Origin of the sequence: Streptomyces sp. NPDC006134, assembly GCF_040628835.1 — a bacterium.
In the GTDB taxonomy this organism is placed as follows: Bacteria; Actinomycetota; Actinomycetes; order Streptomycetales; family Streptomycetaceae; genus Streptomyces.
This window is the reverse complement of sequence record NZ_JBEXTV010000004.1, coordinates 1-57,671: the sequence shown is the minus strand read 5'-3', so window position 1 is coordinate 57,671 and position 57,671 is coordinate 1. Positions and strand designations below refer to the sequence as shown.

Genomic DNA, 57,671 nt, shown 5'->3' with positions numbered 1-57,671 from the left:
CATCCCGTGGTTGTGCGAAGGAGCTTGGATCCGGTGCCGATCGGGCATCCGGCGACATTGCGCCCTCTAGGACGGTGTCTCGGGGAGAGAGGTTCACTGGGCTCCCCGAAGTGGTTTCACAGGCCATGGAAAGCTTCCACGGTCACGGAAGGACCGGGCCGGGCCCGCGCGGGGGGGCCGCGGGGGCCGGAGTGCCCGGCACGGAGCACAGGCAGGTAGCGACGCATGGGTCTCACAAGCGGCAAGGTGCTGGCGCTGGCGGTGGTGTTCGCCGTGCTGCTGTTCGTCGGCACGGTGTGGCTGTGGCCGCGGCTGGCCCGGCGCTCCGTGCGGGCCGTCGCCGGGCGGGTCGGGCTGCTGCTGGCCACGCAGCTGGCGCTGTTCGCCGCGGTGGGGCTCGCCGCCAACCAGGCGTTCGGCTTCTACGCGGGCTGGGCGGACCTCTTCGGGCGGGAGACCGGGCAGGGCGTGGTCGTCGACCACGCCGAGGGCCGGGACGGGCCGCTGCGGGTGACCGGCACGCGGCAGGTGAAGGCACCGGGCGGCGCCCGGCCGGAGACCGGCGGGCAGATCCAGAAGGTGGAGATCGTGGGCCGTACGTCCCGTATCGCCACGCCCGCCTACGTCTACCTGCCGCCGGAGTACTTCCAGCCGCGGTACCGCACGCGCACGTTCCCCGCGGCGGTCGTCCTGACCGGCTACCCGGGGACGGCCGAGGCGCTGGTGGACAAGCTGAACTACCCGAGCACGGCGCTGGACCTGGCCAAGAGCGGCCGTATGCAGCCGATGATCCTGGTGATGCTGCGGCCGACGGTGGCGCCGCCGAGGGACACCGAGTGCGTGGACATCCCCGGCGGCCCCCAGACGGAGTCGTTCTTCGCCAGGGACCTGCCCGACGCCGTACTCACCCACTACCGGGTGGGCCGCGAGCCCGGAAGCTGGGGCATCATCGGCAATTCCACGGGTGGTTACTGCGCGCTGAAGCTGGCCCTGCACCATCCCGGGACGTACGCCGCCGGAGCCGGCCTGTCCGCGTACTACGAGGCGCCGGTCGACCCGACCACCGGTGATCTCTTCCAGGGTGACGAGGAACTCGAGAATCGGGCGGACCTGCGGTGGTACCTGGAACACGCGCCCGCGCCGGGCACCTCACTGCTCGTCACCAGCAGCAGGAGCGGCGAGTCCAACTACAAGGACACGCTGGAGTTCATAGAGGCGGTGAAGGCGACGGGGCGGACGCGGATCTCGTCGATCATCCTCGAAAGAGGCGGCCACAACTTCAATACCTGGCGGCGGGAGATTCCCTCGGCGTTGCAGTGGATCGGCGGACGGCTGAACGGCTGAGCGGGTGAACGGCCACTGAAAATGATCTTGGTTGAATTCGGCCGTCCGGTCGGTGTGCCGATTCCTGATGCTGTGTGAACCCTTCGGAACCACCTGTGTTTTTATGGGGTGGGGAGCCAAGAAACACCTACGCGCGGTAAGTTTCTGGCCATGCCACGTGGACGTCACCGTCATTCCCCTCCCTTGCACAGAATGCTTCCGCCGTCGGCGATCGCAGGCGTCTCCCTCGTCTGCGCCCTGGGCCCCTGGGTGTTCAGCGAACCGGTGGTGCTCCGCGCACTGGCCGCGGTCGCCGCGGTGACGGCGATCACCGGCGCGTTCGTCATGCGCCACTGGGACACGCAGGCGGGCAAGCGCGTCGCCGAACTCACGCGCGCGCGTGCGAGCGACGAGTGGCGTCACGAGGAACGCGTCGCCGAACTGGAGACCGACCTGGAGGAGTCGCGCGAGCTGCGGGCCCGCCTGGAGCAGCGGCTGCGCGCCAAGCGGACGGAACTGCAGGCGCTGCGCAACGAACACGCCGCCCTGCTGCGGCGCTACGCCACGGCGGAGACCGAACGCGCCGGTGCGCTGGAGGGCCGCCGACTGCTGGAGATCGGGGCCGCGTCCCCGGCACGCGCCCTGGAGACGGGCCGGCCGGTGGCCGCGCGGGGGACGGAGGCCCGCGAGGCGGCGGCCCGCGAGGCGGCGGTCCGCGAGGCGGCGGTGCGGGCGCCGGAGGCGGGCGGCACCGAGTCCGCCCGCGTCGCCGGCGAGGAACCGAAGACCCCCGGCGTCTTCTCCCCGGAGGGCGCCCGGCTGTTCCTGCGGGCCGGCATGGCGCTGTCGCGGCTCGGTGGCGCGGCGGCGCCCGGCGACGGGGGCGACGGTCGTGACGGTGGCGGTGCCGATCGGGGCTCCGGTGGTGGCGGCGGTGCCGAGGCGGCAGGGGAGTCCACGGGCACGGGCACAGGTACGGGTACGGTCGCGAGCACGGGCACGGGCACGGGTACGGGCACGGGCACGGGCACAGGTACGGGTACGGGTACGGGTATGGTCGCGAGCACGGGCACGGGCACGGGCACGGGCACGGGTACAGACGTGGTGACCGGGCCCGCCCCGCGGCAGTCCGCCGGAAACTTCGCGGTACCGGCCGCGGCGGCCGTCGTACCGCCCGCTCCCGCGCGGCGCCCGGTGACCGAGGGCGGTTTCGACTTCTTCGGCACCAAGAGCTCCAAGAGCACGAAGAGCACGAAGCCGCAGTCGGAACAGCAGTCGGAACAGCAGTCGGAGCAGCAGTCGCAGCCGGAGCCGCAGCCGCAGGCACGGACGCGGGTGCAGCCGGGGGCGCGGGCGGCGTCGCCCAGCGCCCTGGAGGCCGTCCAGGACGAGGACCTCGCCGACATCGTCGGCCAGGAGGCTCTCGCACTGCACCAGGCCGAGACCGGGGAGCGGCCGGAGCGGGAGGGCGCACAGCCGCCGCAGGAGAGCCAGGTCATCGACCTGACGGCACACGACGAGACGGAACAGATCGACGTACAGGACCTCAGGACCGCCGCGTCCTGAATGGCGACGGGCGGGCGCAGGCCGTACGGGGGACGTGTGGGCCGTGTGGGCCGTGTGGGCCGTGCGGGCTGTGCGGTCCCTGTGGCCCTGTGGACGCACGGGGCCCTTACGGAGACCTACGGGGCCATCCACCGGTCCGGCCGCGCGTCCCGCCGCCCCGTCCGCGACCGTTCCGCCTGCGCCCGCAGCAGTTCCGCCGCCTCCCCGGCGTCGCGCAACCGCGCCGTGACGGTCTTGTTCGCCCCCGTGTCCACACGGACGTGGGCGAGCCCTCGTGCCCGCTGCCACGGCCCCTGGGTCAGGCGGACGCTCTGCACCTTGGCGTGCGGCACCAGTGCCAGGCTGCGCCGCAGCAGCCCGTGCCGGGTGGCGAACACGGCGTCGGTGACGGTGAGCCCGTAACCGCGCCACCACAGCGGCCGGCACCATCCGGCCCGCCGCGGCGGACGGGACAGCGACGACCGGGGCGGGACGGTCACGCCGGGCAGCACGCGCGCGATCACGGATTCGGCGATCTCGCGCGGGGCGACCGGCAGCAGCACGGAGTTGGACGATCCGGCCACGTCCAGCTCCACCCGCACCCAGCCTCCCCCGTTCTCGGCTCCGCCCGAGCGGGGGGACCTCCATCGCCGCCACAGCAGTGGCTCGATGATCCGCACGGTCTGCACTCTCCCCGGGGGCACCGTCTCATGGGCCCGGTCGAGCAGTCCGTGGTCCAGGCGCAGCCCGTCCGGGGACTCGGCGACCGTCCAGTCGTAGTCGGCGACGAACCGCCCCACGCTGCGCGCGCCCGCCGCGCCCGCCAGCGGCAGGGCGGTCGCGAGGACCGTCCACAGGTTGTGGGTGGCCATCCACAGCAGGGCCGGTACGGCGACGGCGGCGGCCAGCATGCCCCAGGTCGCGCCGGTCAGCAGCAGCGAGACGGCGAGGACGCCGGGCGGCACGCGCAGCAGCCGTGTGGACGGGGCCTCGCCGACCTCGTGGGCGGTCTCGGGGGCGAAACCGGCCGCCCGCGCGAGCAGTTCGGCCCGCAGCGCCCGCGCCTCGCCGGCGCCGAGGAACGCGAGCTCGTCCTTCTTGCCGGTCCCTATGACGTCGAGTTTCAGCTTGGCCACTCCCACGACCCGCGCGAGCAGCGGCTGGGTCACGTCGACGGCCTGGATGCGTTCCAGCCGGATGTGCGCGGTGCGCCGGAACAGCAGCCCGGTCCGGATGCGCAGTTCCGTGTCGGTCACCGCGAAGTGCGTGAACCACCAGGTCAGAAAGCCGTACAGGGCGGCGGCGGGGAGGAGTACGGCGAGGCCGATCAGCAGCGTGGTCGTGGTGAGCCGGGTCAGCTGGCGCTGCGCTCCGTCGGGGTCGTGCGCGGCCCATCCGACGAGTACGGCGACCGGCGCCCACGCCCGCCTGAGCGGCGTGACGGGGTGCAGCCGCCGCTCGGCCCCGTGGCCCCGCGTCTCCCGCGCCGCCTCCGGTGTCTCCTGCGCCGCCTCCGGTGTCTCCTGCGCCGCCTCCGGTGTGTCCCGTGCCACGCCCGGTATCTCCCGTGCCGCGCCCGGTATCTCCCGCGTCGCCTCCGGTATGTCCCGCGCGCCCTCGCCCTCCGGGCCCTTCGGCGTTGTCACAGCCCCGCCGATCGTGCCTCGCCCAGCTCGGTGAGCCGGTCGCGGAGCCGTTCCGCCTCGGCCGGGTCCAGGCCCGGGATGGTCGCGTCGGTCGCGGCGGCGGCGGTGTGCAACTGCACGCTGGCCAGTCCGAAGTGCCGCTCGACCGGCCCGGAGGTGACCTCCACCAGCTGCATCCGCCCGTACGGCACGACGGTCTCCTCCCGCCACAGCACGCCCCGGCTGATCAGCAGGTCGTCGGCGCGCTCGGCGTACCGCCAGGACCGCCAGTTGCGTTCCAGCATCACCCAGCCCCAGGCCGCCAGGGCGAGCGGCAGCAGCGCGAACGCCGCCCACGCCGGGCCGGCGAGCCACCACAGGAGCACGCCGAGGCCGAACGCCAGCAGCCCCAGCCACACCACCAGCAACAGGCGCCTCATCCGCAACAGACCGGGGGGCAGGCCGGTCCACACCGGCTCGTCCCCCGCCGCCGTCCCCGTCGCCGTCCCCGTGTCGTCCGGGCTCCCCGTCTCCATGGGGCCAGCGTACGTAGGAGAGACTGTTCCCATGACTCCTACGACGGAGACCATGGTCGGTATCGGCGGCGCCGCGGAGAGCACCGACATGGTGCTGAACATCGGGCCCCAGCACCCGTCCACGCACGGTGTGCTGCGGCTGCGGCTGGTCCTGGACGGTGAGCGCATCACCCGCGCGGAGCCCGTGATCGGCTACATGCACCGCGGTGCGGAGAAGCTGTTCGAGGCGCGTGACTACCGCCAGATCATCGTGCTCGCCAACCGTCACGACTGGCTCTCGGCGTTCTCCAACGAGCTGGGCGTGGTCATCGCCGTGGAGCGGATGCTCGGCATGGAGGTCCCCGCGCGCGCGGTGTGGACCCGGACGCTGCTCGCCGAGCTGAACCGGGTGCTCAACCACCTGATGTTCCTCGGCTCCTACCCCTTGGAACTGGGCGGTATCACGCCGGTCTTCTACGCGTTCCGGGAGCGCGAGACCCTCCAGAACGTCATGGAGGAGCTCTCCGGCGGCCGTATGCACTACATGTTCAACCGCGTCGGCGGCCTCAAGGAGGACCTGCCGGCCGGATGGACCGCACGCGCGCGTGCCGCCGTGTCCGCCGTCCGCTCCCGCATGGACGTCTTCGACGACCTCGTCCTCGGCAACGAGATCTTCCGGGGGCGCACGCGCGGCGTGGGCACGCTCGCGCCCGAGACCGTGCACGCCTACGGGGTGAGCGGGCCGATCGCGCGCGCTTCCGGCGTCGACTTCGACCTGCGGCGCGACGAGCCGTACCTCGCGTACGGCGAACTCCAGGACACCCTGAAGGTGGTCACCCGGCAGGAGGGCGACTGTCTCGCCCGCTTCGAGTGCCTGCTGGAGCAGACGCACAACGCCCTCGACCTGGCCGACGCCTGCCTGGACCGGCTCGCCGAGCTGCCGCCCGGGCCGATCAACCAGCGGCTCCCGAAGGTGCTGAAGGCGCCCGAGGGACACACCTACGCGTGGACCGAGAACCCGCTCGGCATCAACGGCTACTACCTGGTCAGCAAGGGCGACAAGACCCCGTACCGGCTGAAGCTGCGCTCGGCCTCGTACAACAACGTCCAGACCCTGACGGAACTGCTGCCCGGGACGCTGGTCGCGGACATGGTGGCGATCCTGGGGTCGATGTTCTTCGTGGTGGGGGACATCGACAAGTAGGGCGAGCGGGCCGGCGGGCGAGGCGAGCGGGCCGGCGAACAGGGCACGCGAGGCGGGCCGGCGAACAGGGCACGCGAGACGGACCGGCGAACAGGGCACGCGAGACGGACCGGCGAACAGGGCACGCGAGACGGACCGGTCTCTGCGCGGCGGTGGCGTCTCAGGGCGCGAGCACGTCCGGGATCCCCACCGGCTGGAGCAGCCACACGAAGTCGCCCAGCCCGCCCGGCGCGGTGAGCTCGGCGGCCTCTCCGGCGCTCGCGAGGGCGCGGACGTACCCGGCGGGGTCGGTGGAGGCGAGCGAGAGCGGGGGGCGTGCGCCGGTGATCCCGAGGGCGGGCAGGGCGTCGCGCTGGGGGAGCAGACGGGTACCGGGGAGCGCGCACGCCGCCGCGCACGCGTCCAGGGCGACGTGCGCCGTGATGTCGCACGACCCGTCCGGCACGGGCGCCGTCTCCCGCCCCTCCCGGAAGCCGGTGAGCGTCCCGAAGGGCGGACGGGTCTCCCGCGTGTGCGCGTAGTCGACGGCCACCGCCAGTCCCCGGCCGAGCGTCCCGACGGCGGACGCCCACGCCTTGTCCCGGGGCAGACCGATCTCGGCCCGAAACCCTTCCTCGGCCGGTCCCTCCCCGGCCGGTCCTTCCCCAGCGGGTCCCTCCCCAGCGGGTCCCGCCCCAGCGGGTCCCGCCCCGGTCGCTCCCTCCCCGCTCGGCCCCTCCCCGGCCGGCAGCGGCCACCACCGCCGGAGCCACTCCGCGTCCGCGCCGGTCACCGGCTCCCCGAGCCGCTCGGTCCCGTCGTCCCGGACGAGGACCCGCCGCACCACGCCCGCCGCGTCCGTCTCCGCGACCTCCACCGGTACGTTGTCCAGCCACTCGTTGGCGAACAGCAGCCCCGTGATCCCCCGCGGCGGCTCCGCGAGCCACTCGATCCGGTGATCGAGCCCGTCGGGCCGGCCGGCGATCTCGACGGCGTACGCGCGCGTGCGGGCGGCCACGTCGGCGGGCAGCGCGGCGAGGACACCGGTGACCAGCTCGCCCCGCCCGGCCGCCATGTCCACGAAGTCCAGCCGCGCGGGCCGCCCCAGCGCCGCGTCGACGCGGCACAGCAGCCGCGCCACCGCCCGCGCGAACAGCCGCGAGGCGTGCACGGACGTACGGAAGTGCCCCGCGGGCCCCTCCGGCCGGCGGTAGAACCCCCGCGGCCCGTACAGCGCGTCCCGCGCCGCCGCACGCCACCCCCGCCACTCGCCCGCACCATTCGTCCCTGCTGTCACCGGCATCACCGGCCCAGGCTAAGCGCACAAGAGAGCGGGCCCTCCACCTTGCGGAGTACACGGACCTGCCGGGATCGGCCCTCCGGTTGACCCCCGCACACATCACCCTTCCCTACGCTGGGTTACGTGCAGCGCCTCTACGACTTCCTCCGCAGGCACCCGACCGGGGTCGACGGCTTCTGGGCTCTCGTCCTGTTCGGGATCACCATGATGGGTGAGGCGGGCCGGCAGGCGGAGCAGGGCACCGACGCGCCGCTGCGGGTCGTCCCGGTCGCCGTGCTGCTGTGCCTGGTCGTCGCGCTGCGCCGCCGGATGCCGGAGAAGATGCTGGTGCTGGCCATCGGGCTGGGCCTGGCACAGCTGGTGCTGGACGTCGAGACGATGGTCGCCGACTTCGCCTTCCTGGTGATCGTCTACACCGTGGCCGCGGTCGGCGCCCGCTGGGCCTCCCGGCTGGCGCTGGCGATGGGCCTGTGCGCGGCGTCGGTGGCGCAGGTGCGCTGGTACAACGACGACGTCGGCGTCGCCAACAACATCGCCGGGGCGGTCTTCCAGACCGTCCCCTTCGCCCTCGCGTGGGTGCTCGGCGACTCCATGCGCACGCGCCGCGCCTACTTCACGCAGCTGGAGGAGCGCGCCGCCCGGCTGGAGAAGGAGCGCGAGGCGCAGGCGAAGGTGGCGGTCGCCGCCGAACGCGCCCGCATCGCCCGCGAACTGCACGACGTCGTCGCCCACAACGTCTCCGTGATGGTGGTGCAGGCCGACGGCGCCGCCTACGTCATCGACACCGCGCCCGACCAGGCGAAGAAGGCGCTGGAGACCATCTCCTCCACCGGCCGCCAGGCCCTCGCCGAGATGCGCCGCCTGCTCGGCGTGCTGCGTACCGGCGAGCACCAGGAGAGCGGCGAGTACGTCCCGCAGCCCGACGTCCGGCAGATCGAGGACCTGGTCGAGCAGTGCCGCGGATCCGGCCTGCCGGTCGACTTCAAGATCGAGGGCACCCCGCGCCCGCTGCCCAGCGGCGTCGAGCTGACCGCGTACCGCATCGTGCAGGAGGCGCTCACCAACACCCGCAAGCACGGCGGGCCGGGCGCGGGCGCCAGCGTGCGCCTGGTCTACTTCGACGACGGGCTCGGTCTGCTGGTGGAGGACGACGGCAAGGGCGCCCCGTACGAGCTGTACGAGAAGGGCGGCCTCGACGGCCAGGGCCACGGCCTGATCGGCATGCGCGAACGGGTCGGCATGGTCGGTGGCACGCTGGACGCCGGACCGCGGCCGGGCGGAGGATTCCGCATCAGCGCGCTGCTCCCGCTCAAACCCGCACACTGACGCAGCACACCGACGCCTGCGCACGCACCGCGTCGACACCCGCAACGACCCCGGCGCCCCCCGGCAGACGGACATGGAAGAGGCCCTCATGACGATCCGCGTGATGCTCGTCGACGACCAGGTGCTGCTGCGCACCGGGTTCCGGATGGTGCTCGCCGCCCAGCCGGACATGGAGGTCGTGGCGGAGGCCGGGGACGGCGTCGAGGCCATCCGGGTCCTGGAGACGACCCCCGTCGACGTGGTGCTGATGGACGTCCGCATGCCCAGGCTGGACGGCGTGGAGGCCACCCGCCGTGTCTGCGCGGACCCCGGCGCGCCGAAGGTGCTGATCCTGACCACCTTCGACCTCGACGAGTACGCCTTCTCGGCGCTGAAGGCGGGCGCCTCCGGCTTCATGCTCAAGGACGTGCCGCCCGGTGAACTGCTCGCCGCGATCCGCGCCGTGCACAGCGGCGACGCGGTGGTGGCCCCCTCGACCACCCGCCGCCTCCTCGACCGCTTCGCGCCGATGCTGCCCAGCACCGTCAAGGAACCGCAGCACAAGGAGCTCCAGCGGCTCACCGACCGGGAGCGGGAGGTGATGATGCTGGTGGCCCAGGGCCTGTCCAACGGCGAGATCGCGGCCCGGCTGGTGCTGTCGGAGGCGACCGTGAAGACGCATGTGGGCCGCATCCTGACCAAGCTGGGCCTCAGGGACCGGGTGCAGGTGGTGGTCCTGGCGTACGAGACGGGGCTGGTGCGGGCCGGGGGGCACGGTTGACGGCCCGCCCGCCGCGGTCGTCGGCGGACCGGCCGGACCGGCCGGACCGGCGCATGCTCCTGTGGATCAACGGCCCGTTCGGGGGCGGGAAGACACAGACCGCGCACGAGCTCCTGCGCCGCCTGCCCGGCAGCGTGATCTGCGACCCCGAGCACGCCGGTTTCGGCCTGCGCCGCATGCTGCCCCCCGCACTGCGCGGGGACTTCCAGGACCTGGTGTCCTGGCGGCAGGGCGTGGTCGAGGTCCTCGACCTGGCCCTGTCCCGGCACGACGGCGTGGTGATCGCGCCGATGACGGTCACCGACCCCCGGTACTTCGCCGAGACCGTCGGCCGGCTGCGGGAAACCGGCCACGACGTACGGCACTTCACGCTCCTCGCCGAACGCGAGACCGTGCTGAGGCGCCTGCGCGAGCGCGGCCTGGGACACGTCCTGCGGTACGTCACCGGCAAGGAGGCCGTGCCGCACCGCGAGAGCTGGGCCGTACGGCGGCTCGACCACTGTCTGGAGCGGCTGCGCGAGCCGGAGTTCGCCGAGCACCTGTGGACGGACCACACCACCGTGGCACAGACCGCGGACCGGATCGCCGCGCTGGCCGGGCTCACGCTCCGCCCCCACACCGAGGGTCCGCTGCGGACGCGCCTGCGGCAGGCCGCGGTCGGCCTCCGCCACATCCGGTTCGACTGAGCGGCGCCGCGCACGGCGCGGTCAGCGCAGCACGCCCTCGATGAAGTCGCTGCCCAGCCGGACCACCGCCGACAGCTCCAGCTGGTGCTGCGCGTAGCGGCCGCGGCGGCGGGTCGTGATCAGCCCGGCCTTCTTCAGCACGCCCAGGTGCCGGGATATCTCGGGCGCCGACATGCCGTGCGCGTCCGCCAGTTCGCTGGTGGTGTAGGGCGCGCGGGCCAGATGGCGGCACAGCTGCATCCGCACCGGGTGGGCGAGTGCCTCCAGGCGGAGGGCGAGCTGCTCCACGGAGGGTGCCTGCGGGCCGGAGCCGCTGACGGGGTAGGTGATGGCGGGCTGCCATCCGAACCGGTGCAGGACCATCACGTGCGGCCAGCCCAGACTGGTGGGGACGAGGACGAGACCGCCGTCACCGGTGGCCGTACGGCCCACGGACAGCTTGTCCACGATGATCATCCCGGACTCGTCGTCCAGCGCGACCGCCGGGGACACCGCGGCGAGGGCCTCCGCCAGGCCCTTGCGGCGCAGCAGCTCGGTCTTGTGCCGGGCGTCCGCCGCCAGCTGCGGCTGGACCCGGGCCCAGATGTCCGCGAAGAACGCCTCCTCGCAGTCCTCCACCAGCTGCCGGAACCAGGCGCGCACGGCAGGCGGGTCCTGGAGCAGCCGCCGGGTGAACCGCTCCTGGAGGGCGCCGCGCGCCAGGGCGAGCTCCAGCGCGCGCTGCCGCATGGCGTCGTTGTGCAGCGGGCTCGCGTCCTCGGTGTCGTAACGGAACTGGCAGGTGAACTCCAGCGCCACGAGCACGAACTGCTCGTCGGTCAGCTTGTCCAGCAGGTCGAGCTCCTCGGCGAGCGTGGCGCCCGGGACCGCTCTGCGGCCGGGGATGCCGGCGAACGGGGCGAAGACGTCGGAGAACGTCGTACGCCACAGGAAGTCCGCCTCGCACAGCCGGTCGGCCAGATCGGGCCGCAGCCGCGCGGTCACCGACGTCGCCCAGCCCTGGAGACCCGGGTGGTGGCCGGGCTCGCTGAGCGCGTGCAGCGCCATGCCGAGCTCGGCCAGGGGAGACGGGACGACACAGATCCGCTCCGGCGGCAGCCCGGTGATGTCGATGCACACGCTCATGACCTCATGGTGCACCCCGCCACCGACAGCGCACGCGTCGATTGACGGCTCCTGCCAATCGACGCGACACGTGCCGTGACCAGGCTCAACCCTGGAATCAGGGGGCCACGGCGGAACCTTCCGGACTCCGCCCCCGCCCCACGACACCCGCCCCACGACACCCTTCCCACGAGCCCACGAGCCCACGAGCCCACGAGCCCACGAGCCCACGAGCCCACGAGCCCACGACCCGAGAGGCGAGCCAGCCATGAGCGTCACCCAGCAGTACGTCCTCGACACCTACCGCGCCCGGCAGCTCGGCGAGCCGGTGCCTCCCGCGCCCGGCGCCCACGACCGGCGGGTCGTACGCGAGTGGCGCGACCACCGGGCGTTCCGGGCGGTCGTGGCGGAGCGCCCGGCCCGGGGGAGGCTACGGCTCACCCTGGACCGGTGGCTCCATCCACGACCGCGCTCTACCTCTTGAGACCTCCGAGACCTCCGAGACCTATGAGGTCTATGAGACCTATGAGTCCCCCGAGTCCCCCGAGTCCCCCGAGTCCCCCGAGGCTCCCGAGACCCTGAGCCCCCCGAAGCCGTCCTCCGGCTCGCCCGCCTCCTCGCGCAACCGGGAGACGAAGGCGACGGCCGCCGCCTCCACCTCGGCGGCCGTCCACGCGAGCCCCTCGGCCCCCACGCCGACCTCGGTCCTGGCCAGCCCCGGGCCGGCGGCCTCCCACGGCCGGGCGAAGAGCAGGGTCCCCGTCTCCTCGCCCTGCCGGACGGCGGCCTCCGCGACGGCGTCGGCGTCGTACGGCAGCCAGACCTGGAACTCGTGGGTGTGCGGCACCTCCGGGTGCACGCGCGCCCACGGCACCCCGGCCGCCGCGAGGCCCGCGCGCAGCGCGGCGGCCACCACGCGCGCGTGGGTGACGTACTGCGGCAGCCGGGGCAGCTCACGCTCCAGGCCGGCCAGCGCCGACAGGGCCGTCGGGAACTGCTGGAACACCGTGCCGCCGTAACGGTGCCGCCAGACCTTCGCCTCCTCCACGAGCGTGCGCGGACCGGCGAGGGCGGCGCCGCCGAACCCGTCGAGGGACTTGTAGAACGACACGTACACGCTGTCCGCGAGGCCGGCGATCTCGTCCAGGGGCCGCCCGAAGTGGACGGTGGTCTCCCACAGGCGGGCCCCGTCGAAGTGGACCACCGCGTCGCGCTCCCGCGCGGCCTCCACCACGGCGGTGAGCTCCTCCCAGGAGGGCAGCACGTAACCGGCGTCCCTGAGGGGCAGCTCCAGCATCAGCGTCCCGAAGGGCTCTTCGAGGTCGCGGACCTCGTCGGCCGTCGGCGGCCGGGGAGCGCTCGCGACCCGCACCGGACGCAGGCCGCCGACCTGGCTGAACGCATGCCGCTCGTGCACCTCGGGATGGCTGAGGGCGTGCAGGGCGACGACCGGGCTGCCGGTGCGGCCGGCCCAGCACCGCAGGGCCACCTGCTGGGCCATCGTGCCCGTCGGGAAGAAGGCGGCGGCCTCCGTGCCCAGCAGCGCGGCGGTCCTCGCCTCCACCTCCTCGACGACGCCGTCGCCGTACCGGTCCGCCGCCTCGTCCAGGTCGTGCAGCTCCGCCGCCCCGTCCAGCAGCGCCAGCCGCTCCCGCAGGGTGGCGAGGAACCCCGGGCGGGCGAGCACCCGCCGCGCGCCGCGGTGCGCGGCCAGGCGCCGCTGCCGGAACCGCTCGCGCCGCTCCCCCTCCGGCGGCTCCCCGTCCGTGTCCCCGGTCCGCCGCCCGTCCTGCCGTGCCGTATCGCTCATGTCCGGATCATGCCGTGCGGCGCCCCGCGCGGGCACGCGGGTCTCCCGCACGGCCTGGGGACCTCCGCTCACGACCTGGGGGCCTCCGCTCACGGCCCGGGGACCTCCCCTCACGACCTGGGGACTTCCGGCACGCGCGCGTGCCCCGCCCCCGCCCGGAAACCCACAGCCTGTGGACGACCGAACGCCGCTCGAACCGATCGCGTTAACATGACGAGAAATCGTCCGGTACCCGGAGCGGACTGGAACGGGAAGGCCGCCGTCGCGTGAACACACCCTCACAGCCAGATCCCAGGGACCGCCCCGCGCGGCTCACCGTCGGCGTCGTAGGCGCCGGCCGCGTGGGCCCCGCGCTGGCCGCGTCCCTCCAGCTCGCCGGGCACCGCCCGGTGGCCGCCTCCGGAGTCTCCGAGGCCTCCAGACGGCGCGCGGCGGCCCTGCTGCCCGACGTGCCCCTCGTCCCGCCCGCCGAGGTGCTCGACCGCGCCGAGCTGGTCCTGCTGACCGTCCCGGACGACGCCCTGCCCGGACTCGTGGCCGGGCTCGCCGACACCGGCGCCGTACGGCCGGGCCAGCTGCTGGTGCACACCTCCGGGCGGTACGGCGCGAAGGTGCTCGACCCCGCCCTGCGCGCCGGCGCCCTGCCGCTGGCCCTGCACCCGGCGATGACCTTCACCGGCACCCCCGTCGACGTGCAGCGCCTGGCCGGGTGCTCGTTCGGCGTCACCGCGCCCGAGGAGCTGCGGCTGGCCGCCGAGGCCCTCGTCGTCGAGATGGGCGGCGAGCCGGAGTGGATCGACGAGGACAAGCGCCCGCTGTACCACGCGGCGCTCGCCCTCGGCGCCAACCACCTGGTCACCCTGGTCGCCCAGTCCCTGGAGCTGCTGCGCACCGCCGGCGTCTCGGCCCCCGACCGGATGCTCGGCCCGCTGCTGGGCGCCGCCCTGGACAACGCCCTGCGCTCCGGCGACGCGGCCCTGACCGGCCCCGTCGCGCGCGGGGACGCGGGCACCGTCGCCGCGCACGTCGCCGAACTGCGCCGGCACGCCCCGCAGGCCGTCGCCGGTTACCTGGCGATGGCCCGCGCGACCGCCGACCGGGCGCTCGCCCACGGGCTGCTCAAGCCCGAACTGGCCGAAGACCTGCTGGGTGTCCTCGCCGGCGGAGCGACGCCGCCCGAGAACCCCGAGAACGGGGGAGACCGACCGTGAAGACCGACTTCGAACTCGTCCCGACCCTGGACGGCCTGGACCGCGTCCTGGGGCACCGCGCCGTGCCGGGCCGCACCGCCGTCGTCATGACGATGGGCGCCCTGCACGAGGGCCACGCGACCCTGATCCGGGCCGCCCGCGAGCACGTCGGCCGCGAGGGCTTCGTGACCGTCACCGTCTTCGTCAACCCGCTCCAGTTCGGCGCGGGTGAGGACCTCGACCGCTACCCGCGCACCCTCGACGCCGACCTGAAGACCGCCGAGCAGGCGGGCGCGGACATCGTGTTCGCGCCGTCCGCCGACGAGATGTACCCGGACGGCGAGCCGCGGATCACCCTGCGTGCGGGCGCCATGGGCGAGCGCCTGGAGGGCGCCTCGCGCCCCGGCCACTTCGACGGCATGCTCACCGTCGTCGCCAAGCTGCTCCACCTCACCCGCCCCGACGTGGCGTTCTTCGGCCAGAAGGACGCCCAGCAGCTCGCCCTGATCCGCCGCATGGTGCGCGACCTGGACTTCGGCGTCGAGATCGTCGGCGTCCCCACCGTGCGCGAGGAGGACGGCCTGGCCCTGTCCAGCCGCAACCGCTACCTCTCCCCCCAGGAGCGGCGCACGGCCCTGTCCCTGTCCCGGGCCCTGTTCGCGGGCCGCGACCGGCACGCCGCGCAGGAGGCGCTGCGCGCGCGGGCCCGCGAGGTGCCCGCCACGCACGCGCGTGCCGAGGCGCTCAGCGCCCTGGGGGAGGCCCGCGCGGCGGCCGACGCGCACGCCGTCGCCCAGGCGGGCCCCAGCGGCCCGGCCGCCGTCCGCGCGGCGGCCCGCCAGGTCCTGGACGAGGCCGCCCGCCTCGACCCGCCGCTCGAACTGGACTACCTGGCCCTCGTCGACCCGTCCGACTTCACCGAGGTCGGCGACGACTACACCGGCGAGGCCGTCCTCGCCGTCGCCGCCCGCGTCGGCACGACCCGGCTCATCGACAACATCCCTCTCACCTTCGGAGCCGCCTCATGACCGGCATACGACTGCACGCGCCCGCCCCGGGCTGGTCCATCGCCGCGGACGTGGTGGTCGTCGGCTCCGGCATCGCCGGCCTCACCGCCGCCCTGCGCTGCGAGGCCGCCGGCCTGCGCACCGTCGTCGTCACCAAGGCGCGCCTCGACGACGGCTCCACCCGCTGGGCGCAGGGCGGCGTCGCCGCGGCCCTCGGCGAGGGCGACACCCCCGGACAGCACCTGGACGACACCCTGGTCGCGGGCGCCGGCCTGTGCGACGAGGAGGCGGTCCGCATCCTCGTCACCGAGGGCCCCGACGCCGTACGCCGCCTCATCGCCACCGGCGCCCGGTTCGACGCGTCCGCCGACGGCGGCCTCGAACTGACCCGGGAGGGCGGCCACCACCGCCGCCGCATCGTCCACGCCGGCGGCGACGCGACCGGCGCGGAGATCTCCCGCGCCCTCGTCGAGGCGGTCCGCGCGCGCGGGATGCGCACCATCGAGAACGCCCTCGTCCTGGACCTCCTCACCGACGCCGAGGGCCGCACCGCCGGCGTCACCCTGCACGTCATGGGCGAGGGCCAGCACGACGGCGTCGGGGCGGTCCACGCCCCCGCCGTGGTCCTCGCCACCGGCGGCATGGGCCAGGTCTTCTCCGCGACGACGAACCCCGCCGTCTCCACGGGCGACGGCGTCGCCCTCGCCCTGCGCGCGGGCGCCGAGGTCAGCGACCTGGAGTTCGTCCAGTTCCACCCCACCGTGCTCTTCCTCGGCGCGGACGCGGAGGGCCAGCAGCCGCTCGTCTCCGAGGCGGTCCGCGGCGAGGGCGCCCACCTGGTCGACGCCGACGGCGTGCGCTTCATGCAGGGACAGCACGAACTGGCCGAACTCGCCCCCCGCGACATCGTCGCCAAGGCCATCCTGCGCCGCATGCAGGAACAGGACGCCGAGCACATGTTCCTCGACGCCCGCCACTTCGGCGCCGAGATGTGGGAGCACCGCTTCCCGACGATCCTCGCCGCCTGCCGCGCCCACGGCATCGACCCGGTCACCGAGCCCATCCCCGTCGCCCCGGCCGCCCACCACGCCTCCGGCGGCGTCCGCACCGACTCCCACGGCCGCACCACGGTCCCGGGCCTGTACGCGTGCGGGGAGGTCGCCTGCACCGGCGTGCACGGCGCCAACCGCCTGGCCTCCAACTCCCTTCTCGAAGGTCTCGTCTACGCCGAGCGCATCGCCGCCGACATCGCGGCGGCCCGCGCGGCGGGCAGCCTCCACGCGCGCGCGGCGCACCCGATCGCCTCCCCCGAGCAGCCCGCGCACCCCCTGCTCCCCCCGGAGGCCCGCTTCACGATCCAGCGGATCATGACGGACGGCGCCGGAGTCCTGCGCTCCGCCGCCTCCCTCGCGCAGGCCGCCGACCGCCTCCGGCAGCTCCACACCGAGGCCCGCGAAGCCCTCGACGACCACGGCAAGACGGCCGAACCCGGCGTCGACGCCTGGGAGACCACCAACCTCCTGTGCGTCGCCCGCGCCCTGGTCGCCGCCGCCGCGCTGCGCGAGGAGACCCGCGGCTGCCACTGGCGCGAGGACCACCCGGAGCGCGACGACACGAACTGGCGCCGCCACGTCGTCGTACGTCTCGCACCGGACCGGACCCTGGCCGTGCGCACCACGGACACCGCAGACTTCCCCCCGACCACCCGGCCCCAGGAGCAGTGACAGCAGTGAACACCCCCGACCTTCCCCTCGCCTCCGCCACCGGAGGCTGCGGCGACGGCTGCGCCTGCGGCGCGGACGACGACACGTACCTGGAGTGCGGCCTCGACCCCGCCCTCGCCGAGCTCCTGGCCGACGCCGGACTCGACCCCGTCGAGGTCGAGGACATCGCCAACGTCGCCCTCCAGGAGGACCTCGCCCACGGCGTGGACGTGACGACGGTCGCGACCATCCCCGAGGACGCCGTGGCCACCGTCGACTTCACCGCCCGCGAGGCCGGCGTCGTCGCGGGTCTCCGGGTCGCCGAGGCGGTCCTGTCCGTCGTCTGCACGGACGAGTTCGAGGTCGAGCGCCACGTCGAGGACGGCGACCGCGTCGAGCCCGGCCAGAAGCTCCTCTCGGTCACCACCCGCACCCGCGACCTGCTCACCGCCGAGCGCAGCGCGCTGAACATCCTGTGCCGCCTGTCGGGCATCGCGACCGCCACGCGCGCGTGGGCGGACGCCCTGGAGGGAACCGGCGCGAAGGTCCGCGACACCCGCAAGACCACCCCCGGCCTGCGCGCGCTGGAGAAGTACGCGGTCCGCTGCGGCGGTGGGGTCAACCACCGCATGTCCCTCTCCGACGCCGCCCTGGTCAAGGACAACCACGTGGTCGCCGCGGGCGGCGTCGCCCAGGCGTTCCAGGCGGTCCGCGAGCGCTTCCCCGACGTCCCCATCGAGGTCGAGGTCGACACCCTGCACCAGCTCCGCGAGGTCGTGGACGCCGGCGCCGACCTGATCCTGCTGGACAACTTCACGCCCGGCGAGTGCGAGGAGGCCGTGGCGATCGTCGACGGCCGCGCCAAGCTGGAGGCTTCGGGCCGCCTGACCCTCGACAACGCCAAGGCGTACGCGGACACCGGCGTCGACTACCTGGCCGTGGGAGCCCTCACCCACTCCTCGCCCATCCTGGACATCGGCCTGGATCTGCGAGCGGCGGAATAGGGGGAGGAATACGGTCATGCTGCTGACGATCGACGTAGGAAACACCCACACCGTCCTCGGCCTCTTCGACGGCGAGGAGATCGTCGAACACTGGCGCATCTCCACGGACGCGCGCCGCACGGCCGACGAGCTCGCGGTCCTCCTCCAGGGCCTGATGGGCATGCACCCCCTTCTCGGGGACGGCCTCGGCGACGGCATCGACGGCATCGCCATCTGCGCGACCGTCCCCTCCGTCCTGCACGAGCTGCGCGAGGTCACCCGCCGCTACTACGGCGACGTCCCCGCCGTCCTCGTCGAACCGGGCGTCAAGACGGGCGTGCCCATCCTCACCGACAACCCCAAGGAGGTCGGCGCCGACCGCATCATCAACTCCGTCGCGGCCGTCGACCTCTACGGCGGCCCCGCGATCGTCGTCGACTTCGGCACGGCGACGACGTTCGACGCGGTCAGCGCGCGCGGGGAGTACGTCGGCGGGGTCATCGCCCCCGGCATCGAGATCTCGGTCGACGCCCTCGGCGTCAAGGGCGCCCAGCTCCGCAAGATCGAGGTGGCCCGCCCGCGCAGCGTGATCGGCAAGAACACGGTCGAGGCCATGCAGGCCGGCATCGTCTACGGCTTCGCCGGCCAGGTCGACGGCGTCGTCAACCGCATGGCCCGCGAGCTGGCCGACGACCCCGACGACGTCACCGTCATCGCGACCGGCGGCCTGGCGCCCATGGTCCTGGGCGAGTCCTCGGTCATCGACGAGCACGAACCGTGGCTGACCCTGATCGGCCTCCGCCTGGTGTACGAGCGGAACGTGTCCCGCCTGTAGCCCGGCGCCTCCCCACCCCGGCGGCACGGTGACCGCCGGGGTGGGCCCCACGGCCCGGCGCCGACGGGTCGCCTCCCCAAGCTCTTCGGGCAGGGGCACGCCTGCCCACGCCCGCGCGGCGCCGCAGCGGAGCGCCCGTACGACTGCCCCGGTGGGACGACCCGCCAGCCGCCCGCGGCCCGCCCCACGCACCGGCACCCGGTGCTACGCGCACCCCCCACCGGAGCCCCACATGCGCCGCAGGCACCACGGCGCACCCCCACCGCACCCGCACAGACCGCCGCAGGCACCCCGCCCCACCCCCCAACCCGCACAGGCTCCCCGCCTCCGCCACCGAAGGCGCCCGCACAGACCGCGCCGCAGGCACCCCGCCCCACCGCCGGAGGCACCCCGCACCCCCACCCGAGTGGCAACCCCACGCCACGCCCGCCCCCTATGCCGAGTTTGTCTGATTAGCGCGTATCGTCGCCGCATGCCCACGCCATACGGATCCCGCGGCGGCATGGCGTTCGGCGCGGAGGAGCTGCGTGTGCTCCGCCGCGCCCTCGTCCTCGCCCTCCGCCCCAGCCCCATCTCGGCCGAGGACGTCCAGGACTGCATCCGCCTCGCGGAGTCACTCGACGAGGCGACGCGGGAGAGCGCCCGGCTGCGTGCCTTCCTGGTGGCCGACCTCGCCCGGTACCGCGCCGCCCTCCCCGGCACCGCCGCCGGCTACCTCACGCTTCTGGACGAGGCGCTGGGTGCGGGGCACCACCCCACTCCGGACGATCTCGCCGCCCTGCGCGCCCTGCGCGGCAACCCCATGGCGGCCGCCCTTCTGGCCCGCTGCCAGAACCTGACGGGACAGGACGTACGCGCCCGCCTCGCGGCCTCGCCCTCCCGGATCGCCATTCCCGCCCCCACCGCCCCCAAGGCATCCGAAACCTCCACCCCCTCCGCTGCCGCTCCCGCCCCCTCCACCCCCACGGTCCCCGCCTCCCGGACCCGCCTTCTGGCCCTCCCCGGCGGCCTCTCCCACGCCGGGCCGGACCCCACCGCCAAGCCCGAGGGCGAGCCCGCGCAGAAGCCGGCCCCCCAGCCCACCCCCGCCACTCCCAAGCCGGACCCCGCCACCCGCAGGCGTCCCGTCCCGACCCCGGGCGAGGTCTTCCCCCGCCGCAAGCCGACCCCGCCCCCCGCCGGCACCACGCACCAACTCGCCGCAGGCTGACCCGCACCCCGCCCACCCGGCGACGCCCCGCCCCGGCAGCAACCCACTCCGGCGGCTCCCGGCGACGCTCCACCTCGGCAGCACCCCGCCCCGGCGGCCCTCGGCGACGCCCCGCCCCGGCAGCACCCCGCCCCGGCGATCCCCCACCCCGTGGCTACTCTGGACTCATGGACTACGTCTCCGCGCTCCTGCCGCCGGTCGTCATGGCCGCGCTCTTCATCGCTGTCATCCGGGTGATCGTGAAGACCCAGGGCGGCGCCAACAAGGCCAAGGAGGACGCGGCCGTCGACGCCGCCCTCGCGCGCGCGGAGGGCACCCGCCAGACCTCCGCGCACTCCGACGCCTGAGGCTCCCTCTCTCCCTCCCCTTCCTCCTCCCCTCGTCCCGCCCCCACCCCCCCCCGTCCGCACCCCGGGGGGTGTGCGCCCTTTTCGCCCCTCCCGCACCACCGGCACACCTTCGGGACGCCATACCCGGAATCTCCCACTATTGTCTGAGCTGTGCCTCGCCCATTGGGAGAACTCGAAGACGCGGTCATGACGAGGGTGTGGAAGTGGAACCGCCCGGTGACCGTTCGAGAAGTCCTGGAAGATCTCCAGCAGGAACGGTCCATCGCGTACACCACGGTGATGACCGTCCTGGACAATCTCCATCAGAAGGGCTGGGTGCGCCGTGAAGCGGAAGGCCGGGCCTATCGATATGAGGCGGTCTCCACCCGCGCCGCCTACGCCGCCGCGCTGATGAACGACGCGTGGTCGCAGAGCGACAACCCCGCCGCCGCCCTCGTCGCCTTCTTCGGCATGATGAGCGACGAACAGCGGCAGGCGCTGAGAGACGCCATCCGCATCGTCCAGGGCCCGGAAACCCGGGAACCGGCCCCGCAGGCCCCCGCTCCCCGAGCCGAACGGGAACCCAAACCCGAACGAGAGGCCGAAACCCCGGATTCCACTCGTGATGCGGTCTCCCGCTCCGGCCATACCTCCGAAGACAACCCGCAACACGAGGCGGAGCGGAACACGGCACGGAACGCGGCAGGGAACGCGGCGCACAACCCCGACTCGGCACCGGGCGGCGCCGGGCGATAGCGTCCGCTCATGTCCGCAGAGAGCCCTGAACTCACCGCAAAAGCCATCACCGTCCGGCGGGCCCGTACCAGCGATGTCCCGGCCGTGCGCCGGCTGCTCGACGCCTACGTCCGCAACGGCATCCTCCTCGACAAAGCCATGGTCACGCTATACGAGGACATCCAGGAGTTCTGGGTCGCGGAACGTGACGACAACGCCGAGGTCGTCGGCTGCGGCGCCCTGCACGTGATGTGGGAAGACCTCGCGGAAGTCAGGACTCTCGCGGTGAAGCCGGGCCTGAAGGGCGCCGGCGTCGGCCACCGGTTGCTGGAGAAGTTGCTGGAGACCGCGCGCTGGCTCGGCGTTCGACGCGTTTTCTGCCTGACCTTCGAAGTGGACTTCTTCGGCAAGCACGGCTTCGTGGAGATCGGGGAGACGCCCGTCGACACCGATGTCTACGCGGAGCTGCTGCGTTCCTATGACGAGGGCGTCGCGGAGTTCCTCGGTCTCGAACGAGTGAAACCGAACACCTTGGGCAACAGCCGGATGCTTCTGCATCTGTGATCAACAGGCAAGTTCCCTATGTCCGAAACGCGCATCTTTCCGCTCCGGTCGGGGCTGCCGGTCTCTGCCAGGGGTTTGTGTTTTTCCGGCAAAAGCGGTTTGCTTTCCGACGTACTGCAGTACTGCATATAACAGGGGGCGGCGTTACGGCGTACGCCGGCAGACCCCCGCTCCCAAGTTATCGATGAAAGGAAATCCGGTGGCACAGAAGGTTCAGGTCCTTCTTGTCGACGACCTCGACGGTGGCGAGGCGGACGAGACCGTGACGTTCGCGCTGGACGGCAAGACGTACGAGATCGATCTCACCACCGCCAATGCGGACAAGCTCCGCAGCCTTCTCGAGCCTTACGTGAAGGGCGGTCGCCGTACCGGAGGCCGCGCTTCGAGCGGGCGCGGAAAGGCGCGCTCCTCTTCCGGCGGCAGCCCGGACACCGCGGCGATCCGCGCGTGGGCGAAGGAGAACGGTTACGAGGTCAACGACCGTGGTCGTGTCCCCGCGTCCATCCGCGAGGCGTACGAGAAGGCCAACGGCTGACCGCCCGGCGGGCAGGTGACCCGGGCCCCACGGCCTACCGCCGCCACCCCGGCGAGAAGCCCGGCGCACCGGCCGGCGGCCGGGCGCTCGCGCGCCGCAGCCCGACCCGGTGGCACTGGGTCGCCACCGTGGCGACCAGCCGTACGAGATCGGGGGCGCCCCCACCGCCCCCCAGGGCCGGCAGTGCCGGCAGCGGGGTCTCGTCCTCGCACCCCGGCACAGGGGGCCGCAGCCACACGGCGGCCCCCTGCGGAATGCGACGGCCCGAGTGATCCACGCGAACGGCACGGCCCACGCACCCCGCACGGTCCACGCACTCCGTTCGACTCGCGCGGTCCATGTGGTCCATGTGGTCCATGTGGTCCATGTGGTCCATGTGGTTCATGCAGTCCACGTGACCCGGGGGACGCGGCAGCCGGCCCCACCCGGGACCGGTGCCGGCGGGCGGCGGCGCGTCCATGAGGCCGCCCGCGCCGACCGCCACCAGGTCGAGCGCCAGCGAACCCCACTCCAGCCAGTCCAGCAGCCCCGGCAGCTCCTCCGCGCTGCCCGCGGCCACGAGCAGCCGCATCCGGCCGCCCTGGACGGCCACGGGAGAGACCGGCCCGAGCCGCCTCAGCGCCGCGTACCCGGCCTCGGCCGGAACGTCCAGCAGGTCGAAACGCACGCCTACACGGAGCCGCAGCGGGGTCCCGGGGGCGGTGGGCCAGCCCAGCCGGTTCTCGTACCACCCGCGCACGCGATCCTCCGGCCGGCCGGGAACACGCCCCGCGTGGTCGGGCACCCCCGCGGGACGGAGCGGCCCCGCAGGTCGGAGCAGACCCGCGGGACGGAGCGGACCCGCAGGACGGAGCAGACCCGCAGGACGGAGCGGCCCCGCAGGTCGGGGCGAACCCGCCTCCTCGCCCCGCAGCCCACCCGCATCGTGCGGCCGGCGCGGCAGCGGAAGGGGGACGGACGGGGCCGAGGGGGGCCGGGCGTCAACCATGCCAAGTGCAACCCCCGGAGTCACGTTCGGGTTACGCTGGGTGTTCCGTCGAATGCACAGCGTTGCGGAAGAGGGGGCGCTCGGGGGTGCGGGGAGGCGCAAGGTTGTTCGCCCGTAGCGGAGGGAACCGGGGTGCGCGGCATGGAGTGTCAGTGGCTGCGGGTAAGACATCCCTAGTGGGAGGGGGCGACACGCAGAACGGGCCGACTTTCGTTCGCCATCGGCGTACTGGCGAGTGGGGTAACTGCCTGGCCTGCGGGAACATCGTCTCGCACCATCGGGTTGGAGCAGATGTCGGCGTTCGGGGTCAGGAGGCCATCGACGGTGTCGGCAGTTGGAATGAGCGGTCCCCGCTTGCGGGACTAAGCTGCGGAAGGACAGGGAGGGGAAGTTCCCCTTACTGCCTGACCGCTCTGAGGAGCGATTAACGATGTTCGAGAGGTTCACCGACCGCGCGCGGCGGGTTGTCGTCCTGGCTCAGGAAGAAGCCCGGATGCTCAACCACAACTACATCGGCACCGAGCACATCCTCCTGGGCCTGATCCACGAGGGTGAGGGTGTCGCCGCCAAGGCCCTTGAGAGCCTCGGGATCTCGCTCGAGGCGGTCCGCCAGCAGGTGGAGGAGATCATCGGCCAGGGGCAGCAGGCGCCGTCGGGCCACATTCCCTTCACCCCCCGTGCCAAGAAGGTGCTGGAGCTCTCGCTCCGCGAGGCGCTTCAGCTGGGCCACAACTACATCGGCACGGAGCACATCCTGCTCGGCCTGATCCGTGAGGGCGAGGGCGTCGCCGCCCAGGTCCTGGTCAAGCTGGGCGCAGACCTCAACCGCGTGCGGCAGCAGGTGATCCAGCTGCTCTCCGGTTACCAGGGCAAGGAGACCGCCACCGCCGGCGGTCCTGCCGAGGGCACCCCCTCCACGTCCCTGGTCCTCGACCAGTTCGGCCGGAACCTCACCCAGGCCGCCCGTGAGTCCAAGCTCGACCCGGTCATCGGGCGCGAGAAGGAGATCGAGCGGGTCATGCAGGTGCTGTCCCGCCGTACGAAGAACAACCCGGTCCTGATCGGTGAGCCCGGCGTCGGCAAGACCGCCGTCGTCGAGGGCCTCGCCCAGGCCATCGTCAAGGGCGAGGTGCCCGAGACCCTCAAGGACAAGCACCTCTACACCCTGGACCTCGGCGCGCTGGTCGCCGGCTCCCGCTACCGCGGTGACTTCGAGGAGCGCCTGAAGAAGGTGCTCAAGGAGATCCGCACCCGCGGTGACATCATCCTGTTCATCGACGAGCTGCACACGCTGGTCGGTGCGGGTGCCGCCGAGGGCGCCATCGACGCCGCCAGCATCCTCAAGCCGATGCTGGCCCGCGGTGAGCTCCAGACCATCGGTGCGACCACGCTGGACGAGTACCGCAAGCACCTGGAGAAGGACGCGGCTCTGGAGCGCCGCTTCCAGCCCATCCAGGTCGCCGAGCCGTCCCTGCCGCACACGATCGAGATCCTCAAGGGCCTGCGGGACCGGTACGAGGCGCACCACCGCGTCTCCATCACCGACGAGGCGCTGGTCCAGGCCGCCACCCTGGCCGACCGGTACATCTCGGACCGCTTCCTGCCGGACAAGGCGATCGACCTGATCGACGAGGCCGGTTCCCGGATGCGCATCCGCCGGATGACCGCGCCGCCGGACCTGCGCGAGTTCGACGAGAAGATCGCCGCCGTCCGCCGGGACAAGGAGTCCGCGATCGACTCGCAGGACTTCGAGAAGGCCGCCTCCCTGCGCGACAAGGAGAAGCAGCTCCTGGCCGCCAAGGCGAAGCGGGAGAAGGAGTGGAAGGCCGGCGACATGGACGTCGTCGCCGAGGTCGACGGCGAGCTGATCGCCGAGGTCCTCGCCACGGCCACCGGCATCCCGGTCTTCAAGCTGACCGAGGAGGAGTCCAGCCGCCTGCTCCGCATGGAGGACGAGCTCCACAAGCGGGTCATCGGCCAGAACGACGCCGTCAAGGCGCTGTCGAAGGCGATCCGCCGTACGCGTGCGGGCCTGAAGGACCCCAAGCGCCCGGGTGGTTCGTTCATCTTCGCCGGCCCGTCCGGTGTCGGTAAGACCGAGCTGTCCAAGGCGCTCGCCGAGTTCCTCTTCGGCGACGAGGACGCGCTGATCTCCCTCGACATGTCGGAGTTCAGCGAGAAGCACACGGTGTCGCGTCTGTTCGGTTCGCCCCCCGGCTACGTGGGCTACGAAGAGGGCGGCCAGCTGACCGAGAAGGTCCGCCGCAAGCCGTTCTCCGTCGTCCTCTTCGACGAGGTCGAGAAGGCCCACCCGGACATCTTCAACTCGCTGCTGCAGATCCTGGAGGACGGTCGCCTGACCGACTCCCAGGGCCGGGTCGTGGACTTCAAGAACACGGTCATCATCATGACGACCAACCTCGGCACCCGGGACATCTCCAAGGGCTTCAACCTCGGCTTCGCCGCCGCGGGTGACACGAAGACCAACTACGAGCGCATGAAGAACAAGGTGTCGGACGAGCTCAAGCAGCACTTCCGGCCCGAGTTCCTCAACCGCGTCGACGACGTGGTCGTCTTCCCGCAGCTGACCCAGGACGACATCCTGCGGATCGTCGACCTGATGGTCGGCAAGGTGGACGAGCGCCTGAAGGACCGGGACATGGGCATCGAGCTCTCCCAGTCCGCCAAGGAGCTGCTGTCCAAGAAGGGTTACGACCCCGTGCTGGGCGCCCGGCCGCTGCGCCGGACCATCCAGCGCGAGATCGAGGACACGCTCTCGGAGAAGATCCTCTTCGGCGAGCTGCGCCCCGGTCACATCGTGGTCGTGGACACCGAGGGCGAGGGCGAAGAAAAGACCTTCACCTTCCGCGGCGAGGAGAAGTCGGCGCTGCCCGACGTCCCGCCGATCGAGCAGGCGGCCGGCGGAGCCGGGCCGAACCTGAGCAAGGACGCGTAGCCCTCCGGGGATACGCCGGAAAGGGGCTGCCCCGGGACTCCGGTCCCGGGGCAGCCCCTTTCAGCGTTTCTCCAGGGTCACGTCGGCGTGGGGGAACAGCGGCCGGACGCCGGACAGGGGGAAGGAGTGCCCCGGCCGGGTCCACAGGGTCACCGTGTGCACCCCGGGCAGCCGGGACGCCAGGGCGGCCAGGTGCTCGGTGCCGTCCATGGCGGGGACCCGCAACACCTCCACCCCGGGCAGTTCGGGCATACGGCCGATGGAGGCCGGCAGGTCCCGGAGGATGGCCGCGTTCACGTACAGGTGGGTGAGGCGGGGCAGCGCGGTGACCTCCCGCCAGTCGTCCTCGGTCAGCTCCGTGGTCAGCGGGCCCAGACTGAGCGTGTGCAGTGTCCTCCAGTGCGCCAGGCCCCGCAGGCCGGTCGAGGCGGTGCTGTCCCGGCCGAGGAAGAGGAAACCCAGCGGAGCCTCGGCGGGGAGGGCCTCGGTGAGGTCCTTGCCCGGCAGTTCCTGTACGAGGGAGAGCCAGGTCAGGGAGGGCAACGACCGCAGTCCCGTGAGGTCCGCCACGGGGTCGAGGACCAGTTCGGTCAGGGGCAGCGGCGCCAGCCGGTCCAGCCCGGTCGCGAACGGGCAGTTCCCCAGCGACAGGCGGTTCAGGGAGGTGAACCGCCGCAGAGCGGCCAGATCCTTCAGCCACAGGTTGTCCCCGAGGTGGAGCGTGGTCACCGCGTCCGGTTCCGGTACGGCGGTGGCGATGTCCTCCGCGCGGTGCGAGCCCGAGACGTGCAGCTCGGACCAAGGGCGCATCGTGGCCAGGGCGGCGAGCTGGCCGGGCGTCTCGCAGCTCAGGTAGAGGCGGTCGCGGTCGAGGTGGTCCAGCACCTCGGCCGCGTACGTGGCCGTGCCGAACCGGTTCCAGGTGCCCACGAGCTGCCGCCGTACGCCGAGGTCGGGGTGGTCCCGGAAGCGGCGCAGGACGGCGAGTGCCCCTTCGGGTTCCTCCCGGCCCAGGAGGGAGGCGGTGACCGTGACGCCCCGTGCCTCCTCGGCGGTCAGGCCCTCGGGTCCCGGCAGCAGCTCCAGCACCAGCGGGCCGGCCGCCGCCAGCTCCCGCGCGGCCTCGGTCGTACGCGGCGGGATCAGGGCCGCGGCCCGGTCCTCGACCTCCGCCCGCACCGCCGGGTCGAGCGCGACCGTGTGCTCCAGGCAGGCCAGCGCCAGCAGCGTCAGCCGGGGCGTACCCGCGGCCAGCAGCTCCTTCAGCACCATGACGCGTTCGCCGGGCCGGGCCTGGGCCACGGCCATGCGGATGACGTCCTCCCACTGGGCGTCGTCGGCGCGGCTGGTGAGGACGTCGAGGTGGCCCTGCTCCACGGCGTTCCGGGCGGCCAGATAGTCCTGGAAGGTGCGGTGGACGAAGTCCAGGACGCCCTCCGCCGGCTTGCGCAGCACCCCGCTGCGCAGCAGCAGCGCCCGCAGGACCGCCGCCGCGTCACCCCGCCCCGCTGCCGGGGCCAGCGTGGGCAGCGCCCGTTCGACGACGGCCTCGGCCGTCCCCAGGGTCATCTCCGTCCGGCCGCTGAGCACCAGGGCGTAGGCCAGACGCTGGAGCAGGTCACGCTGTGCCTCCTCGCCCAGCCCGGGGTGCTCGACGGTGCCCATGCCGCGCTCCCGGTCCCGGCGGGCGAGCAGCATGGTCAGGGCCGCCTCGTACAGTTCCTTGCGTCCGGTGGGCAGGTAGCCGCGGCGCTCGCGGTGCAGGGCGCAGACCAGGCCGCACATCAGCGGATTGGTGGCCAGGCGGGCCAGATCCCGTTTGGTGTGCAGGGAGTCCAGCAGGGGCTGCTCGTACTCCGGTGCGTCGGCGGCCTCGTGCCAGCGGTGGACGAAGGTGGCGACCTCCGCCCGGCCCATCGGCGCGAGGGAGAGTTCCAGGAAGCCTTCCCGCGCCAGCCAGTCGGCGCGTACGGCGGTGGGGCGGGTGGTCAGCAGCCAGCGGTTGCGGGGGAAGGCACCGAGGAGGCCGCGCAGCCAGTCCCGGGTGGTGTGGCGGTCGGCTTCCGGGATCTCGTCCAGGCCGTCGACCAGGACCAGCCCCCGGCCCACGGCCAGAACGCGTTCCGCCCAGCCGTCGGGCGGCGTCAGCGGGCAGCCGACGGCGCTCAGGAACGCGGCCGGGGCGGGCAGCGGGCCGGTGCGGATCAGGGTGCGCAGGGGCAGGAGAAAGGGGACGCGGGTGCCCTCGCGTGCCGCGCTCACCGCGAGCCACTGGGCGAGAGTCGTCTTGCCGGATCCCGCGTCGCCGCGCAGCAGCACTCTGGGCTCCCGCTCCAGCGCCTCGTCGGCGGGCATGCGCGTGGTGCGGACCCGTGGGTCCTCTCCGGGGACGGAGTCGGGGTCAGGCCCGGGGGCGGGGTCGGCGACGGCTTCCAGGGTCAGGTAGGCGACCTCCAGCGGCCACCGGTCGGGGGCGTCCCGCAGGTCGATGCCGTAGATGGTGAGGTGGTCGTGGCGTTCGGCGACGTAGGGCAGGTACCGGCGCTCGAACGCAGTGTCGCGGGCGTCCGGTCGGGGGATGCGGGTGATCAGCTCGTCGACCTTCGCGATCAGCTCCGCCTGGCCCCGGGCCTGCTCCACCAGCGTCCGGGCCACGAAGGCCGAGCGGCGGGTGAAGAACTCCAGGACGTGCAGGCAGGCCCACTCCGTCGCGGAGTCGAGGAAGTGGCGGGCGTCGGCGGACAGGCCGTCGCCCGCCTCGGGGGCCTGGCGGCGCAGCCGGTCGGCCAGGGCGCGGTGGCCGAGCCGGACGGCCTGTACGTCGTCCATGTCCAGGTCGCCGAGGGAGAGCAACCGCGCGGCGAGGGCCTCGGCGACGGCGGTCTCCTCGTCGCGCGGGAAGGGAGGCTCGCCGGGGGAGCCGAGCGACTCCCCGACCAACCGCCCCGCGAGCCTGCGCACCTCCTTCTCGCCGAGGGTGCGCTTCTCGCCCCGGAAGGACACGAGGTCCGTCAGCCGGACCGGCCGGTCGACCAGTCCGGCGCCGGGGCCGCCCGTCACGAACAGCTTCCGCACGAGGGGGCCGATCAGCCCCGACGCCAGTTTCCCGCCGAGCACCGTCGGTTCCATGCCCCACCCCCGTGGTCGATCGATCGGGGGAGTTTATCGAGCGTCAGGACAATTGGCCGTCGTAGTCCGGCAGTTTGAACGTCTTCTCGGCGTGGCCGCCCGAGAGGTCGGTGGCGCTGTTGCCGATGTTGGCGATGATCGTGTAGCCCCGCGCCTCGATGGCGGCGCGCTGGGCGGTCTTGTAGTCGGCGACGTTCTCGAAGAGGTCGAGGAAGCCGCGGACGTGCAGGCCGGAGACCTGGTAGCCGACGCGTTCGAGGTTGTACTCGGTCGGCGCGGCGATGATGCCCGGGCGGGCGGTGACGAAGAACAGGGCGACGCCGTGCTCCTGGGCGTACCGGGCGGCCTCCAGGACGGGGCGGTTGGCCGGCTGCGGGTAGCTGAAGCCGAAGTCGGTCTCCAGGGAGGTGTTGTCGACGTCCAGGACGATCGCCTGCCTCTCGCCCGGGACGGTGTGCGCGATCCGCTCCTTCAGGTAGGGGAGGGCCTGGTCCATCACGGCCCGGCAGTCCTGCTGCCAGGTGGCGTAGTCGACGACGGCCGCCGCGCCGGAGGCGGAAGCGGCGGTGGCGGTAGTGGAGGCGGCGGTGGCGGTAGTGGAGGCGGTAGTGGCGGTGGCCGTGGCGGCGGTGGGGGCGGTGGCCGTGGTGGCGGTGGGGGCGGTGGCCGTGGTGGCGGTGGGGGCGGTGGCCGTGGTGGTGGTCTTGGTGGCGGGAGCGGCGGGTGCCGCGTCGGCGGGGCCCGCGAGGGCGACGAGGGCGGCGGCGGAGACCGCGGTCACGGACATCCGGCGCAGCCGGGAGCGGTGGTGTCTTGTCATGGGGGTCCTCTCGCGTCCGTACGCACTGCTGTTTGTCGAGTGCATGCTCGGCGCTGAGGGTGGCGCGAGGGGGACCACAGGGTTACCGGACGGTAAGTCGCTGGAGCCGTGTACGGAGCGGGCGTAGCCCCCGTCACATTTCGGCACCCCCGGATCGGGCCCCGCGGTGATGTGCCGCACAGGACGTGCGTCACTTACTAAGCGGAATAGTGCGGGCGACGAGAACTGCAAAAAGGGGAGATAGTGCCCGAATGAACGAGTGATACCTGGCCCTCTGAGCTGCTTTGTCCGGAATGAGAGCTCTGATGGATCTACGTAAGTTTTGAGGTGAAGTACTAGGAAACGTCGTAGATCACACCTTTGTGGGAGTGCGCCCCGACGGGTTACCAAGGTCTAGGCCCATTCGGCGGACGTCCGTACGCCGGGTGGCCTTCCCTTGTTCCCGTCCCCATGAGGTTCGCATGTCCCCGCGTTTCACGTCCCGTTCTTCCCGTACGTCCGCTCTCCGCACCCGCGCGGCCGTGATGGCCGCAGGCATGGGCGCCTCGGTCGTGCTGGGAGCCGGGGTCGCGGCCGCCGCCGACACCACGGCGACGTCCAGCGTGGCGAGCGCCGTCGAGGCGCAGGCCGCCGCGCAGGCCAAGGCCGCCGAGTCCGCGAAGGTCGCGAAGGCCGCCGCGAACGCGAAGAAGTCGGCCGCCACGCAGAAGGTCGCCGTCCAGAAGAAGGCCGCCTCCTGGGTCGACCCGGTGAAGAACTACCGGCTGTCCGCGACCTTCAACCAGGCCGGCGGCATGTGGGCGCACAAGCACAGCGGCCAGGACTTCGCCGTGCCGATCGGCACCAACGTCATGGCCGCGCACGGCGGCACCGTCGTCAAGGCCGGCCCGAACGGCGCCGGCGACGGCCCCGCGTACGGCAACGCCATCGTCATCAAGCACGGCAACGGCACGTACTCCCAGTACGCCCACCTGTCGCGGATCGACGTGAAGGTCGGCCAGGTCGTCTCCACCGGCCAGCACATCGCCCGCTCCGGCAACACCGGCAACTCCAGCGGCCCGCACCTGCACTTCGAGATCCGTACGACCCCGAACTACGGTTCGGCCGTCGACCCCGTCGCCTTCCTGCGCTCCAAGGGCGTGACCGTCTGAGGCGACGGCCCCGGCACGATCCCCGGGCGCCCCGGTGCGCCCGGCTGATCGAACCTGACCGAATCGAACGCGACCCCGAGGACCGCCCCTATGGCGGCCCCGGGGTCGCGTCGTCGCGTCGTCGTGTCCGCGCCGTGCCGCCTCACGTCATCCCCTCCGCCGTGCCGCCCCGGCGTCACGGCCCCCCGCGGCGCGCCGCCCCGCCCCGCCTCATCGCCTCCGCGTCACTGCCCCGCGCCGTGCCGCCCCGGCGTCACTGCCCCGGCAGCGGCAGCACCGGATAGCTGCCGGTGTCCGTCGGTGCGTGTTCCGGCAGCCACAGCACGGCGACCGCGCCCTCGGCCGGTACGTGTCCGGGGGCTCCGGCAGGCCGTACGTTGCGGAAGGTGAGCCGGGCGCCCAGCACCCGGGCCTGTCCGGCCGCGATGGTCAGCCCCAGCCCGTGACCGCGCCCCGCCCGGTCCTTGCTGCCGGTGCGGAAGCGGCTCGGCCCCTCGGCGAGCAGATCCTCCGGGAAGCCGGGGCCGTGGTCGCGGACCCGGACGACCCGGCCCTCGACGGTGACCTCGACGGGCGGCCGGCCGTGCCGGGCGGCGTTGGCGAGCAGGTTGAACAGCACCCGTTCCAGACGGCGCGGGTCGGTGGTGACCTCCGACTCGTGCACCACCCGGACCTCGGCGTCCGGGTCCTTGGCCGCCACCCGGCGCCGGACGAACTCGCCCAGCATGATGTCCTGCAGCTCCGCCCGCTCCGAGGCACCGTCGAGGCGGGCGACCTCCAGGACGTCCTCGACGAGGGTGCGCATCGCCTTGGCCCGGTCCAGCACCAGCTCCGTCGGGCGGCCCGGCGGCAGCAGCTCGGCCGCCGTCAGCAGCCCGGTCACCGGGGTGCGCAGTTCGTGCGCGATGTCGGCGGTCACCCGGCGCTCGGCCTCCAGCCGCTGCCGCAGCGCGTCCGCCATCGCGTCCACGGCGCTGGCCAGGTCGTCGGTCTCGTCCCGCACCACCCCGCCGAGGGCGTCCCGCACCCGCACCTCGGTCTCGCCCTTGGCGACCCGGTTCGCCGCGGTGGCCGCCTTGCGCAGCCGGCGCGACAGATGCCCGCCGATGAGCACGCCGAGCGCGCTGCCGCCCAGGACGACCGCGATGGAGCCGATCACCAGGGCCTGGTCGAGGTCCTTGAGGATGTCGGAGCTGCGGTCGGTGAACCCGGAGTGCAGGGACATCACGTGCCCGTCCTTGAGCGGCACGGCGGCCCATATGTCCGTCACGCCGTCCGGCCGGTCGGTGACGTACGTCGCACGCCGCCCGTCCGCGACCTTCCGGCGCAGCTCCGCCGGCAGCTCGGGGTCGTCGATCTGGGCGTTGGGGAAGTTCACCCGTCCGGACAGGTCGTAGTTGCGCTGGGCGATCAGGATGCGGTCGTCTGCGAGGTCCCGGGCGTTGTCCAGCATCGACACCCGGGCCGCGTTGTGCACGACCAGGCTCAGCGCGACCGCGACCAGCGCGCCCACCAGCGCGATGGCGGCGCTGAGCTTCCACCGCAGACCCGTGTGGATACCCGTACGACTGCCCATGCGACTGTCTGCACGACTGCCCGTACGGCCGCCGGTACGGATGCCCGCGCGCGCCAGGCGCGAGGCGACGGCACGCCGACCCGATCTCCGCATACCGCCGCTCAGGCCTTCAACTTGTAGCCGAAGCCACGGACCGTCTCGATCCGGTCCTGGCCGATCTTCGTCCGCAGCCGCTGCACATGGACGTCCACCACCCGGGTGTCACCGCCCCAGCCGTAGTCCCACACCCGTTCCAGCAGCTTGTCCCGGGAGAGCACCGTGCCCGGCGCGGAGGAGAACTCCAGCAGCAGCCGCATCTCGGTGGGGGTGAGCGCCACCGGCTGCCCGCCCCGGCGCACCTCCATGCCCTCGGTGTCGACCTGGAGGTCGCCGAAGGTGAGGACGCCGCCGTCGTCCTCGCCGGGGGTCTCCGCCCGGTCGCCGCCGCTCGCGTGGCCGAAGCGGCGCAGCACCGCACGGATCCGGGCCACCAGCACGGCCCCGTCGAACGGCTTGGTCACGTAGTCGTCGGCGCCCGCCTCCAGACCGAGCACCACGTCGATGGAGTCCGCCCGGGCCGACAGCATGATCACCGGCACGGTGGACTCGTCGCGGATGCGGCGGCACAGGCTGACGCCGTCCAGACCGGGGACCATGACGTCCAGCAGGGCGATGTCCGGGCGGTCGGCCCGGAACGCCTCCAGGCCCGACAGGCCGTCGGGCATCGCGGTGACTGCGAAGCCGACCCGCTCCAGGGCGAGCTGGGTGGCCTCGCGGATGACGTCGTCGTCCTCGACGAACAGGACGTGGGTCTGGTCTGCCATCCCGGTGCTCTCAGTCCTCTGCTTTCGATTCCGTGCGGTCTCGGCGGCATGGCCGCCACAAACGCCACAAACGCCACAAACGCCGCACACGCCACAGGCGCCACGGCCGTCATGGCCACCATGCCGCCATGGCCGTCACGGCAGTCACCGGGCGGGCGCGTCCGGCGCGTACCGCGTTCACCTGTTCATCGGCCGCGGACGCCGGACCGGTTCACGCGGCGCCGGCGGTCGGTGGCCGGCGGCACCGCACGAACCGGTCCGCTGCCCGCTGCCCGCTGCCCGCTGCCCACGGCCCACGGCTCAGCCGGTGGGCGCGGGCGACACGTCCGGCCCGACGGCGCTGCTGTATTCGTTGCGCGTGCGGTACTTCTCGACGAACCGGTCCGAGGACCAGCGGTACGTCACCACGTTCTCCCCGGACGGACTCGACACCGGGTCGCCCTCCTCGTACACCTGCTTCGACACCACCAGGTCGCCGCGGTCGATCTCCGCGTAGACCGGCGGCTCCTCCGCCTTGAACACATTCTGGTACCGGCCGCCCTCCCGGCGGTACACGTAACTGCCGACTCCCACCGCGTCACCGCAGGTCAGCACGTTGACGACGATGTCTTCGGCGGTCCCCCCGGTCAGGTCCCCGTAGGAGACGTCGACGGGGTACTCGTCGGCGATGCACGGCTTCAGTTCGCGCTTGACCTCCGCGGAGACTCGCGGATCGGCCTTGACCAGCCGTACGGCGTCGACCCGGTCGGGTGTCCGCGAGGGAGCCGCCGAGGGCGCGGCCGAAGGGGTCGCGGCGACACCGGCCACCGAGTCGCCGTGGGCCGGCCCCTCGTCGCGGGCACCGGTACCGCCCGCCGCGCAGGCGGACAGCGAAAGGACGAGAGCGGCCGGCACGGCCACCGCCGTACCCACCGCCCGGAAGATTCCCCGGCCCGGGGTGGACCCCGTGCCGGTCAGGCCGCGCACCGCTCCCGCTCCTCACGCTCCAGCGCGCGTGCGTCCAGATCGCGGGCCTCCAGCTCCTCGCGGAGCCGGGCGAGCGCCCGGTGCAGCGTGCTCTTGACCGTTCCGGCCGACATGCCGAGGGCGGCGGCCGTCTCCTCCGTGGACATCTGCTCCCAGTGTCGCAGCACCACGACACTGCGCTGCTTCGGGGCGAGCACCTTCAGCACGTCCATCAGCAGGGCGCGGTCGGCGTGCTGCTCGGTGGCGTCGTCCACGGAGGCGTCCGGGAGCTGCTCGGTGGGCACCTCCTCCAGCTTCCGGGCCCGCCACCACTCGGTCCGGGTGTTGATCATCACCCGGCGCAGGTAGGCGTCGGCCAGCCGCTTGTCGGCGATGCCGTCCCAGCGGCCGTACGTCCGCGCCAGCGCGGTCTGGAGCAGGTCCTGGGCGTCGACGGGGTCCGGGACCAGGCGGCGTGCGCTGCGCAGCAGCGCGTCCTGCCGGGTGCGTACGTACTCCTCGAATTCGAGCACCTCGCCCTGCGCCATGGTGAGTCCCTTCCCCGATCCCCGTGGTGCGGAGGCTCCCGCCGCCGCTGCACTGCCTGTGCACTTCCTGTGGTCTGTGTCGTCCTGTGCCGGACGCCACGGAACGAAGGTAGGGAAGCGTTGTCACGGCACTGTCCGAGACGGACTGCGGCTGTCCGTCGGCTGTCCGTCGGTTGTGTAACGGAAGGAGGAACTGGATGAACCGGATTAACCGGGCGAGCCAGGCGAGCCGGGTAAACAGGACGTGTCGGTCAGGTTGGGTATGGGGTGGTTCGCGGGGAGGGGCGCCGTCACGGAGACGGCCGGGCGCCGTTACGGGAACGGCTGGACGTCGTCACGGGAACGGCCGGGCGCCGTTACGGGAACGGCCGGGCGCCGTTACGGGAACGGCCGGGCGTCGTCACGGGAACGGCCGGGCACCGGCACCGAGGTGGCCGGGCCTCGGAGCGCCCGGCCTCCCGGCTGCCGCTGACCTGACCGGCGCTGACCGCCGTCAGGTCAGCGGCAGCCGGTACCGCCCGCCCGGCAGCGGCTCCACCAGGCCGTCGGCGACCAGGCCGTCCAGGGCCCGGGCGCGCTGGACGGGCTCGTGCCACACCCGGTCCAGCGCCGCCTGCGTCACCGGCCCGGGAGCCTCCCGCAGCACGGCGAGCAGCCGGCCGCGCACCTGGCGGTCCGTGCCCGCGTACGTCTGGCCGCGGCGCGGCGGTCCGTCGTGCTCCGGCTTGCCCGCCAGGCGCCAGGCGCACTGCGCGGCGATCGGGCAGCGGTGGCACGACTCGTTCTTCGCCGTGCACACCAGCGCGCCCAGCTCCATCGAGGCGGCGGCCCAGCGGGCCGCGGTCCCCTCGTCGTCCGGCAGCAGCGCGCGGGCCAGCCTGCGCTCGGCGGCGGTGGTCGCGTTCGGCGGGTACTGCACGCCGGTCACCGCCCGCGCGAAGACCCGGCGGACGTTGGTGTCCAGCACCGGATGCCGCTGGCCGTAGGCGAAGGAGGCGACCGCCGCGGCCGTGTACTCGCCGATGCCGGGCAGGGCGAGGAGCTGGGCGTGGTCGGCCGGTACGTCGCCGCCGTGCCGTTCCGTTATGGCGACGGCGGCGCCGTGCAGCCGCAGCGCGCGGCGCGGGTAGCCGAGCCGCCCCCAGGCGCGCACGGCCTCGCCGGGGGCCTCGCGGGCGAGGTCGGCGGGGCGCGGCCAGCGGGCCATCCACTGCTCGTAGACCGGCAGGACGCGGTTCACCGGCGTCTGCTGGAGCATGAACTCGCTGACCATCACGCCCCACGGCCCGGCTTCTGGGCGCCGCCACGGCAGGTCGCGGGCGTGCTCGTCGAACCAGTCGATGACGGGGGCGTGCAACGGCTCCCCGAGGGCACGCTCCGGCACGGCATCCGCGGGTTCCGCAGGACGTACGTCGGCGGCGTCCGCGGGGGCGGCAGGGGTGGTGCCAGGGGCGGCGGGAGCCACGGCGGGGGCGGTGGCGGGGCGGGTGGCCGGACCGGAGTGCGGGGGCTTCGTGGGCGCAGTCATGACCTATCGATCCTGCCACGGGAGGAGGCGTTTCCGGGCGCACCGCCACCCCGGGAGGGCGCGGCCCCCGACGGCCGGCACGGATGCCGGCCGGACAGGGCCCGAACGCGCCGCGCGCCACCCGAGGGCAGGCGGCCGGACCCGTGGCGCCCGCCGCGGCAGTCGGCGTGTCCCGGCGCCGGCCGCTCACGGCGCTCACGCTGACCGGTGCCGACCCGGTCCCGGGGGAAGGAACCGGTCCCCGTACGGCGGGCACCCCATGAGGAAAGGAGGGCCTCGGAGAACACACGGCCCACAGGTACGGCGCACCCGTACGGCACACAGGTACGGCACACAGGTACGGCACACAGGTACGGCACACAGGTACGGCCCACAGGTACGGCCCACAGGTACGGCACACCCGTGGCCACGGGTGCAAGCACCGCGATCGCGAACGCGTGGACGCCGCCCCGGGCGAAGCCGGTGCTGTCGCGGTACGGCTCGGTGTCACGGAAGTTCACGTTCACGGACCGTAGATACTGCGGCGATCCGGTCACGGTCCGCGACCGTCGGGTGACGTGCGTACCGAAAGGCAGGGGTGCCGGGGCGCGTTCCGGAATGATGATCCGTAAAAGTTGTTGCCCCGGACGGCGGGTGGGACAAGGGAAGCCGTCGATCTCTCGTACAGTTTGCGCCGTGGGATCTCTGCGCAATCCTGTCGGGCCGCTTCCCTCCACCATCTACTGGCGACGGAGGGCCGTACTGCTGTCTGTGGTCGCCCTGTTGGCGCTCCTGATCACATGGATCGTCACCGCGGGCGGCGGAGACGGCGGCGGTGACCGGCAGGACGGCGCGAACGGCAACAACCCCGCGTCCTCGATCACTCCCGGACCGTCGGGTTCAGGGCCGGCGATCAGTCAAGCGCCGGGCGGGCGCGACGAGTCGGGGTCCGGGGACTCCGGTGGTTCCGGTGACGGGTCCGGGTCCGGTGACGGCCCGGGTGACGGGTCCGGGTCCGGTGGTGGCTCGGGTGACGGGTCCGGTTCCGGGGGTGCCGGCGGATCCGGTTCCGGCGGCGCCGGAGGGAGCTCGCAGGGCGGTCCGGCCTCGGGTGTCGGTGCGGGGGACGCGCTGCCGGCGGGGTCCGGTCTGCCCGACTGCACGGCGGACGCGGTCAAGTGGAGCCTGCGCAGTGTCCGCAACACCTACGAGCCCGGCCAGACGCCCGCTTTCGATCTGACCGTGCGCAACACCTCCGGCAGCGACTGCAAGGTCGATCTCGGGCCGGGGAACGCGGTCCTGACGATCACTCAGGCGACTGCGGACGAGCCGTTCTGGTCGTCCGCCGACTGCCCCAGGAACGCCGGGAGCCTGCTGTTCCGGGTGCCCGCGGACAGCGGCATCACCTACACCGTGCGGTGGGACCGCAAGCCGAGCGCCCCCAAGTGCGGGACGCCTTCGGCGGGTTCGGCCCGAGCGGGGACGTACCTGGTGGAGGCCAAGGCGCCGGGGTTCGCGAAGGTGCAGACCTCGTTCGTGCTGGAGAACGACTGACCGACCGGTCCGCAAGCAGCGGCAACCGTACGGGAGCCGGACAACGGGGCCCGCGGACCGGTCCCCGAACGCGCCGAAGCGTGGGACCGTGCCCGGGCGATCCGGCGCGGACAGTGGGCAGAACGGCGCCCGCCGCCAGTCGCACCGCTCCAGGACCGCCAGTCGTACCGATCCAGGACGCTAGACGCACTCACTGCCCCAGGGCTGCTAGACGTACCGTTCCAGGACCGCCAGTCGCACCGCTCCAGGACCGCCAGTCGTACCGATCCAGGACCGCCAGTCGCACCGCTCCAGGACCGCCAGTCGTACCGATCCAGGACGCTAGACGCACTCTCCGCCCCAGGGCTGCTAGACGTACCGTTCCAGGACCGCCAGTCACACCGCTCCAGAGCCGCTAGACGTACCGCTCCAGGATCGAGCTCTCCGCCAGCCGCGACAGACCCTCCCGCACGCTGCGTGCCCGCGCCTCGCCGACGCCGTCCACGGCCTGCAGGTCGTCGACGCTGGCCGCGAGCAGCTTCTGCAGGCCGCCGAAGTGCTCCACGAGCCGGTCGATGATCGCGCCCGGCAGCCGCGGCACCTTGGCCAGCAGCCGGAAGCCGCGCGGCGACACCGCCGAGTCGAGCGTCTCGGGGGAGCCGGTGTAACCCAGCGCACGCGCCACCGTGGCCATCTCCAGCAGCTCGGCGTGGGAGAGCTTGTCCAGCTCGGCGAGGGCCTCCTCCACCGTGCGGGACCGCTTGGCGGTCGGCTCGGGCACGTAGTCCCGCACCACCAGTTCCCGCTCCGGCTCCACACCGGCGATCAACTCGTCCAGCTGGAGGGCGAGCAGGCGCCCGTCGGTGCCCAGCTCCACCACGTACTCGGCGATCTCGGTCGCGATGCGGCGCACCATCTCCAGGCGCTGCGCGACCGCGGAGACGTCCCGGACGGTGACCAGATCCTCGATCTCCAGCGCCGAGAGCGTGCCCGCGACCTCGTCGAGACGGAGCTTGTAGCGCTCCAGGGTCGCGAGGGCCTGGTTGGCGCGGGACAGGATCGCCGCCGAGTCCTCCAGGACGCGGCGCTGCCCGTCGACGTACAGGGCGATGAGCCGCATCGACTGCGAGACGGAGACCACGGGGAAGCCGACCTGCTTGCTGACCCGGTCCGCGGTGCGGTGCCGGGTGCCGGTCTCCTCCGTGGGGATCGTCGCGTCGGGCACGAACTGCACGCCCGCGCGGAGGATCTTCGACAGGTCCGACGACAGGACGATACCGCCGTCCAGCTTGCACAGCTCGCGCAGCCGGGTCGCGGTGAACTCGACGTCCAGCACGAAACCGCCCGTGCACATCGCCTCGACGGTCTTGTCGGAGCCGAGCACGATCAGACCGCCGGTGTTGCCGCGGAGCACGCGCTCCAGGCCGTCACGCAGGGGCGTGCCGGGTGCCACGGCGCTCAGCGAGGCGCGCATCAGGCCATCGGAACCGGCACTCCCACCGGACTTTCCGGGAGCTGCTGCCCGGTCGTTGGCTGCCACTGCACTCCTCCGGTCGCAGGTTCTGGGGCGCTCCGTGTCGCACACTCGGTTCGTACGGACGGGCGAGACCAGGGCAAAGTCTACCGGCGCTCCTCCGCCTCCCGGGGGGCCTCTCGGCGACGGGAGCGCGGAAGGACCCGCAGGGCGTCCCCTATGTCCGCGACTTCCAGCACCTTCATCCCGGCAGGGATCTTCCCCGGGTCGCCCGGCACCAGCGCGTGCGTGAAGCCCAGGCGGTGCGCCTCGGCGAGCCGCCGCTGCACGCCCGTGACCCGTCTCACCTCGCCCGCCAGGCCCACCTCGCCGATCGCGACGAGGTTCTTGGGCAGCGGGGTGTCGCTCGCCGCGCTCGCCAGCGCCAGCGCGACGGCGAGGTCCGCGGCCGGCTCCGACAGCTTCACGCCGCCCACCGTCGCGGAGTAGATGTCCCGCTTGCCCAGGGCGCTGATCCGGCCGCGCTGCTCCAGCACCGCCAGCATCATCGACACCCGGGACGTCTCCAGGCCGGAGGTGGTGCGCCGCGGGGAGGGGATCTGCGAGTCGACCGTGAGCGCCTGCACCTCGGCCACCAGCGGGCGGCGGCCCTCCAGGGTGACGGTCAGGCAGGTGCCGGGCACGGGCTCGGCGCGGCGGGTGAGGAACAGGCCGCTGGGGTCGGCCAGCCCCGTGATGCCCTCGTCGTGCAGCTCGAAGCAGCCGACCTCGTCGGTGGTGCCGTAGCGGTTCTTGACACCTCGTACGAGCCTGAGGCGGGCGTGCCGGTCGCCCTCGAAGTGGAGGACGACGTCGACCAGGTGCTCCAGGAGACGGGGGCCGGCGATGGCCCCGTCCTTGGTGACGTGGCCCACCAGCAGGGTGGACATGCCGCGCTCCTTGGAGGCGCGGATCAGGGCGCCCGCCACCTCCCGCACCTGCGCCATGCCGCCGGGGGCGCCGTCGATCTCGGGGGAGGCGACCGTCTGCACCGAGTCCAGGATCAGCAGGGACGGCTTCACCGCGTCCAGGTGGCCGAGCACCGCCGCGAGGTCCGTCTCCGCGGCCAGGTACAGATGGTCGTCGATGGCGTTGATGCGGTCGGCGCGCAGCCGGACCTGGCTCGCCGACTCCTCGCCCGTGACGTACAGGGTCTTGTGCTGCTCGCTCGCCGACTTGGCGGCCACGTCGAGCAGCAGCGTGGACTTGCCGACGCCGGGCTCGCCCGCGACGAGGACCACGGCACCGGGCACCAGCCCGCCGCCGAGGACGCGGTCCAGCTCGGGCACGCCGGTGGAGCGGGCGGCGGCCTGGCGGCCGTCGACCTGGCCGATGGGCAGGGCGGAAGTGGTGACGCGCCCCGGCGCCGTCGTACGGACCGCGGGCGTGCCGTACTCCTCGACCGTCCCCCAGGCCTGGCACTCGGGGCAGCGGCCGAGCCACTTGGCCGTCTGCCAGCCGCACTCGGTGCAGCGGTAGGACGGCCGGTCCTTGGTGGTCTTCGTACGGGCAGCCATGACGCAACCGTAACCGCCACCACTGACAGCGCGGGCTCGCCGGAAGGCGCCCCGGCCGGCGCCCGCCCGCCGGGGCGCCGCCCGTCCCCCGCCCTCACGGCGCGAGCGCGGCGGTGAGGGCGCTCGCCGTCCGCCGCGCGCCCGGCCGCCGCGAGCGGGACCCGACCGGCACGGACACCCGGCGGGAATCGGCCAACGACCGCAGAGAACAGGCCTCGGAACAAGAGGTTCCTGTCCCCTTATGAGGGATCGTTTCACCCGTACGAATTAAAAGCGTCCAATCCGCCAGTTCGCGCCACCCTTGTCCCCCTACGGTCACCGGGTGATGAGCAGCAGTCCGCAGACCACGACCCGCACGACCGGCACATACCGGGCGCACCGGGATGCGCGTGACCGCGCTGCGGCGCGCACCCCGGCGCAGCGGCCCCCCGCGCGGTACGAGCCGTACCTGGACGGCCTGTTCACCTACTGCCTGTCCGTGCTGTGCGACCACGACGCCGCGACCGCCGCCCTGGGCGACGCCCTGGTGTGCGCCGAGCGGCGCGGCCACCGCGGCCCGCAGGACGCCGCCGACCGCAGGGCGTGGCTGTACGCGCTGGCCCGCTGGGCGTGCCTGCGGAAGCTGGCCGAGGCCAGGCGGAAACGCCAGGGCGGTCACGCGGCGGGCCGCCCCGGCGACGACCATCGGCACGGCACGCGGCAGCCTGCGGAACCGTCCGTGCCCGCGGCGCTCCAGGAGCGGCACCGCCGCGAACTCGCCCTGCTCGCCTGGCCGGAGGCGGCCGGCACCACGCCGGAGCAGCGCGAGGCCCTGGAGCTCGCCGTGCGCCACCATCTGGCCGCCCACGAGGTCGCCGCCGTCCTCGGCAAGGACCCGGAGGCCACCCGTGACCTGCTGGCCTCCGCCGCCTGCGAGGTGGAGCGCACCCGCGCCGCCCTCGCCGTCGTCGAGGCGGGTTCCTGTCCCGGCCTCGCCCGCCTCACCGGCGACCGGCAGCCGGTGCTCGGCACGGCCCTGCGCCAGGAGCTGGTGCGGCACGTCGACGACTGCCCGCGCTGCCGCCGCACCGCCGCGCGCGCGATCCCCGGCCGCTGGCCCGGCACCACCGTCACCCCCGACGAGCTGCCCGTCCTCCCGGCGCCCCGCGCGGCCCTGCACGCCGCCATGGCGCACTTCCCGCGCGCGCGTGGCGCCTTCCCCCGTCTCGACCGGCGCGGCTTCCCGATGGACCCCAAGGACCGTGCCGCCCGGCGGGACCGGCTGCGCGCCCGCGCCGTCACCACGACCGTGGTCGCCACCGTCGTCGCCGCCCCCGTGCTCGCCGTCTGGGCGGCCTACCGGGGCACCCCGGTGGGCGAGGGCGAGGAGGGCCGCTCGATCGGCGCCAGCGAGGCGCACGGCCCCGACGGCCCGGGCGGCGCGGCGGCGGACGGCTACGAGAACACCGGGAACGCCGGGAGCGCGCCCGGCACCCGCTTCCGCCAGGACGGCGGGGCCGACGTCTCCGTGGCGGTCGTCAGCGTCACCGGCACCGGCGAGAAGGGGGCGGGCCGGCTGGAGGTGACCGCCGCCGGCCGGGGCGACACCACGCTGATCACCTTGACGGCGACCGGCCGCGCGCCGGTGAGCTGGTCCGCCGCCACCGGCGCCGCCTGGCTGTACCTGAGCCGGTCGTCGGGCACGCTGCGGCCCGGCGAATCACTGACGATCAAGGTGTACGTCGATCAGCTGCGCGAGCCGTCCGGGCCCTGGACCGCGCGGGTGGCCGTCTCGCCCGCGGACGCCGTCGTCACCATCCGGGGCTACGGAACCGCGCCCAGCGCCACGAGTCCCGGCCGTCCGGCCCCGCGTCCCAGCAGCCCCGCCGGACCGCCCCCGCCCGCCCCGGGCCCGGCCCCGACGACCTCGGCGCCCCCCGAGCCGAGACCGACCCCACCGCCCTCGTCACCCGCCCCGGACCCGGCGCCCACCGGCCCGTCCCCGACCGACGGCACCGGCGGCTCACCGCCGCCACCCGGCGACGGCAGCGGCGGTGGCGACGGCAGTGGCGATGGTGGTGGCGAGGGTCCGGACCCGTCCACGCCGTAGCCACGCCGTAGCCACGCCGTCCGGCCGGACGCCGTAGCCACGCCATAGCCACGCCGTCCGGCCGGACGGACGCCTGTACGGACGGCCGTCCAGTCCCGTCAGTCCACCGGATCGACCGAACCGGCCGAATCCACCGGATCAACTGGTTCAACTGGTTCAACGGGCTGCACCGGGTGGGCCGGGCGGACCGAGTGGACCGGGCGGACCGGATCCGCCGGATGCGGTGCCAGCAGCGGCAGCCGGGAGGCCAGCCGCTGCTCGCACAGCTCGGCCAGACGGTCGTAACCGGCCTTGCCCATCAACTCCGTCAGCTCGGCCCGGTAGGAGACGTACACCGGCTCGCCCGCGCCGTGCGCCGAGGTCGCCGACGTGCACCACCAGTGCAGGTCGTGGCCGCCCGGACCCCAGCCGCGCCGGTCGTACTCACCGATCGACACCTGGAGCACACGCGTGTCGTCGGGCCGGTCGATCCACTCGTACGTCCGCCGGATCGGCAGCTGCCAGCACACGTCCGGCTTGGTCTCCAGCGGCTCGCGGCCCTCCCGCAGGGCGAGGATGTGCAGCGAGCAGCCCACGCCGCCGGCGAAACCGGGGCGGTTCTGGAAGATGCACGAGCCCTGGTACGGGCGGGTCTGCCGCGACCCCTCGTCGTCCTCGGAGACCCAGCCGTTCTTCGTGCCCTCGGCGTGGTGCTGCCAGATGTCCGGCGTGAGCCTGGCCACATGCCCGGCGACCCGCCGCTCGTCGTCCTCGTCGGAGAAGTGCGCGCCCAGACTGCAGCACCCGTCGTCCGCGCGGCCCGCCTGGATGCCCTGGCAGCCGCTGCCGAAGATGCAGTTCCAGCGCGAGGTCAGCCAGGTCAGGTCGCAGCGGAAGACCTGCTCGTCGTCCGCCGGATCCGGGAACTCCACCCACGCGCGCGCGAAGTCGAGGCCCTTCTCGTCGTCCACCGGGGCCCCGGGCGCCGGCACGGGCAGAGGGCCCTTGATCACGTCACCCTTCTTGGAGGATTTGGATGAATTGACCGACTTGGGCGACTTGGAATCCTTGTCCGTACTGGCTGCCTTGGCCGTCTTTCCGTCCTTCGCCTTTTTCGTCTTTGGCACCCGTCCAGGGTATGCCGCCGCCCCCGGCCGCCGGGACCGAGCCGGAACCCCGTCGAACCGGTCTCGCGGCACACCCGCGGTCCCGGCGGCAGTAGCGTTCCCTCCATGAGACTCGGTGTCCTCGACGTGGGTTCGAACACGGTGCACCTGCTCGTGGTGGACGCACACCCGGGCGCGCGCCCGCTGCCCGCGCACTCGCACAAGGCCGAACTGCGCCTGGCCCAGCTCCTCGACGACGACGGGGCCATCGGCCCGGAGGGCGTCGACCGGCTGGTCACGGTCGTCCGCCAGGCGCTCCAGGCCGCCGAGGACAAGGGTGTCGAGGACCTGCTGCCGTTTGCCACCTCCGCCGTGCGCGAGGCCCGCAACGCCGACGACGTCCTCGCGCGCGTGCGGGCCGAGACCGGGGTCGAGCTGACGGTGCTCAGCGGCGCGGAGGAGGCCCGGCTCACCTTCCTCGCCGCCCGCCGCTGGTACGGCTGGTCGGCGGGGAAGCTGCTCGTCCTGGACATCGGCGGCGGCTCCCTGGAGATCGCCTACGGCATGGACGAGGAGCCCGACGCCGCCGTCTCCCTGCCGCTCGGCGCCGGCCGTCTGACCGCCGCCTGGCTGCCCGGCGACCCGCCCGGCCCGGACGACGTCCGCGCGCTGCGCCGCCACGTCCGTACGGAGATCGCCCGCACGGTCGGGGAGTTCAGTCGCCTCGGCGCCCCCGACCACGTCGTCGCCACCTCCAAGACCTTCAAGCAGCTCGCCCGCATCACGGGCGCCGCCCGCTCCGCCGAGGGCCTGTACGTCCAGCGCGAGCTGAAGCGGGCGTCCCTGGAGAGCTGGGTGGCGCGCCTGGCCGGCATGACCACCGCCGAGCGCGCCGAACTCCCGGGCGTCTCCGAGGGGCGCGCGGGCCAGCTCCTGGCGGGCGCGCTGGTCGCCGAGGGCGCGATGGACCTGTTCGGCGTGGAGAGCCTGGAGATCTGCCCGTGGGCGCTGCGCGAGGGCGTGATCCTGCGGCGGCTGGATCACATGGGCCAGGGGTAGCGCCCCGGCGAGGGGGCGTCCTGGTGGGGAGCGGGGAACGGCGCGGGCGGCCGTACGGAACCGGCACCCGCCCATGACGAACACCACACGGAACACAACGACGGAACACAACGACGGAACACAACGACGGAACACAACGACGGAACACAACGACGGAACACAACGACGGAACACAACGACGGCGAACCGGCACCCCGCACCCCGCCGACCGCCTCCCGTAACCTGTCCCCATGGCAGAGCCCGTCGTGCGCATCCCGGATGCGAAGGTCGCCCTGTCGACGGCCTCGGTCTACCCGGAGTCGACGGCGACGGCCTTCGAGATCGCCGCGCGCCTCGGATACGACGGCGTCGAGGTCATGGTGTGGACCGACCCGGTCAGCCAGGACATCGAGGCGCTGCGCAGGCTCAGCGACTACCACGGCGTCCCGGTCCTGGCCATCCACGCGCCCTGCCTGCTCATCACGCAGCGCGTGTGGTCCACCGACCCGTGGGTCAAACTGCAGCGCGCCCGCGCGGCGGCCGAGAGGCTCGGCGCGTCGACGGTCGTCGTCCACCCTCCGTTCCGCTGGCAGCGGCAGTACGCCCGTGACTTCGTCGACGGCATCTGGCGGATGGCGGACGAGACCGACGTGCGGTTCGCCGTCGAGAACATGTACCCGTGGCGCTACCGCGACCGCGAGATGCAGGCGTACGCCCCCGACTGGGACGTGACCAACGACGACTACCGCCACTTCACGATCGACCTCAGCCACACCGCCACGGCCCGCACCGACGCGCTCGCCATGGCCGACCGCATGGGCGACCGCCTCGGCCACGTCCACCTCGCCGACGGCAGGGGCTCGGGCAAGGACGAGCACCTGGTGCCCGGCCGCGGCACGCAGCCCTGCGCGGAGGTGCTGGAACGCCTCGCCCTGCACGGTTTCGACGGCCACGTCGTCATCGAGGTCAACACCCGCCGCGCGATGTCGAGCGCCGAACGCGAGGCCGACCTGGCGGAGGCCCTGGCCTTCACCCGCCTGCACCTGTCCTCGGCGGCGAAGGCACAGCGGCGATGAAGGCCCAGCGGCGATGGAGACGGGGGTGTCCGGCGGGTCCGATCGTCACGCAGGCCGCGCCGGCGGTACCGGAACACCTCACGGGAGCAGGCCACTGACCAGCGTCTCTGTCTCCGCCTCCACCTCCGGCCGCAAGACGCGCATTCCGCATTTCGGACACCCTGTCCCGACCCCTGGATGACCGGCGTACGCTCGTGGACAGTCAGAAATCCGTCGGCACTTCCGGCGGAACTCTCCGAAGGAGCGAGCGACGATGCCCGAGCTGAGGTCCCGCACAGTCACCCACGGCCGCAACATGGCGGGCGCCCGCGCCCTGATGCGCGCCTCCGGTGTACCGGGCGCGGACATCGGCCGGAAGCCGATCATCGCGATCGCCAACAGCTTCACCGAGTTCGTGCCCGGCCACACCCACCTGGCGCCGGTCGGCCGGATCGTCAGCGAGGCCGTCAAGGAGGCCGGCGGCATCCCGCGCGAGTTCAACACGATCGCCGTCGACGACGGCATCGCGATGGGCCACGGCGGCATGCTGTACTCCCTGCCCTCCCGCGACCTGATCGCGGACAGCGTGGAGTACATGGTCGAGGCCCACTGCGCCGACGCCCTGATCTGCATCTCCAACTGCGACAAGATCACCCCGGGCATGCTCAACGCGGCCCTGCGCCTGAACATCCCCACGGTCTTCGTCTCCGGCGGCCCGATGGAGTCCGGCCGCGCCACGCTCGTCGACGGCACGGTCCGCACCCTGGACCTGGTCGACGCGATGGTCGAGGCCGCCAACGACAAGGTCTCCGACGCCGACGTCCTGCGCATCGAGGAGAACGCCTGCCCGACCTGCGGCAGCTGTTCCGGCATGTTCACCGCCAACTCGATGAACTGCCTCACCGAGGCGCTCGGCCTCTCCCTGCCCGGCAACGGCTCGCTGCTGGCCACCCACACGGCCCGCAGGGCGCTCTACGAGAACGCGGCCCGCACGGTCATGGACCTCACCCGCCGCTACTACGAGCAGGACGACGACTCCGTCCTGCCGCGCTCCATCGCCACCTTCGCCGCGTTCGAGAACGCCATGGCGCTCGACATCGCGATGGGCGGCTCCACCAACACGATCCTGCACCTGCTGGCCGCCGCCCAGGAGGCGGGCGTCCCCTTCGGCCTGACCGAGATCGACGCCCTCTCGCGCCGCGTGCCCTGCCTGGCCAAGGTGGCGCCCAACGTCGCCAAGGACCGCACGTACTACATGGAGGACGTGCACCGCGCCGGCGGCATCCCCGCCCTGCTCGGCGAACTGCACCGCGCGGGCCTGCTCAACGAGGACGTCCACGCCGTCCACAGCCCGTCCCTGGCCGACTGGCTCAAGACCTGGGACATCCGCGGCGGCTCCCCGTCCCCCGAGGCGGTCGAGCTGTGGCACGCGGCCCCCGGCTGCGTCCGCTCCGCCGAGGCGTTCTCCCAGTCCGAGCGCTGGGACTCCCTCGACGAGGACGCCGAGAACGGCTGCATCCACTCCGCCGAGCACGCCTACTCCAAGGACGGCGGCCTCGCGGTGCTGCGCGGCAACCTGGCCGTCGACGGCTGCGTCGTGAAGACGGCCGGCGTCGACGAGTCGATCTGGACCTTCGAGGGCCCGGCGGTCGTCTGCGAGTCCCAGGAGGACGCCGTCGAGAAGATCCTCACCCAGCAGGTCAAGGAGGGCGACGTCGTCGTCATCCGCTACGAGGGCCCCAAGGGCGGCCCCGGCATGCAGGAGATGCTCTACCCGACGTCGTACCTGAAGAGCCGCGGTCTCGGAAAGGCCTGCGCCCTGGTCACCGACGGCCGCTTCTCCGGCGGCACCTCGGGCCTGTCGATCGGCCACGCCTCCCCGGAGGCGGCCTCCGGCGGCACCATCGCCCTCGTCGAGGACGGTGACCGCATCCGCATCGACATCCCCAACCGCTCCATCGAGCTCCTGGTCGACGACGCCGAGCTGGCCCGCCGCGAGCAGGCCCTGAACGGCGTGTACGCGCCGAAGAACCGCGAGCGCAAGGTCTCGGCGGCCCTGCGGGCGTACGCGGCGATGGCGACCAGCGCCGACAAGGGCGCGGTGCGGGACGTCAGCAAGCTCGGCTGACCCCCGCCTGACCGGCCACCTGCTTGACCGGCCACCTGCTTGACCGGCCACCCGCCTGACCACCCACCTGCCGAAGGGCCGCCCCCCGGGCGGCCCTTTCGCACGCCATGCGGTCCCCGGCAGCGCCCTACCAGGCCGACGGGTCCCCTGCGTCCACGGCGAAGACCGTGCCGTCGGGGGCGCCGCCGTAGACGTGGCCGTGGGCGAGGACCGGCTCGGGAAGGGCGGCGGCGACCCGGTCGGAGCCGGTGCCGAGCCGCGCGGGAGTCTGGCCGACGAGCCTGCCGTCACCGGCGTCGACGGCGAGGAGCCGGCCGTCGGGGGCGGTCAGGTAAACATGGCGGCCGTCGGAGACGGGGGCGGAACCGCGCGGCACGGAGGTCTCCAGGTGCCACAGCCGCTTGCCCGCGGCCATGTCGACGGCCTCCAGCGAGCCGCCCGCCCCGAGGAGGTACACGACGTTCCCGCGGACCGTGGCACGGACGTCCTGGCGGGGCACGGGCAGCGCCACCCGGCTCGACGCGCCGGACCGAGGGTCGTACCGGACGAGGGCGACGGTGTCGCCGTCACGCCGGTCGGTGGCGAGGAAACAGAGGGAGCCGCCGGAGCCGTCGGAGCCGTCCCGGGCCCCGACCGGCCGCAGCCTCCCGCCGAGCCGCGCCTCCCAGCGCACCTCTCCCGTCTCCGGGACGACCGCGGTGATCCGCGTACCGGACCCGTCGCTGGCCGTGCTCGTCACATAGGCCAGCGGGTCCCCCGCGAACGAGGTGAGCGACGGTCCGCTGTGCCCCGCCGCCCGGCGGGTCCACGCCGTACGTCCCGAGGCGCTGTCCACACCGGCGAGGGTGCCGTCGGCCGCCGCGAACAGCAGCATGTCACCGACGTACCGGGCCGAGCCGTGCGCGGGCGGGGCGGCCCGCCGGACGGTGGCGCCCGACGCGGGATCGAACGCCTCCGGGGGCCCGTCCGGGCCCGCGGGGAGCCGGACGAGCCCGCCCGAGACCACCGGCGGCCCGCTCGTGACCCGCGCGGCGACGGAACGCCGCCACAGCACACCTCCGTCGGACGGGTCGAGGGCGAAGACCTCGCCTCGCTGGGCACAGAACAACGTCCCGGCCTCGTACGAGCAGTGCGGCATACCGCCGTCCGGCACCACCGGCTCCGCCCGCCAGGGACCGGACGCGGAACGCGCCGCCGCGGCGGGGGCCCCGTGCGGCGCGGCGTCCCCCGGACCGGCCGGCCGCAGGAAGGCGAACGCACCGCCCGCGACGAGCACCAGCGCTCCCCCCACCAGCACCGCACGCCTGCCCCGCCGCCCGGAGAACCACCGTCCCGCGAACCCCCGCTCCGCGAACCGCCGTCCCGGAAACCACCGCCCCGGCACGAAAGCCTCTGACGCTCCCGTTGCCCCTGACGCCCCTGACGCCCCTGACGCCCCTGACGCCCCGGCCGCCCCTGACGCCCCGGCCGCCTCTGACGCCCCGGCCGCCCCGGACGTCGGCCGCGGCGTGTCCTCCGCCCGCCGTTCCGGTACGAACGCCTGCGTGTCGTAGGAGGACGCCACCGACCGCAGCTCGCGCATCAGCTGATCCGGCGTCGGCCGCTCCGCGGGCTCCTTGGCCAGACACCGCCGTACCAGGGGAGCGAGTTCCCCCGGTACGCCGGTCAGGTCGGGCTCGTCGTGGACGACCTGGTAGGCGACGACGTAGGGGCTGTCGGAGTCGAACGGTCCGCGCCCGGTCGCGGCGTGCACCAGCACCGACCCGAGCGCGAAGACGTCGGCCGCGGGGCCCACCTCCCGGGGCCGGCGGAACTGCTCGGGTGCCATGAACGGCGGTGTGCCGATCAACTTGCCCGTCTCGGTGCGCAGTTCGCTGTCCGACGGGCGGGAGATGCCGAAATCGATGACCTTCGGCCCGTCCTCGGCGAGCAGGACGTTGCTCGGTTTCAGATCCCGGTGCACGACCCCGACCCGGTGGATGTCGCGCAGCGCCTCGGCGAGCCCGGCCATCAGGCGACGCAGCTGCGCCGGGTCCATCGGCCCGTTCCGTTTCACGTGCTCCGCCAGGGTTTCCCCCGGGATGAACAACGTGGCCATCCAGGGCCGCCCGGCCTCCGGATCGGCGTCGACGACGGGCGCGGTGAAGGCACCGCTGACGCGCCGTGCCGCGGCCACCTCCTGCCGGAACCGCCCTCTGAACTCGGGGTCCCTGGCGAACTCGGCATGGACGACCTTCACCGCGAGCTTCATCCCCGAGGTGCTGCGGGCCAGGTGCACGACCCCCATGCCACCCGACCCCAGAACGGACTCCAGGCGGTAGTGACCGGCATATTCCGGAAGCTCCGCTTCCGCGCGCGTTTCCGTACGCGCCCCCGTATTCGTTCCCGTGCTGTGCGATGCCGCCATGGGACCCACCCCCGTGCTGTCCGTCCGCGCGCGACGCACGGAGCCTAATCGATGTCTCGATCAGGACCGAGGCGGCTTGCTAGCCTCCCGGGCAAGATACGAACTCCTGTTTCATGAGGTGAGGCAGGGGAGCCGACGGGACCCCGTGACCGCCGCGGGGTCCGACGGGGGAGGTTCTCATGACGGTCGACCATGCCGAAGAACGCGCCGACGAGATCCGGGCCGACAACACCGATAAAGCCGACAACACAGGTAGCACAGACAAAACGGACGGCGCGGACGCCGTGATGACGACGATGGCGGCAGCCACGGCCGTGCGCTACTACCCGGTCGCCCCGGGGGTCCGCCTCAACGTCCGCAGCGGCCCCGGCACTGGCTACCCCCTCGTGCGCGTCCTGCCCGAGGGAGCCCGCGTCCCGATCTACTGCCAGACGCCGGGCGAGACGGTGACGGGCCCGTACGGCACCAGCAGGATCTGGGACAACGTCAGCGATGGCGAGTACGTCTCCGACGCGTACGTGCGGACGGGCAGCGACGGCTACGTCGCCTCCCGCTGCGCCTGACCCCGCCCGGAGCCCGCGGCGGTCCCCGCCGTTCCCGGCGCCATAATCGACCCGTGAGCGCAGAGAACGGCATCCCGGACGTGTTCGCGGGCTCCCCGCCCCCCACCGGCCCCCGCCCGGAGCCCGCGGCGGTCCCCGCCGTTCCCGGCGCCATAATCGACCCGTGAGCGCAGAGAACGGCATCCCGGACGTGTCCGCGGGCTCCCCGCCCCCCACCGGCCCCCGCCCGGAGCCCATCCGCTTCTTCGGCACCACCTGGGTGGACCACGGCCGCGGCTACACCGTCCGCCGCGTCGCCGTGGCCGTGGGATCCCTCGCCGCAGCGGCCGCCTCCTGCCTCGTCCTCCGCGTCGCCTACCAGGGCCTCCAGCTCGCCGACGTCGGCGGTTTCGTCACGGTGCTCATGGTGGTGATGTTCGCGGTGTGCAGCGCCCTGGCCTTCCGCCACACCTGGGCCGGCTTCACCAGCCGCCCCGACCCCGAGCGCCAGGCCTCCCTCCGGGGCCTGCTGGCCGTCGGCTTCATCGGCTCCCTCGCCGCCTACTTCCTCCGCTCCCTCACCGAGGCCCCCGGCGAGAAACTGCACCGGGCCGAGTACGAGCGTGCCCGCGCGCAGCACGAGAAGCGCACCGCCCGCCGCTCGGGCAACCCCACCAAGAAGCGCCGCCGCTCCTGACCGGCCGCCCCGCCGCCGTGCCACGGGCCCGCACCGCCCGGCACCGACTCCCCGCCGCGCGTGCGTCACCCCGCACCCGGCACCGGAAAAACCCACCACGCCGCGGCCCTGCACGCCCCACCATGGCCGCATGACCACACCCACCACACCCACCACACCCACCACACCCGAGACCCCACCACCCGCCACCCCGGCCGCCGAGGGCCTCTCCCACACCAGCCGGGCCCACGCCTTCAACGCCGCCGCAGCCCAGTACGCAGCCAACCGCCCCTCCTGCCCGCCCGCCCTCCTCGACGCCGTGGAGAACCTGGCGGGCCGCCCCCTCACCGGCTCCCGCGTCGCGGACGTCGGCGCCGGCACCGGCATCGCGACCGCCCTGCTGCACGCACGCGGCGCCGACGTGATCGCCGACGTGATCGCCGTCGAACCCGGCGCCGGGACGGCGGCCCGGTTCCGCCACACCCTCCCGGACGTCCGGTCGTCCGCGGCAGCGGCGACGCCCTCCCCCTCGCCGACGCCTCCGTCGACTTCCTCACCTACGCCCAGGCATGGCACTGGACCGACCCCGCCCGCTCCGTACCGGAGGCCCTGCGCGTCCTGCGCCCGGGCGGCGCCCTCGCCCTGTGGTGGAACGTCGGCGCCGACGACGTCCCGTGGATCGCCGCGGCGGCCGAGCGCACCACACGGCGCTTCGGGGCCGCCGTCGCCACCGAGGGGAAGAGGATCACCCCGCGCATCGCCGACCCCACGGGCCGCCTGGACCTCATCCGTCACGTGGTCCGCTGGAGCCGCCGAGTACCGATCGACACCCACCTGGCCAACCTCGGCAGCCACTCCTTTTTCCTGGTCGCCGGCGAGGAGCGCAGCGCGGCCTACCTCGCCGAGGAACGCGAGCACCTGCTCCGGACCTTCCCGGACGGCATCGTCGAAGAGGTCTACGACGTGCTCCTCCTGCTCGCCACCGCCCCGTAGCCCTCCCACTCCGGGCAGCCCCGCACCGCCCCACGCGGCCTCGGCCCCACCGTCCCTCCCACCGTCCCGCCCACCGGACACCCACCCCACCCCCCGCCCCCCGGTGCGAGGATGAACCCGGACGACGCAACCCCCGGAGGGCACCCGCACCATGACGCAGAAAGTCGCAGTCCTCGGCACCGGCAAGATCGGTGAGGCCCTGCTCAGCGGAATGATCCGAGCAGGCTGGGCCCCGGCCGACCTCCTGGTCACCGCCCGCCGCCCGGAACGGGCCGAAGAACTCCGCGCCCGCCACGGAGTCACCCCGGTCACCAACGCCGAGGCCGCCAAGACCGCCGACACCTTGATCCTCACGGTCAAGCCGCAGGACATGGGTGCCCTCCTCGACGAACTCGCCCCCCACATCCCCGCCGACCGCCTGGTCATCAGCGGCGCCGCGGGCATCCCCACCGCCTTCTTCGAGGAGCGCCTCACCCCCGGCACCCCGGTCGTCCGCGTCATGACGAACACCCCCGCCCTCGTCGACGAGGCGATGTCCGTCATCTCCGCCGGCACCCACGCCACCGCCGAGCACCTCGCCCACGCCGAGGAGATCTTCGGCGCCGTCGGCAAGACGCTCCGCGTCCCCGAGTCCCAGCAGGACGCCTGCACCGCCCTCTCCGGCTCCGGCCCGGCCTACTTCTTCTACCTGGTCGAAGCCATGACCGACGCCGGCATCCTCCTCGGCCTGCCCCGCGACAAGGCCCACGACCTGATCGTCCAGTCCGCCATCGGCGCCGCGACGATGCTCCGCGACAGCGGCGAACACCCGGTCAAGCTCCGCGAGAACGTCACCTCCCCCGCCGGCACCACCATCAGCGCCATCCGCGAACTGGAGAACCACGGCGTACGGGCCGCCCTCATCGCCGCCCTCGAAGCCGCCCGCGACCGCAGCCGCGAACTCGCCTCCGGCAACAACGGCTGACCCACCGCCGCACGCCGGGGGCGGTCACCCCGCCGCGCCCACGATCTCCTCCGTGAGCACCACCCGCGCGAACCCGCCCCCGTGCAGCGACACCGCCGACGCCCGCGCCACCTCCTCCGCACCGAGTCGCCAGCCGAACGGCCCGGCCAGATCGAAGGTGTACGTCGCGTCGTACGCCACCACCACGTCGTACCCGAGATTCCCACCCATCCGCGCGGTCGTCTCCACGCACATGTTGGTCTGGATCCCGGCCACCACGACCTGCGAGATCCCCTCCGCCCTCAGCCAGGCGTCCAGACCCGGCGTGCCGTAGAACGCCGAGTTGACCGTCTTCGTCACCAGCAGCTCGCGCCCCGTCCCCTTCCCGCGCCGCTGCTCCACGTAGTCCTTGAAGCCGTTGCCCTCCTGCCCCGGCCGCAGCGGCGACTGAGGCTTCGGCGAGTCGTGCCGGACGAAGACGACCGGCCGCCCCGCCGCCTGCCAGGTGTTGATGAGCGCGGCGATGTTCCCGTCGGCCCCCGGGTTGTTCCGCGGCCCCCAGAAGCCGGCCTCGTCGAAGCCCTTCTGCACGTCGACGACCACCAGCGCTGCGTTCTTCGCGATCTCCATGCCACAGAGCATCCCGCCGCCGAGCCGCCCGTCCCAGAGGCGGGAAAGTCATCGTTCGATGGTTTAGTGCCACACATGCACCGTGTGGCCCTCGTCGCCTTCCCCGGCATCCGCGCTTTCGACACCTCGGTCATCACCGAGGTCTGGGGCACCGACCGCACCGACCGCGGCGTCCCCTCCTTCACCCTCCGCAGAGTCGCCGCCGACGCCGCCCCCGTCCCGATGCGCGGCGGCCTCACCCTCCACCCCGACCGCACCCTGGCCTGGCTCACCCGGGCCGACCTCGTCCTGGTACCCGGCCTCGACGACCACCTCACCCCCGCACCCGCCCCCGTCCTGGACGCCCTCCGCCGCGCCCACGCCCGCGGCACCCCCATCGCCGCCCTGTGCGGCGGCGCCTTCACCCTCGCCCAGGCCGGCCTCCTCGACGGCCGCCGTGCCATCACCCACTGGAACCTCGTCGACCTCTTCCGCGCCCACCACCCCCACGTCACCGTCGTCCCCGACGCCCTGTTCATCGAGGACGACGGCATCTGGACCTCCGCGGGCACGGCCGCCGGCATCGACCTCTGCCTCCACCTCGTCCGCCTCGCCCACGGCGCCGAGGCCGCCGCCACCATCGCCCGCTCCATGGTCACGGCCCCCTTCCGCACCGGAACCCAGGCACAGTTCATCGAACACCCCACCCCCCGCGCGGACCGCGACGCCGACGCCCTGGCCGCCGTCCGCGAACACGCCCTGCGCCACCTCCACGAACCCCTCACCGTCGCCGGCCTCGCCGCCCGCGCCGGCATGTCCCCGCGCACCTTCGCCCGCCACTTCACCGCGGCGACCGGCACCACCCCCCTGCGCTGGCTCCTCGACCAGCGCCTCGCCGCGGCCCAGCGCCTCCTGGAACGCACCGACCTCCCCATGCCCGAGGTCGCCCGCCGCGCGGGTTTCGGCAGCGAGGTCACGATGCGCCAGCACTTCGCCTCGCGCCTCGCCACCAGCCCCCGCGCCTACCGGGCCGCGTTCACCACCGTCCCCACCGGACCCGCCGACTCCGCGACGGGCGGCAGCAACCCGATCGCCCGGTAAGCGGCGTCCACGGTCGGCCGCGCCATCGCCCGGGCCTTCTCCGCACCATCCCGCAGCACCCCCTCCACATAGCCGGGATCCGCGCACAGCTCCTTGTGCCGCGCCTGCACCGGCCGCAGCACCTCCACCACGGCCTCCGCGGTGTCCTTCTTCAAGGCGCCGTACGACTCATATACACCGCTCAGCTCCTCCGGGTTCCCACCCGTGCAGGCCGCGAGGATCTCCAGCAGATTCGCCACCCCCGGCCGGGCCTCCCGGTCGTACACGACTTCCCGCCCACTGTCGGTCACGGCCCGCATGACCTTCTTCCGCACCACGTCCGGCTCGTCGAGCAGATAGACGATCCCCGGCCCGCTGTCGTCGCTCTTCCCCATCTTCGACACCGGCTCCTGCAGATTCATCACCCGCGCCGCCACCCCCGGCACCGTGGCCTTCGGCACCACGAACGTGTGCCCGTACCGATGGTTGAACCGCACCGCCAGATCCCGCGCCAGCTCCACATGCTGGGCCTGGTCGTCCCCCACCGGCACCTCGTCGGCCCCGTACGCCAGGATGTCCGCCGCCATCAGCACGGGATACGTCAGCAGCGACAGCCGCACACTCCCGCCCCGCTCCTGCTCCCGCGCGGCCTTCTCCTTGTACTGGATCATCCGCCGCATCTCCCCGTCGGTCGCGACGCACTCCAGCAGATACGACAGCCGCGCGTGCTCGTCCACATGGCTCTGCACGAACACGGTGCACACCTGCGGATCCAGCCCCGCCGCCAGCAACAGCGACGCCGCCTGCCGACTGAGCCTGCGCACCCGCGCGGGATCGTGCTCCACGGTCAGCGCGTGCAGGTCCACGACGCAGAACAGCGCGTCCGCCCGGTGCTGGTCCACCGCGACCCACTGCCGCATGGCCCCCAGGTAGTTCCCCAGCGTCAGATGCCCGGTCGGCTTGACCCCGCTGAAAACTCGCGTCATCTCTCCACCTCCTGGTCGGGGCCGCCGCCGTCCGCCGGCCGCTCCCTGGAGGGAGATACGAAAACGGCCGCCGAGGCGGCGGCCGTCGAGTGCGTACGTGAGCGCGGCCGCCGTCAGGCGGCCCACCACTGAAGGGTGCACGTACGCGTCGTCATGTCCCTCAGCGTACGCCTCCAGGGGCCACCCCGTCCCTGGGTTGACACGCCCCGCCCGCATCCGTACTGTTCTCCGAGTTGTCCGACGTGAGCGCCGATCTTGGTCGGTCCCCGGACAGCCATTCCGCGAGTACCAACCCACTCCCGACGAGCAGTCGATCTGCCGTCGTGTTCTTGGCGTGCGTATTCACGGAATGAGGAATCCACGTTCGAAAGGACGCGGCCCCCGATTAGCTCGGGAGCCGGGAATCCGCTAAAGTCTCACTCGTCGGAACGGCCCAAGGGCTGCGAAGACAACCCCCTCTGACTGGGAATCAGGCCCGAAAGGATCTGATAGAGTCGGAAGCGCCGGAAAGGGAAACGCGAGAGCGGGAACCTGGAAAGCACCGAGGAAATCGGATCGGAAAACGATCTGATAGAGTCGGAAACGCAAGACCGAAGGGAAGCGCCCGGAGGAAAGCCCGAGAGGGTGAGTACAAAGGAAGCGTCCGTTCCTTGAGAACTCAACAGCGTGCCAAAAGTCAACGCCAGATATGTTGATACCCCGTCTCCGGCATCCGCCGGGACGTGGTTCCTTTGAAATAAACACAGCGAGGACGCTGTGAACCACCGGATTATTCCTCCGGTGGTT

46 protein-coding genes and 2 pseudogenes are annotated in these 57,671 nt (G+C 73.2%); 29 read left to right on the top strand and 19 right to left on the bottom strand.

The features are described from left to right. Positions 1-225: 225 nt before the first annotated feature. Both ABZ340_RS03815 and ABZ340_RS03810 read left to right on the top strand, forming a co-directional pair. Positions 226-1,344, top strand: a complete 1,119-nt coding sequence (locus ABZ340_RS03815; RefSeq protein WP_358780121.1) for an alpha/beta hydrolase-fold protein — start codon at positions 226-228, stop codon at positions 1,342-1,344. Between the two features lie 192 nt (positions 1,345-1,536). Continuing rightward, the gene (locus tag ABZ340_RS03810) at positions 1,537-2,889 is read left to right on the top strand and encodes a hypothetical protein (RefSeq protein WP_358780120.1); all 1,353 of its coding nucleotides are present in this window, start codon (positions 1,537-1,539) and stop codon (positions 2,887-2,889) included. Between the two features lie 116 nt (positions 2,890-3,005). Here ABZ340_RS03810 and ABZ340_RS03805 read toward each other — a convergent pair whose 3' ends face one another. Together ABZ340_RS03805 and ABZ340_RS03800 are read right to left on the bottom strand one after the other, a co-directional pair. Continuing rightward, positions 3,006-4,319 (bottom strand): PH domain-containing protein, encoded by a 1,314-nt coding sequence (locus ABZ340_RS03805; protein WP_358780259.1) that lies wholly within the window; start codon positions 4,317-4,319, stop codon positions 3,006-3,008. Positions 4,320-4,510: 191 nt separating this feature from the next. Beyond that, positions 4,511-5,029, bottom strand: coding sequence for a PH domain-containing protein (locus ABZ340_RS03800; RefSeq protein WP_358780119.1), 519 nt, complete (start codon positions 5,027-5,029; stop codon positions 4,511-4,513). Positions 5,030-5,060: 31 nt separating this feature from the next. On the opposite strand from ABZ340_RS03800, the gene ABZ340_RS03795 reads away from it, so the two are divergent. Beyond that, on the top strand, positions 5,061-6,212 hold the full coding sequence (locus ABZ340_RS03795) for an NADH-quinone oxidoreductase subunit D (protein WP_358780118.1): 1,152 nt from the start codon (positions 5,061-5,063) through the stop codon (positions 6,210-6,212). 160 nt (positions 6,213-6,372) lie between these two features. Here the strand turns inward: ABZ340_RS03795 and ABZ340_RS03790 are convergent, their stop codons facing one another. Further along, a complete protein-coding gene (locus ABZ340_RS03790) occupies positions 6,373-7,494 on the bottom strand; it encodes an SAM-dependent methyltransferase (RefSeq protein ID WP_358780117.1) in 1,122 nt (373 codons plus the stop codon). A 120-nt stretch (positions 7,495-7,614) separates the two neighbouring features. Here ABZ340_RS03790 and ABZ340_RS03785 point away from each other — a divergent pair, with 120 nt between their 5' ends. From ABZ340_RS03785 to ABZ340_RS03775, 3 genes are all read left to right on the top strand, one after another. After that, a complete protein-coding gene (locus tag ABZ340_RS03785) occupies positions 7,615-8,817 on the top strand; it encodes a sensor histidine kinase (protein ID WP_358780116.1) in 1,203 nt (400 codons plus the stop codon). Between the two features lie 88 nt (positions 8,818-8,905). Next, complete coding sequence (locus ABZ340_RS03780) at positions 8,906-9,577, top strand: response regulator transcription factor (protein WP_358780115.1); 672 nt, start codon at positions 8,906-8,908, stop codon at positions 9,575-9,577. A gap of 53 nt (positions 9,578-9,630) precedes the next feature. Then, on the top strand, positions 9,631-10,263 hold the full coding sequence (locus tag ABZ340_RS03775) for an AAA family ATPase (RefSeq protein WP_358780114.1): 633 nt from the start codon (positions 9,631-9,633) through the stop codon (positions 10,261-10,263). Between the two features lie 21 nt (positions 10,264-10,284). Here ABZ340_RS03775 and ABZ340_RS03770 read toward each other — a convergent pair whose 3' ends face one another. Continuing rightward, positions 10,285-11,388, bottom strand: coding sequence for a DUF5937 family protein (locus ABZ340_RS03770; protein ID WP_358780113.1), 1,104 nt, complete (start codon positions 11,386-11,388; stop codon positions 10,285-10,287). Positions 11,389-11,635: 247 nt separating this feature from the next. Between ABZ340_RS03770 and ABZ340_RS03765 the strand changes: the two genes are divergently transcribed. Next, positions 11,636-11,851 carry a hypothetical protein gene (locus ABZ340_RS03765; protein WP_358780112.1) on the top strand — a complete coding sequence of 72 codons (216 nt, stop codon included), beginning with the start codon at positions 11,636-11,638 and terminating at the stop codon, positions 11,849-11,851. 39 nt (positions 11,852-11,890) lie between these two features. Here the strand turns inward: ABZ340_RS03765 and ABZ340_RS03760 are convergent, their stop codons facing one another. Then, entirely contained in the window at positions 11,891-13,177 is a 1,287-nt protein-coding gene (locus tag ABZ340_RS03760; protein WP_358780111.1) for a beta-eliminating lyase-related protein, read from the bottom strand. Between the two features lie 266 nt (positions 13,178-13,443). Here ABZ340_RS03760 and ABZ340_RS03755 point away from each other — a divergent pair, with 266 nt between their 5' ends. From ABZ340_RS03755 to ABZ340_RS03710, 10 genes are all read left to right on the top strand, one after another. Beyond that, a complete protein-coding gene (locus ABZ340_RS03755; protein WP_358780110.1) occupies positions 13,444-14,388 on the top strand; it encodes a DUF2520 domain-containing protein in 945 nt (314 codons plus the stop codon). A 26-nt stretch (positions 14,389-14,414) separates the two neighbouring features. Further along, entirely contained in the window at positions 14,415-15,395 is a 981-nt protein-coding gene (gene panC / locus ABZ340_RS03750) for a pantoate--beta-alanine ligase (RefSeq protein ID WP_358780258.1), read from the top strand. Further along, positions 15,392-17,098, top strand: a complete 1,707-nt coding sequence (locus ABZ340_RS03745) for an L-aspartate oxidase (RefSeq protein ID WP_358780109.1) — start codon at positions 15,392-15,394, stop codon at positions 17,096-17,098. The genes panC and ABZ340_RS03745 overlap by 4 nt, the downstream gene beginning before the upstream one ends. A 5-nt stretch (positions 17,099-17,103) precedes the next feature. After that, positions 17,104-18,081: a carboxylating nicotinate-nucleotide diphosphorylase gene (gene nadC, locus ABZ340_RS03740; RefSeq protein ID WP_358780257.1), complete on the top strand. Its 978-nt coding sequence runs from the start codon at positions 17,104-17,106 to the stop codon at positions 18,079-18,081. Positions 18,082-18,097: 16 nt separating this feature from the next. Continuing rightward, positions 18,098-18,895 (top strand): type III pantothenate kinase, encoded by a 798-nt coding sequence (locus tag ABZ340_RS03735; RefSeq protein ID WP_358780108.1) that lies wholly within the window; start codon positions 18,098-18,100, stop codon positions 18,893-18,895. Between the two features lie 502 nt (positions 18,896-19,397). Then, complete coding sequence (locus tag ABZ340_RS03730; RefSeq protein WP_358780256.1) at positions 19,398-20,105, top strand: hypothetical protein; 708 nt, start codon at positions 19,398-19,400, stop codon at positions 20,103-20,105. A 167-nt stretch (positions 20,106-20,272) separates the two neighbouring features. After that, positions 20,273-20,452 (top strand): hypothetical protein, encoded by a 180-nt coding sequence (locus tag ABZ340_RS03725; RefSeq protein ID WP_358780107.1) that lies wholly within the window; start codon positions 20,273-20,275, stop codon positions 20,450-20,452. Between the two features lie 153 nt (positions 20,453-20,605). Beyond that, entirely contained in the window at positions 20,606-21,190 is a 585-nt protein-coding gene (locus ABZ340_RS03720; RefSeq protein ID WP_358780106.1) for a BlaI/MecI/CopY family transcriptional regulator, read from the top strand. Between the two features lie 9 nt (positions 21,191-21,199). Next, positions 21,200-21,733, top strand: coding sequence for an amino-acid N-acetyltransferase (locus ABZ340_RS03715; protein WP_358780105.1), 534 nt, complete (start codon positions 21,200-21,202; stop codon positions 21,731-21,733). Between the two features lie 199 nt (positions 21,734-21,932). Continuing rightward, positions 21,933-22,268, top strand: coding sequence for an Lsr2 family protein (locus ABZ340_RS03710; protein ID WP_358780104.1), 336 nt, complete (start codon positions 21,933-21,935; stop codon positions 22,266-22,268). 34 nt (positions 22,269-22,302) lie between these two features. Here ABZ340_RS03710 and ABZ340_RS03705 read toward each other — a convergent pair whose 3' ends face one another. Next, positions 22,303-23,052 (bottom strand): SCO3374 family protein, encoded by a 750-nt coding sequence (locus ABZ340_RS03705; RefSeq protein ID WP_358780103.1) that lies wholly within the window; start codon positions 23,050-23,052, stop codon positions 22,303-22,305. A gap of 634 nt (positions 23,053-23,686) precedes the next feature. Between ABZ340_RS03705 and ABZ340_RS03700 the strand changes: the two genes are divergently transcribed. After that, on the top strand, positions 23,687-26,212 hold the full coding sequence (locus ABZ340_RS03700) for an ATP-dependent Clp protease ATP-binding subunit (protein WP_358780102.1): 2,526 nt from the start codon (positions 23,687-23,689) through the stop codon (positions 26,210-26,212). A gap of 60 nt (positions 26,213-26,272) precedes the next feature. On the opposite strand, the gene ABZ340_RS03695 is transcribed toward ABZ340_RS03700, so the two are convergent. Together ABZ340_RS03695 and ABZ340_RS03690 are read right to left on the bottom strand one after the other, a co-directional pair. After that, on the bottom strand, positions 26,273-29,341 hold the full coding sequence (locus ABZ340_RS03695; protein ID WP_358780101.1) for an NACHT domain-containing protein: 3,069 nt from the start codon (positions 29,339-29,341) through the stop codon (positions 26,273-26,275). A gap of 43 nt (positions 29,342-29,384) precedes the next feature. Beyond that, the gene (locus ABZ340_RS03690; RefSeq protein ID WP_358780100.1) at positions 29,385-30,161 is read right to left on the bottom strand and encodes an HAD family acid phosphatase; all 777 of its coding nucleotides are present in this window, start codon (positions 30,159-30,161) and stop codon (positions 29,385-29,387) included. A 461-nt stretch (positions 30,162-30,622) separates the two neighbouring features. Between ABZ340_RS03690 and ABZ340_RS03685 the strand changes: the two genes are divergently transcribed. Beyond that, complete coding sequence (locus ABZ340_RS03685) at positions 30,623-31,312, top strand: M23 family metallopeptidase (protein ID WP_358780099.1); 690 nt, start codon at positions 30,623-30,625, stop codon at positions 31,310-31,312. A gap of 253 nt (positions 31,313-31,565) precedes the next feature. Here the strand turns inward: ABZ340_RS03685 and cseC are convergent, their stop codons facing one another. The 5 genes from cseC to ABZ340_RS03660 all read right to left on the bottom strand — a co-directional run bounded on the left by cseC (position 31,566) and on the right by ABZ340_RS03660 (position 36,712). Next, entirely contained in the window at positions 31,566-32,888 is a 1,323-nt protein-coding gene (gene cseC / locus ABZ340_RS03680; protein ID WP_358780098.1) for a two-component system sensor histidine kinase CseC, read from the bottom strand. Between the two features lie 101 nt (positions 32,889-32,989). Further along, on the bottom strand, positions 32,990-33,691 hold the full coding sequence (cseB, locus tag ABZ340_RS03675) for a two-component system response regulator CseB (RefSeq protein WP_358780097.1): 702 nt from the start codon (positions 33,689-33,691) through the stop codon (positions 32,990-32,992). Positions 33,692-33,991: 300 nt separating this feature from the next. Further along, positions 33,992-34,657, bottom strand: a complete 666-nt coding sequence (locus tag ABZ340_RS03670) for a hypothetical protein (RefSeq protein WP_358780096.1) — start codon at positions 34,655-34,657, stop codon at positions 33,992-33,994. Further along, positions 34,645-35,184, bottom strand: coding sequence for a SigE family RNA polymerase sigma factor (locus ABZ340_RS03665; RefSeq protein WP_358780095.1), 540 nt, complete (start codon positions 35,182-35,184; stop codon positions 34,645-34,647). Before ABZ340_RS03665 ends, ABZ340_RS03670 begins: the two co-directional genes overlap by 13 nt. Before the next feature lie 493 nt (positions 35,185-35,677). Then, positions 35,678-36,712, bottom strand: coding sequence for an A/G-specific adenine glycosylase (locus ABZ340_RS03660; RefSeq protein ID WP_358780094.1), 1,035 nt, complete (start codon positions 36,710-36,712; stop codon positions 35,678-35,680). Positions 36,713-37,387: 675 nt separating this feature from the next. Here ABZ340_RS03660 and ABZ340_RS03655 point away from each other — a divergent pair. Beyond that, a complete protein-coding gene (locus ABZ340_RS03655; protein ID WP_358780093.1) occupies positions 37,388-38,245 on the top strand; it encodes a hypothetical protein in 858 nt (285 codons plus the stop codon). A gap of 394 nt (positions 38,246-38,639) precedes the next feature. On the opposite strand, the gene disA is transcribed toward ABZ340_RS03655, so the two are convergent. After that, positions 38,640-39,764: a DNA integrity scanning diadenylate cyclase DisA gene (gene disA / locus ABZ340_RS03650; RefSeq protein WP_358780092.1), complete on the bottom strand. Its 1,125-nt coding sequence runs from the start codon at positions 39,762-39,764 to the stop codon at positions 38,640-38,642. 80 nt (positions 39,765-39,844) lie between these two features. After that, positions 39,845-41,254, bottom strand: a complete 1,410-nt coding sequence (gene radA / locus ABZ340_RS03645) for a DNA repair protein RadA (protein ID WP_358780091.1) — start codon at positions 41,252-41,254, stop codon at positions 39,845-39,847. 325 nt (positions 41,255-41,579) lie between these two features. Between radA and ABZ340_RS03640 the strand changes: the two genes are divergently transcribed. Next, positions 41,580-43,343, top strand: a complete 1,764-nt coding sequence (locus tag ABZ340_RS03640) for a hypothetical protein (protein WP_358780090.1) — start codon at positions 41,580-41,582, stop codon at positions 43,341-43,343. 206 nt (positions 43,344-43,549) lie between these two features. Here the strand turns inward: ABZ340_RS03640 and ABZ340_RS03635 are convergent. Beyond that, positions 43,550-44,335, bottom strand: a pseudogene (locus tag ABZ340_RS03635) (hypothetical protein); the annotation flags it as partial. A 219-nt stretch (positions 44,336-44,554) separates the two neighbouring features. Between ABZ340_RS03635 and ABZ340_RS03630 the strand changes: the two are divergent. The 3 genes from ABZ340_RS03630 (at position 44,555) to ilvD (ending at position 48,649) form a co-directional block, all read left to right on the top strand. Beyond that, positions 44,555-45,487, top strand: a complete 933-nt coding sequence (locus tag ABZ340_RS03630; RefSeq protein ID WP_358780089.1) for a Ppx/GppA phosphatase family protein — start codon at positions 44,555-44,557, stop codon at positions 45,485-45,487. 230 nt (positions 45,488-45,717) lie between these two features. After that, positions 45,718-46,542 carry a sugar phosphate isomerase/epimerase gene (locus tag ABZ340_RS03625; protein WP_358780088.1) on the top strand — a complete coding sequence of 275 codons (825 nt, stop codon included), beginning with the start codon at positions 45,718-45,720 and terminating at the stop codon, positions 46,540-46,542. Positions 46,543-46,795: 253 nt separating this feature from the next. Beyond that, positions 46,796-48,649 (top strand): dihydroxy-acid dehydratase, encoded by a 1,854-nt coding sequence (gene ilvD, locus ABZ340_RS03620; RefSeq protein WP_358780087.1) that lies wholly within the window; start codon positions 46,796-46,798, stop codon positions 48,647-48,649. A 127-nt stretch (positions 48,650-48,776) separates the two neighbouring features. Here ilvD and ABZ340_RS03615 read toward each other — a convergent pair whose 3' ends face one another. Continuing rightward, entirely contained in the window at positions 48,777-51,056 is a 2,280-nt protein-coding gene (locus tag ABZ340_RS03615) for a serine/threonine-protein kinase (protein WP_358780086.1), read from the bottom strand. Positions 51,057-51,343: 287 nt separating this feature from the next. Here ABZ340_RS03615 and ABZ340_RS03610 point away from each other — a divergent pair, with 287 nt between their 5' ends. From ABZ340_RS03610 to proC, 4 genes and pseudogenes are all read left to right on the top strand, one after another. Next, complete coding sequence (locus tag ABZ340_RS03610; protein ID WP_358780255.1) at positions 51,344-51,619, top strand: SH3 domain-containing protein; 276 nt, start codon at positions 51,344-51,346, stop codon at positions 51,617-51,619. Between the two features lie 163 nt (positions 51,620-51,782). Further along, the gene (locus ABZ340_RS03605; RefSeq protein WP_358780085.1) at positions 51,783-52,295 is read left to right on the top strand and encodes an EamA/RhaT family transporter; all 513 of its coding nucleotides are present in this window, start codon (positions 51,783-51,785) and stop codon (positions 52,293-52,295) included. A 130-nt stretch (positions 52,296-52,425) separates the two neighbouring features. Next, positions 52,426-53,267 (top strand): annotated as a pseudogene (locus ABZ340_RS03600) (class I SAM-dependent methyltransferase). A 151-nt stretch (positions 53,268-53,418) separates the two neighbouring features. Further along, positions 53,419-54,231, top strand: a complete 813-nt coding sequence (gene proC, locus ABZ340_RS03595; protein WP_358780084.1) for a pyrroline-5-carboxylate reductase — start codon at positions 53,419-53,421, stop codon at positions 54,229-54,231. Between the two features lie 24 nt (positions 54,232-54,255). Here proC and ABZ340_RS03590 read toward each other — a convergent pair whose 3' ends face one another. Then, positions 54,256-54,840: a cysteine hydrolase family protein gene (locus tag ABZ340_RS03590; protein WP_358780083.1), complete on the bottom strand. Its 585-nt coding sequence runs from the start codon at positions 54,838-54,840 to the stop codon at positions 54,256-54,258. 75 nt (positions 54,841-54,915) lie between these two features. Here ABZ340_RS03590 and ABZ340_RS03585 point away from each other — a divergent pair, with 75 nt between their 5' ends. Next, positions 54,916-55,920 (top strand): helix-turn-helix domain-containing protein, encoded by a 1,005-nt coding sequence (locus tag ABZ340_RS03585; RefSeq protein ID WP_358780082.1) that lies wholly within the window; start codon positions 54,916-54,918, stop codon positions 55,918-55,920. Here the strand turns inward: ABZ340_RS03585 and trpS are convergent. Next, the gene (trpS, locus tag ABZ340_RS03580) at positions 55,842-56,885 is read right to left on the bottom strand and encodes a tryptophan--tRNA ligase (protein WP_358780081.1); all 1,044 of its coding nucleotides are present in this window, start codon (positions 56,883-56,885) and stop codon (positions 55,842-55,844) included. The two genes, ABZ340_RS03585 and trpS, sit on opposite strands and share 79 nt — an antisense overlap. Between the last annotated feature and the right edge of the window lie 786 nt (positions 56,886-57,671).

Bases quoted from the DNA above. Each gene is read 5' to 3' on its own strand.
- ABZ340_RS03690 (WP_358780100.1), bottom strand. From the start codon at position 30,161: ATGACAAGACACCACCGCTCCCGGCTGCGCCGGATGTCCGTGACCGCG.
- ABZ340_RS03795 (WP_358780118.1), top strand. From the start codon at position 5,061: ATGACTCCTACGACGGAGACCATGGTCGGTATCGGCGGCGCCGCGGAG.
- ABZ340_RS03700 (WP_358780102.1), top strand. From the start codon at position 23,687: ATGTTCGAGAGGTTCACCGACCGCGCGCGGCGGGTTGTCGTCCTGGCT.
- ABZ340_RS03810 (WP_358780120.1), top strand. From the start codon at position 1,537: ATGCTTCCGCCGTCGGCGATCGCAGGCGTCTCCCTCGTCTGCGCCCTG.
- ABZ340_RS03665 (WP_358780095.1), bottom strand. From the start codon at position 35,184: ATGGCGCAGGGCGAGGTGCTCGAATTCGAGGAGTACGTACGCACCCGG.
- ABZ340_RS03745 (WP_358780109.1), top strand. From the start codon at position 15,392: ATGACCGGCATACGACTGCACGCGCCCGCCCCGGGCTGGTCCATCGCC.
- proC (WP_358780084.1), top strand. From the start codon at position 53,419: ATGACGCAGAAAGTCGCAGTCCTCGGCACCGGCAAGATCGGTGAGGCC.
- ABZ340_RS03800 (WP_358780119.1), bottom strand. From the start codon at position 5,029: ATGGAGACGGGGAGCCCGGACGACACGGGGACGGCGACGGGGACGGCG.
- ABZ340_RS03725 (WP_358780107.1), top strand. From the start codon at position 20,273: ATGGACTACGTCTCCGCGCTCCTGCCGCCGGTCGTCATGGCCGCGCTC.
- ABZ340_RS03610 (WP_358780255.1), top strand. From the start codon at position 51,344: ATGACGACGATGGCGGCAGCCACGGCCGTGCGCTACTACCCGGTCGCC.
- ABZ340_RS03715 (WP_358780105.1), top strand. From the start codon at position 21,200: ATGTCCGCAGAGAGCCCTGAACTCACCGCAAAAGCCATCACCGTCCGG.
- cseC (WP_358780098.1), bottom strand. From the start codon at position 32,888: ATGGGCAGTCGTACGGGTATCCACACGGGTCTGCGGTGGAAGCTCAGC.
- ABZ340_RS03775 (WP_358780114.1), top strand. From the start codon at position 9,631: ATGCTCCTGTGGATCAACGGCCCGTTCGGGGGCGGGAAGACACAGACC.
- ABZ340_RS03585 (WP_358780082.1), top strand. From the start codon at position 54,916: ATGCACCGTGTGGCCCTCGTCGCCTTCCCCGGCATCCGCGCTTTCGAC.
- ABZ340_RS03625 (WP_358780088.1), top strand. From the start codon at position 45,718: ATGGCAGAGCCCGTCGTGCGCATCCCGGATGCGAAGGTCGCCCTGTCG.
- ABZ340_RS03615 (WP_358780086.1), bottom strand. From the start codon at position 51,056: ATGGCGGCATCGCACAGCACGGGAACGAATACGGGGGCGCGTACGGAA.
- ilvD (WP_358780087.1), top strand. From the start codon at position 46,796: ATGCCCGAGCTGAGGTCCCGCACAGTCACCCACGGCCGCAACATGGCG.
- ABZ340_RS03685 (WP_358780099.1), top strand. From the start codon at position 30,623: ATGTCCCCGCGTTTCACGTCCCGTTCTTCCCGTACGTCCGCTCTCCGC.
- ABZ340_RS03815 (WP_358780121.1), top strand. From the start codon at position 226: ATGGGTCTCACAAGCGGCAAGGTGCTGGCGCTGGCGGTGGTGTTCGCC.
- ABZ340_RS03590 (WP_358780083.1), bottom strand. From the start codon at position 54,840: ATGGAGATCGCGAAGAACGCAGCGCTGGTGGTCGTCGACGTGCAGAAG.
- ABZ340_RS03760 (WP_358780111.1), bottom strand. From the start codon at position 13,177: ATGAGCGATACGGCACGGCAGGACGGGCGGCGGACCGGGGACACGGAC.
- ABZ340_RS03735 (WP_358780108.1), top strand. From the start codon at position 18,098: ATGCTGCTGACGATCGACGTAGGAAACACCCACACCGTCCTCGGCCTC.
- radA (WP_358780091.1), bottom strand. From the start codon at position 41,254: ATGGCTGCCCGTACGAAGACCACCAAGGACCGGCCGTCCTACCGCTGC.
- ABZ340_RS03765 (WP_358780112.1), top strand. From the start codon at position 11,636: ATGAGCGTCACCCAGCAGTACGTCCTCGACACCTACCGCGCCCGGCAG.
- ABZ340_RS03730 (WP_358780256.1), top strand. From the start codon at position 19,398: ATGGCGTTCGGCGCGGAGGAGCTGCGTGTGCTCCGCCGCGCCCTCGTC.
- ABZ340_RS03640 (WP_358780090.1), top strand. From the start codon at position 41,580: ATGAGCAGCAGTCCGCAGACCACGACCCGCACGACCGGCACATACCGG.
- ABZ340_RS03630 (WP_358780089.1), top strand. From the start codon at position 44,555: ATGAGACTCGGTGTCCTCGACGTGGGTTCGAACACGGTGCACCTGCTC.
- trpS (WP_358780081.1), bottom strand. From the start codon at position 56,885: ATGACGCGAGTTTTCAGCGGGGTCAAGCCGACCGGGCATCTGACGCTG.
- ABZ340_RS03695 (WP_358780101.1), bottom strand. From the start codon at position 29,341: ATGGAACCGACGGTGCTCGGCGGGAAACTGGCGTCGGGGCTGATCGGC.
- cseB (WP_358780097.1), bottom strand. From the start codon at position 33,691: ATGGCAGACCAGACCCACGTCCTGTTCGTCGAGGACGACGACGTCATC.
- ABZ340_RS03790 (WP_358780117.1), bottom strand. From the start codon at position 7,494: ATGCCGGTGACAGCAGGGACGAATGGTGCGGGCGAGTGGCGGGGGTGG.
- ABZ340_RS03660 (WP_358780094.1), bottom strand. From the start codon at position 36,712: ATGACTGCGCCCACGAAGCCCCCGCACTCCGGTCCGGCCACCCGCCCC.
- ABZ340_RS03770 (WP_358780113.1), bottom strand. From the start codon at position 11,388: ATGAGCGTGTGCATCGACATCACCGGGCTGCCGCCGGAGCGGATCTGT.
- ABZ340_RS03780 (WP_358780115.1), top strand. From the start codon at position 8,906: ATGACGATCCGCGTGATGCTCGTCGACGACCAGGTGCTGCTGCGCACC.